The organism is Actinomadura sp. NPDC000929, assembly GCF_040492065.1.
Taxonomy (GTDB): domain Bacteria; phylum Actinomycetota; class Actinomycetes; order Streptosporangiales; family Streptosporangiaceae; genus Spirillospora; species Spirillospora verrucosospora.
Map to the genome: position 1 here is coordinate 56,278 of NZ_JBEUPA010000014.1, position 40,616 is coordinate 96,893.

Below are 40,616 nucleotides of genomic sequence, written 5' to 3' on the forward strand. Positions count from 1 at the left end.
CTGGTCCAACGACCACTACTACACCTACAGCACCAAGGCGACGAAGTGGCGGTCGGAGGGCCCCGAGGTCGGCGTCGACCCGGAGGGCGGCGGGGTGTTCCTGGACAAGTCGGTTGAGGAGCTGCGGAACCTGCCGACCGACCCGGCCAGGCTCGCCGCGATGTTCCTCGACGACGACGCGATGGGGCGGGCCGCGGGCCTGAACCCGAAATCCAAGAAGGCGATGGCCGAGGCGCTGCGCATGGGCCCCGCCCAGACCGCGACCCTCAAGATCATGCGGGTGTCGGCGCTGCTCGGCACCCCGCTCCCGCCGAAGGTGCGGGCGGGCCTGATGAAGGCGCTGGCCGCGCAGCCGGGCATCCACGCGATCGGCCACGTCACGGACCCGCTGGGCCGCCGGGGCGTCGCGCTGGCGGCCGGGGAGCGCGATGTCACGATCACCGCGGAGTACGGAACGCCGAAGGCCGAGCAGGGGACCTACCGCGCCCGCCAGACGATCGTCTTCGACGAGCGGACCGGCGCGCTGCTGTCCCGGCAGTACGTGCTGACCCGGCCGGGGGGCCCGTACGCGCGGATGAAGCCGGGCTTCGTCATCGAGTACCAGGCCGTCCGCTCGGCGGGCTGGACCGACGCCAAGCCGAAGCCGCCCGCGGAGTTGCCCTTCTGATCCGTCCTCGACCGGGTCGCGCGCAGGCCCCCCGCCCGCTACCGGGCGGGGGGCCTGCGCGCTTCGAGGCCGTCGAGGACGCAGGCGAGCCCGAACGCGAAGCGGCCCTCCAGGACGTCGCCGGTCTCCTTCATCCAGATCTCGCGGATGTGCGACGCGAGCCCGGGGCGCTCCTCGTCCAGCCGGTCCAGGTAGGGGCCGAGGTTCTCGACCCAGTCGGCGGCGGACGTGCCGGGCTGGGCGCGCTGCCAGCTCGCCTCGCTGCCGGCCGCGCCGATGACGTAGTCGACCACCGCCGACCAGGCGTACTCCAGGTCGAAGCCGGTGAACCCGGCGGAGCCGAACGCGGCGAGCACCTCGTCCAGGACGCGGGTCGCGTTCGGGCCGATCATCGGGCGGCCGCCGAACAGCGTCACCGTCCACGGGTGCCGGTGGATCATCGCGCGGAGGCTGCGCGCGTAGCCGGTCGCGGCGGCCCGCCAGCCGTCCCCGGCCGGGACCGCCACCTCGGCCATGACCCGGTCGAGGGCGAGCTCCAGCAGCTCGTCCTTGTTCGCGACGTGCCAGTAGACCGAGGTCGCGCCCGCGTTCAGGCGGGTGCCGAGGCGGCGCATGCTGAGGCCGTCCAGCCCCTCGGCGTCGAGCAGGTCGAGCGCGGCGTCGACGATCTGCGTCCGGCCGAGGGCGGGCCGGCCCCGCCGCGCGCGTTCCGGCCGCACCCAGACGGACGGCGCCCTGCTCTCCTCGGCCATGCGTACCCTCCTCGCTCCCGTACAGAGTACCGGGACTTGAACACTGTACGAGTGAAGTCGTACAGTGTGCGAGCCAAATCGAACGCTGTACGAGAAACCTGGAGTGGTCATGGACGAGCCCATCGCCCCGCATCCGCGGCGCTGGCAGATCCTCGGCGTGCTGTGCCTCAGCCTGTTCGTCGTCGTGGTCGACAACACGATCCTCAACGTGGCGATCCCGTCCCTGCTGCGGGACCTGGACGCCACCACGTCCGACGTCCAGTGGGTGATCGACGCCTACTCGCTGGCGTTCGCCGGCCTGCTGATCACGGCGGGCGCCCTCGGCGACCGGCACGGGCGCCGCCGCGCGATGCTGGCCGGCTTCGCGCTCTTCGGCGCCGGGTCGCTGCTCGCGGCCTTCGCGGGATCCCCCGGCGAGCTCGTCGCGATGCGGGCGCTGATGGGCGTGGGAGGCGCGCTCCTCATGCCGGGGACCCTGTCGATCATGGCGCAGGTGTTCGGCCCGGACGAGCGCGCGAAGGCGTTCGCGATCTGGGGCGCGACGTCCATGGTCGGGCTCGCCGCCGGGCCGACGCTCGGCGGGTTCCTGCTGGAGCACTTCTGGTGGGGCTCGGTCTTCCTGGTGAACGTGCCCGTCGCCGCGGCCGCCGTCGCCGGGCTGCTGCTCCTCGTCCCCGAGTCGCGCGGGCCGCGCCGCCGCCCCGACGTGCCCGGCGCCGCGCTGTCCACCGCGGGCATGTCGGCGCTGGTGTGGGCGGTCATCTCCGGCCCCGCGCACGGCTGGACCGGCGCCCGCACGCTCGGCGGGCTGGCCGCCGGCGCCGCCGCGCTCGCCCTGTTCGCCGCCTGGCAGCACCGCAACCCCGAGCCGATGCTCGACCTGCGCCTGCTGCGCGACCGCGACTTCTCCGGGGCCGCCGTCATGATCGCGCTGTTCGGCTTCGCGCTGGCCGGGACGCTGTTCGCCCTGACCCAGCTGCTCCAGTCGGTGCACGGCTACGGCCCGCTCGAGGCCGGGCTCGCGCTGCTTCCGGTCGCCGTCTCCGCGGGCGTCGGCAACGGCGTCGGCGCGTCGCTGGAGTCCCGGTTCGGCGCCCGTCCCGCCCTCGTCGCCGGCTTCTCCGTCACCGCGGCCGGTTTCCTGGCCCTCGGCCTGGCGGAGCCGGACGACGGCTACGCCGTGCTCGCGGTCGGGCTCGCCGTCCTCGGCTTCGGCGCCGGGCTCGGCACACCGCCCGCCTACAGCACCCTCATGGCCGCCGTCCCGCCCGAGGAGGCCGGGGTCGGCTCGGCGGTGAACGACGCCGGTCAGGAGCTCGGCAGCGCGCTCGGCGTCGCCGTCCTCGGCAGCGTCGTCTCCGCCGTCTACGCCCGCGACCTCCCCGGCGCCGCGCCCGCGGCGGCGCGCCATTCGCTGGGTGAGGCCCTGGCGACCGGCGACCCCGGCCTCGCCCGCGCCGCGCGCGACGCCTTCGCCCACGCGGTGTCGGCCGCCTCGTTCGCCGCGTGCGGCGCGATGCTGGCCGCCGCCCTGTTCGCCGCCTTCGTCGTGCGCGCCCGCCGCCCCGCGCCCGCGCCCGCCGGGAAGGTCGCCGAGCCCGCGTGAAGAGGTCCCCGTACCCCGTCGAGCCGACCGGTTGAGGCGCTAGGCGAGCAGGTCGGACGGGGCGGTGCCCGTCTCGGTGAGCGGCAGGCCGAGCGCGACGCGTTCGGTCAGCCAGCCGCTCGGACGGTAACGCGGGTCGCCGGTCGCCTCGTGCATCTGCTCCAGGACGTCGAGGACGCGCCCGGCGCCCACGTGGTCGCCCCACTCCAGCGGCCCGCGCGGGTAGCCGAGCCCGAGCCGGACGGCGGTGTCGACGTCGGCGGGAACGGCCAGCCGCTGCTCGGCGATGCCGCAGCCCACGTTGACGATCGACGCCAGCAGCCGCGGCGCGACGGCGACGGGCGCGTCCCGCACGACGGTCACCGGCCGTCCCGTGGCGAGGAGGGCGGCGAGCGCCGCGCGGCCCGCGTCCGGGTCGAGCGCGGGCTGCACGGTGAGGGTGATCCGGCCGAAGAACCCGAAGAACCCGTCGATCCCGAGGGTCCGCTCCCCGGGGAGGCCGTTGCCGACCTGGGCCGCGACGCTCATGTCCGTCGCGGCGTCGACCAGCAGGACGGCCTCCTCGGACGGCTCGTCACCGGCCTCGACCTCCACCCCGGCCTCGGACAGCAGCATCCCCAGCGTCTCGCGGTGCTGCGGTTCCTGGAACCAGACGGGCCGGAAGTCGACGGCCGGGGCGCCGGGCTCGGCGGGCTCCTGCTTCACCCCGTCCACGTACTTGTAGAAGCCCTCGCCGGTCTTGCGTCCTAGAAGCCCCGCCTCCAGGCGCGCCCTGCCGATCCTGGACGGACGGAACCGCGGCTCGGTGTAGAAGCCCGTCCAGATGGACTCCATCACCGGGTGCGACACGTCCATCCCGGTCAGGTCCAGAAGTTCGCACGGCCCCATCTTCAGGCCGAGGACGTCCCGCGCGATGCGGTCGATGTCCACGGGCTCGGCGACGCCCTCGGAGAGGATCTGCAGCGCCTCCGTCACCAGGCCGCGCCCAGCGTGGTTGACGAGGAACCCCGGCGCGTCGGGCGCGAGCACCGGAGTGTGACCGAGACGCCTTACGAGGTCGGCGAGCGCGTCCGGGATCCACTCGGCCGTGCGCGCCCCCGGGATCACCTCGACGAGCTTCATCAGCGGCACCGGATTGAAGAAGTGCAGCCCCGCCACCCGGGACGGGTCGTCCAGCGCGGCGGCGATCGCCGTCACCGGCAGCGAACTGGTGTTGGTCGCGAAGACGGTGTGCTCCGGGCAGACCTTCTCCAGCGACCTGAACAGTTCCCGCTTGGTCTCCATGTCCTCCCGGACGGCCTCCACGACGAGGTCGCAGTCCTGGAACGGGGTGAGCGGCTCGCCGACCGGCCGGAGCCGCCCCTTCGCCGCCTCCGCGTCGGCCGCCGTCATGCGCCCCTTCGCGGCGAGCCTGTCGAACATGGCCCCGACGTGCTCGGCCGCCTCCATCACGGCCTGCGTCCGGATGTCGGCCAGCTCCACCGTCAGCCCGCCCGCCGCGGCGAGCTGCGCGATCCCGCGCCCCATCGCCCCTGCGCCGATCACCCTGATCGTCGCCGCCCGGCCCGCCCACTGCTCCACGTCGCCTCCCGCGCTCGCCCAGCCCTCTGGCCCACGTCCCGGTTCGCCACCGCCATGGGTACCCAGCATTCAACTCCACCGCGCGGAAGCCCGGACGCCGCCTCCCGGCGACGGGCCGTACCCTGCGAAGTGCCCGCGCCCCCGTCCCGAGGAGACCACCATGCGCGACGCGGTGATCTGCGAGCCGCTGCGGACCCCCATCGGCCGGTTCGGCGGAGCGCTCAGCACCGTCACGGCCGCCGAGCTCGCCGCCGCCGTCGTCCGCGCCCTGGTCGAGCGGACCGGCCTGCCCGGGGACGCGGTCGACGAGGTGATCCTCGGGCACTGCTACCCCACCTCCGACGCCCCCGCCATCGGGCGCGTGGCCGCCCTGGACGCCGGGCTCCCGGTCACGGTCGGCGGGACCCAGCTCGACCGGCGGTGCGGGTCCGGGCTCCAGGCCGTCCTGAACGCCGCCATGCAGATCCAGACCGGGGTCAGCGATGTGATCATCGCGGGCGGCGCGGAGAGCATGAGCGGCGCGCCGTTCTACACGACCGCGGCGCGCTGGGGCGTGCGCGGGCCGTCCCTCGAACTGCACGACGCGCTCGCGCGGGGACGCGTCACCGCCGGCGGCGTCCGCCATCCCGTTCCCGGCGGGATGCTGGAGACCGCCGAGAACCTGCGCCGCGAGTACGGGATCGGGCGCCGCGAGCAGGACGAGCTGGCCGCCCGGTCCCACGAGCGTGCGGTCGCCGCCCAGCGGTCGGGGGTCTTCGCCGAGGAGATCGTCCCGGTGACCGTCCGGTCGCGGAAGGGCGACACGGTCGTCGACGCCGACGAGCACCCGCGTCCCGGCACCACGGTCGAGGGGCTGGCGAAGCTGCGTTCCGTCCTCGGCAAGGCGGACCCCGAGGCCACGGTCACGGCCGGCAACTCCAGCGGCCAGAACGACGCGGCCGCCGCCTGCGTGGTCACCACGCCCGAACGCGCCGCCGACCTGGGCCTGCGGCCCCTCGTCCGGCTCGTCTCCTGGGGCCGCGCCGGGGTGCCGCCCGAGACGATGGGCATCGGCCCCGTCCCCGCCGCCGCCAGGGCCCTGGACGCCGCCGGCCTCACCCTCGCCGACATCGACCTCGTCGAGCTGAACGAGGCGTTCGCCGCGCAGGTCCTCGCCGTCGCCCGCGAGTGGGGCCTGAAGGACGCCGACTGGGACCGCGTCAACGTGCACGGCTCCGGCATCTCCCTCGGGCACCCCGTCGGCGCGACCGGCGCCCGCATCCTCGCGACCCTCGCCCGCGAGATGGACCGCCGGGGCGCCCGCTACGGCCTGGAGACCATGTGCATCGGCGGAGGCCAGGGCCTCGCCGCGATCTTCGAGCGCGCCTGACCGGGACCCCCGATCACCCTCGTGGTTGGATGTCGCGAGTCATCACGAGATCGATGAAATTCGCCAGGTAGCGAGGGGAATCGCATGAACAGGTTGTTGCGCGCACTGACGGTGGTTCCCGCGACGGCGGTGCTCGTCACGGCCGGGACGGCGGCCCTGACGGCGGGCGTGGCGTCGGCCGCGACGGGCACGCCGAGCGGCGCGCCGCCGGCGGCGGACGGCTCCAGCGTCTGGTGCGTGTCGACCAGCGGCGCGAAGGCGTGCTTCGCCGAGTACGGGGACAAGGTGTGGGTGAAGGACACCGCGGCGAACGGAGCGTCCGCCGCCGGAACGCTCCAGGACAACGAACCGTCCTCGTCGTGGTACCGGGAGTGCTTCAACAACCGCGGTGAGGCGGGCGGTTGGGTGATGTGCGACTTCGACGTGCCGGAATACCAGAACGGCTACCTGTGGGCCGTCAACAACCCCTTCGTCGGCAGCCAGTCCTACACGAAGATCTACACCAGCGGGATCATCTGATCGAACACACGGGCCGCCGGTGGCGTCTGAGGTGGCATGAGTCCGAAGTGCGAACAGTGTGACGGTCCGCTGGTCCCGGTCGAGTACGGCATGCCCGTCGACGACACGCCGTACCGGCGTCACGAGCGCCGCGAGATCTACTACACCGGCGGCTGCATGGGCCCGCCCGCGCCCTGGTGGTGCTGGTCGTGCGAGCGCTTCGCCGACCCCGAGCCCCGGCCCTCGCGCTCGGCGACCGTGGAGGGCTACCAGCTGTCCCTCCTCAACGAGATGCGCGGTGTCAGCCCGTCCCTCCCGGAACTGCCGGCGCCCTACGACGACCCGCCGGAGGCCCTGGTGGAGGAGGCCGCCGAGTGGAAGAGCCCGGACCTCCTGAAGATCAAGGACATGGCGGTGATCCTGGGCGAGCCGGTCAGCGGCGGCCCCTCCCGGCACCGGTTCGCCCTCCCGCTCTGGCCCGACTTCTGGCTGGAGCACACGAGCACGAACGACACCGACTTCTGGCTGGAGCCCGAGAGCACGGACAGGCTTGTCGGCGGCTATGTCGTCGACAAGCGGTTCGTCCGCAGGTCGGGCGAGCCGATGCGGTCGGCCGACGACATGCGCCCCTGGGCGGTCCTGCGGACGGAGGCCGAGGCGTTCTTCGGCTGGGAGCCCACGCAGTACCCGAACATGTACTACCACGTCGTGCCGTTCGAGCTCGGCGGACGCCCGATGAAGGCCTACTTCGTCCACGACCTCCTCGTGCACGTCTCGGAGCCCTCGGAGAGCTAGCCGCGCTCCGCCGTCCAGGACGGGTCGCGGCCGGTCAGGGCGAGGAGGCGGTCGAGCGCGGACGCGTCATCGCCCACCTCGACGGCGGGGCCGAACAGGCCCGGGACGCCCTGGCCGCCGCTCTGCTCGACGGCCGGGGCGACGAAGCCCAGGCACGCCTCGATCTCGTCCGCCCCGGCGTCGTAGGACCGGCCGATGGCGCGGGAGACGTCCCAGCCGTGCACGACCAGCTCGTTCATCGCGACGAAGCCGGCCTGGTCGCCGGGCAGGTCGACGCCGCCGGCCTGGGTCATGCCCTGCCACGCCTCCGGGGAGCGCCAGGCCGCGGTCAGCGCGTCGAGCCGCTCGGGGATGCGGGTGCGCCAGCCCGGGGCGAGCCGGGCGGCGTCGGCGGACGGCGGCTGCGACGGGCCCTCCGGGAAGTCCTTCGCCGCCGCCCAGGTGAAGGCCAGGACCAGGCCGTCCACATGGTCGATGAGGGCGCCGAGCGGCATGCCGCCGTTGGGCGTGGGCCCGGTGAGCTGGGAGTCGCGCACGTCCGCGAGCAGGGCGGCCATCCGCCGGGCGGCGGGGCCGAGGTCGGGAGTCGAGGTCATAGGTGCATCCTTCCGTCTCGCATACCGCTGGACGGGACGCCGGTGGACGCGCCCCGCTCGGTGATATGGACTCGGAACCCGCCGGATACTCATCGCCACACGGGTAAGAATCAAGATCGAAGGACTCGGCGGTCCCGACGTCGGCGCGGGCTGTTCTGACCAGGGGATGTGACGCGTAAGCTACTACCGAGTAGTATTCGGGCCCCGGATGGAGAGCAGTCCGACGCGAGCCCTACGCTGGCTGCCATCGCCCGTACCCCAGGAGGACGGAACAGTGTTCTGGATCACATTGGTCATCGGGCTCGCCGGAGCGGCGGTCGCGCTGGCGCTCGCCGGGAGGCGAGTGCTGTTCCTGTACGCGATCGCCAGGAGCGGGCAGCCCGATCCCCAGCGGACCCTTCAGGTCAGGCGTGAGCCCGCCAAGGCCGTCGAGGGCCAGGCCGTCGAGGTGCTCGGCCAGCGCAAGCTGCTGAAATGGACCCTCGCCGGCGTCTCGCACGCCGCGGTCATGTGGGCGTTCATCCTGCTGATCACCGTCTACCTGGAGGCGGCCGTCGCGCTGCTGTTCGGGCTGGACGCCAAGATCCCCGGCCTGCAGACCTGGCCGCCGATCGGATTCGTCCAGGACACGATCGCCCTCGCCTGCACCGCGGGCCTGCTCGTCTTCACCGCGATCCGGATCAAGAACTCGCCCAAGCGCATCGGCCGCAAGTCCCGGTTCAAGGGCTCGCACCTGTCCGGCGCCTGGATGACGCTGTTCATGATCTTCAACGTGATCTGGACGATGTTCTTCTTCCGCGGCGTGGAGTGGGCCAGCGGCAACCTGCCCTATGGCAAGGGCGCCTACTTCTCCTACCTGGTCGGCCACCTGTTCGACGGGCTGAGCGACCACACGCTGGAGGTCCTGGAGTCGGTCGGCCTGCTGTTGCACATCGCCGTCGCGCTGATCTTCCTGGTCTTCGTCGTCCACTCCAAGCACCTGCACATCTTCCTGGCACCGCTGAACGTCATGTTCAAGCGCCGCCCCGACGGCCTCGGCGCCGCGCAGCCGATGATGTCGGGCGGCAAGCCGCTCGACTTCGAGGAGGCCGACCCCGACGAGGACGTCTTCGGTCGCGGCAAGATCGAGGACTTCACCTGGAAGGGCTTCCTCGACATGGCGACCTGCACCGAGTGCGGTCGCTGCCAGTCGCAGTGCCCCGCCTGGAACACCGGCAAGCCGCTGTCGCCCAAGATGCTCGTCCTGGAGCTGCGCGACCACGCCCTGGCCAAGGCGCCCTACTTCACCGCGTCGGAAGAGGCCCGCAACGGGTTCACCGACGAGCAGAAGCTCGCCATGGAGGTCGACAAGGCCCTCGTCGGCGACGACGGCGTCATCCACCCCGACGTCCTGTGGTCCTGCACCAACTGCGGCGCGTGCGTCGAGCAGTGCCCGGTCGACATCGAGCACATCGACCACATCCTGGACATGCGCCGCTTCCAGGTCATGATCGAGTCCTCGTTCCCCTCCGAGGCCGGCGTCATGCTGAAGAACCTGGAGAACAAGGGCAACCCGTGGGGGATGTCCGAGATGAAGCGCCTCGAATGGATCGAGGAGCTCGACTTCGAGGTCGACGTCGTCGACGACAAGGTCTCCGAGGACACCGAGTACCTGTTCTGGGTCGGCTGCGCCGGCGCCCTGGAGGACCGCGCCAAGAAGACCACCAAGGCCGTCGCCGAGCTCCTGCACATCGCGGGCGTCAAGTTCGCCGTTCTCGGCCCCATGGAGGCGTGCACCGGCGACCCGGCCCGCCGCCTCGGCATGGAGTTCGTCTTCCAGATGCTCGGCCAGCAGAACGTCGAGACGCTGAACGACGCGGGCGTCAAGAAGATCGTCGCGACCTGCCCGCACTGCTTCAACACCCTGGCCAACGAGTACCCGCAGATCGGCGGGAACTACGAGGTCGTCCACCACACCCAGCTGCTCGCGCACCTGGTCGAGGAGGGCAAGCTCACCCCGGTCACGCCGATCGAGGAGAACATCACCTACCACGACCCCTGCTTCCTCGGCCGCCACAACAAGGTCTACAAGCAGCCGCGCGACATCATGGCGACCGTCCCCGGCGTCCGGACGCAGGAGATGCACCGGCACAAGGACCGCGGCTTCTGCTGCGGCGCCGGCGGCGCCCGGATGTGGATGGAGGAGCGCATCGGCAAGCGCATCAACACCGAGCGCGTGGACGAGGCGCTGGAGACCAACCCCGACACCGTCTCCACCGCGTGCCCGTTCTGCCTGGTCATGCTGGGCGACGCCATCAACGAGAAGAAGAACGCGGGCGACGCCAAGGAGTCGCTGGAGGTCGTCGACGTCTCCCAGCTCCTGATCCGCTCCATCAAGGGCGAGGGCACCGCCCCCGAGAAGGAGGCGGTCGCCGCCGAGTAGGGGCGCCTGCTCCGACGGCCCCGTTCCCGCTCAGGCGGGGGCGGGGCCGTTCCGCGCTCCGGCGGGCCGTTCCGCGCTCCCGCCGCGGTTGAGGGGGCGGGCTCGCTGGTAAGACCTGGGGATGGCCGTGCTCGCGTCCCTCCTCGCGTTCCTGATGACGCTCGCGGGCGGCCTCACCGCGATGCGGGTCCGCGACCACCGGCACCTCGTCCTCGGCCTCGCCGGCGGGCTCATGCTCGGCGTCGTCGCGTTCGACCTGCTCCCCGAGTCGCTGGCGCTGACCCGCCACCGCCCCTTCGGCGTCCCCGCGCCCATGATCGGCTTCGCGGCCGGGTTCGTGCTCCTGCACGTCGTCGAGCAGGCGGTCGCGATCCACCGCGCCCACGAGGAGGAGTACGCCCCGCACGAGCACGCCCGCGGCTCGGGCTCCGGCGGGCTGCTCGCCGCGTCCGCCCTCGTCCTGCACAGCCTGGTGGACGGCCTCAGCATCGGCTTCGGCTTCCAGACCGGCACCGAGACCGGCGTCTTCGTCGCGCTCGCCGTCGTCACCCACGACTTCGCGGACGGGTTCAACACCTTCACCGCCGCCTCGCTGTACCGCGGCGACCGGCGCCCCGCCGTCCTGCTGCTGCTCGCCGACGCCGCCGCCCCCGTCGCCGGGGCCGCCGTCGGCATGCTGGCCACCGTCCCGGACGCCGTCCTCGGTCCCTACCTCGGCGTCTTCGCCGGCGTCCTGCTGTACCTGGCCGCCGCCGAGATCCTGCCCGAGGCGCACAGCGTCCACCCGCGGGTCATGACCCTGGCCGCCACCGGGCTCGGGCTCCTCGCGGTGCTGCTCAGCGTCGGGCTCGCGAGCTGAGAGAAGGCCGCCCGGAAACCCGGACGGCCTTCTCTCTGGGAACGTTCCCGGCGTCAGCCGGTCAGCGACGTGGCGTAGCTCTGGTTCGTCTTGAGCCACGCGTCGACGGCCTGGTCGGGCTTGCCCTTGTACTGGTTCTCCATCAGGTCCTCGAGGGAGCCGAGCTGCTTGTCGTCCATCCTGAACTTCTTCAGCCAGCCGGTGACCTCGGGCTGGTCCTTGCCGAAGTCCTTGCGGGCGATGGTGTTGATGCCGTCCGGCTTGCCCATCGCGCCCTTCGGGTCCTGCAGGTCGCGGATGGGGTACTTCGTGTACGCCCAGTGCGGGCGCCACAGCGTGACGACGATGTCCTTCTTGGCGTCGACGGCCTTCTTCAGCTCGGTCAGCATCGCCGCCGTGGAGGACGTCGTCACCTTGTACTCGTCCTTCAGACCGTACGCCGGGAGCATGTTCTCCTGCGACACCCGGTACAGGCCGGAGCTCTTCTCGATCCCGACGATCTTGCCGCCGTACTGGCCGCCCTTGCCCTTCAGGTCGTCGAGCGTCTTCAGCGGGGAGTAGTTCGGCACGGCGATGGTCAGCGGCGCCGAGTCGTACCAGACGCCGACCTTCTCCAGCTTGTCGCCGTACTGCTTCCAGTAGTCCTCGTGCGTGCCCGGGAGCCAGGCGTCCACGAACAGGTCGACGTCGCCCTTCGACATGCCCGCGTAGAGCGGTCCCGTGTCGAGGTTCTTGACCTCCACCTTGTAGCCCTTGTCGGTCAGGAGCCGTTTCCACAGGGCCGTGGCGGCCTCGCCCTCGGCCCAGCCCGAGACCACGCCGATGGTGATCTCCTTGTCGTTCCCACCCCCGGAGTCGGAACCGCCGCACGCCGCGGCGCCCAGCCCGAGCGTCAGCGTCAGCGCGGCGACCGTCAGGCCCTTGAACTTGGAGCGCATGCGCATCCTTTCGTCGGCTTGCATGGTGAAGCAGGGGAGCGGGGGAGGTCAGCCGGACGTGCTCGCGGCGGAGGCCACGGCGGCCGGAGCGGGCGCGGCGGCCCGGCGGCGCGAGAACAGCGCGCGCAGCATCCCCGGCCCGTCGCCCAGGGCGCCGGTCAGGCGGTCCAGGTAGATCGCGAGGACCACGACGGCGATGCCGCCCTCGAAGCCCTTGGCGACGTCCACCCGGTTGATGCCCTCCAGCACCTCGCCGCCGAGGCCGCCCGCCCCCACCATCCCGGCGATGACGACCATGGACAGCGACAGCATGATCAGCTGGTTGACCCCGGCCATGATCGACGGCATCGCGAGCGGGATCTGGATCCGGGTCAGGATCCGGCCCGGCGGCGTGCCGAACGCCTCGCCCGCCTCGACCATCTCCGGGTCCACACCGCGGATGCCGAGCTCGGTCAGCCGCACCCCCGGCGGCATCGCGAAGATCACCGTCGCCACCACGCCGGGCACCGAGCCGATGCTGAAGAAGAAGATCGCCGGAATCAGGTACACGAACGCCGGCATCGTCTGCATGAAGTCCAGGACCGGCCGGACGATCCGGCTGACCACGTCGCTGCGCGCCGCCGCGACGCCGATCGGGATCGCCACCACGGTCGACACCACCGCCGACACCAGCACCAGGGCCAGCGAGTCCATCGCCGGCTCCCACAGCTCCATGCTGTCGACCAGCGCGAACCCGAGGACCGTGAACAGGGCCAGCCTCCAGCCGCTCAGCACCAGCGCGATCACGGCCAGCACCAGCGTCAGCCCCAGCGGCGGCAGGACGTTCAGGACGCTCGTCAGCCCGTCCACCGACGCCTCGATCGCCGACCCGATCCCGTCGAACAGCCACGACAGGTTGTCGGTGCACCAGCTCACCAGGCCGTCGAACCACTCGCCGACCGGGATCCGGGGCAGCTTCATCGCCGCGTCACTCATCGCCGCCCTCCTTCGTCAGCACCGGCTCCGGTTCCTCGACCATCTCCTCCACATGGGAGTTGATCGCGCCGAGCGCCGCCAGCAGCGTCACCCGGGGGATCACGCCGAGCAGCGTGCCCTTCTCGTCCGCGACCGGCACCGGCAGGTCGCTCTCGGCGACGCGGACGAACAGGTCCGCGACCGGCGTGTCCGGCGCCACGGGCTCCGGATCCTCGGGGTCGATCAGGCCGTCCAGCGTCTGGACGCCGTCGCGCACCGCGTCCGCGATGACCGTGGCCCGCACCCGTCCGACGAGCCTGCGGTCCCGCCCGACCACGAACGCCGCCGAGGTCTGCTGCTCGCGCATCGTCCTCAGGGCCGTCCGGGGCCCGGTCGACGCCGGCACCGTGACCAGCGGCTTCTCCATCACCGAGGCCGCCGTCAGCACTTTGGTACGGTCCACATCGGCGACGAACTGGGCGACATAGTCGTTGGCGGGATCGGTGAGGATCTCCTCGGCCGTCCCGATCTGCACGATCCGGCCCTCCCGCATCACCGCGATGCGGTCGCCGATGCGCATGGCCTCGTTCAGGTCGTGGGTGATGAAGACGATCGTCTTGCCGAACCGGTTCTGCAGGTCCAGGAGCAGGTCCTGGACCTCCCGGCGGATCAGCGGGTCCAGGGCGCTGAACGCCTCGTCCATCAGGATGATGTCGGTCCCCGAAGCGAGCGCGCGGGCGAGCCCCACCCGCTGCTTCATTCCGCCCGACAACTCACCGGGAAGCTTGTTCTCCCAGCCTTCGAGACCCACCAGAGCCAGGAACTCCCTGGCGGTCTTCTCCCGTTCTTCCTTGGGAACGCCGCGGACCTCGAGCCCGTAGGCGGCATTGGCCAGAACCGTCCGATGGGGGAACAGCGCGAAGTGCTGGAAGACCATGCTGACCTTGTTCTGCCGAAGCGCGCGCAGCGCCTTCGGAGACAGCTTCGCGATGTCCTGACCGTCGATCTCGACACGGCCGGACGTGGCGCCGAGCAACCCGTTCAGCATCCGGATGAGGGTCGACTTCCCCGACCCCGACAGGCCCATGACCACGAAGATCTCGCCCTGCCGGACCTCGAACGTGGCGTCCACCACCGCCGGTGTGACCCCGAGCTCGCGGACCGCCGACAGATCGGCGCCCGCCCCGAGTTTCCGCTGAGCCTCCGCCGTCCTACGGCCGAAGAGTTTGGTGACGCTTTCCGCGCGGAGTACTGACACGATCTCCTTCCGGGTTTCCACGTCGCTGCGCGGAAACGGGTCGCCTCGTCCGTCCAGGCGCCCGGACCTCACCTGAAGAGGCTGTCAACCAGACGCCATGCCTGTGCGTCGCCCGAAACTACCCGTCCAGAGAACATGTTTCATCTTTTGGTGACTTCCGTCACGCCCGGGTAACGAACTGACTACACTTTCGTGCGGTGAAAGTTCTGGTACGACCGCGACGGCGTCGGCCCCCGCTGGTCCTGGTACCGCGACCCGTACTTCGCCGACCCGTAGGGGTACTCCGCCGGCGAGCTCGTCCGGAACAGGCACATCTGCCCGATCTTCATCCCCGGCCACAACTTGATCGGCAGCGTCGCCACGTTCGACAGCTCCAGCGTCACGTGCCCGTTGAACCCTGGATCGATCCACCCCGCGGTCGAGTGCGTGAGCAGCCCCAGCCGCCCCAGCGAGCTCTTCCCCTCCAGCCGCGCCGCGAGGTCCTCGGGAAGCCCGAACACCTCGTACGTCGAGGCCAGCACGAACTCCCCGGGATGCAGCACGAACGCCTCATCGGCCTCGACCTCCACCAGCCGCGTCAGATCCGGCTGCTCCACAGCGGGATCGATGTGCGGATAGCGGTGGTTCTCGAACACCCGGAAGTACCGGTCCAGCCGCACGTCCACACTGGACGGCTGGACCATGACCGGCTCGAACGGGTCGATCTTCACTCGCCCGGACTCGAGTTCGGCCCTGATGTCGCGATCGGAGAGCAGCACCCCAGAAAGCTATCCCACGCCACACCCCCACCGACGATCCGGTACAGTAACCAGGGCACGGGCACCCCCAAGGCAGCCCGACGCGGGTGTAGTTCAATGGTAGAACTTCAGCTTCCCAAGCTGACAGCGCGGGTTCGATTCCCGTCACCCGCTCCACACAGAAGGCCCAGGCAGGGACACGATCCCGCCCCTGGGCCTTGATCGTTTCTGGCACAGAACGCCGCCGTGCAATTAGGTCACCGGCCCCGGGGGTCGGCTGAACCGTCGCTATCTTGCGTCCTGCTCTGCCTGGACGAGCGCGTCGACTCCGCTTGCGATGGTCTGATCGGTCTTGGCGGACTCTCGCCAAGTCTGCCCAGCGCCCAGGAGCGGGAGAAGGCAGTTGCGGACCGCGAGGCGAAATCAACTCCCGGCGCAATCAGCGGACTTCCGCGGGAGTCGACTGCCGAGAGGGTGGGAAGCGCAGCGGCCTTAACGATGACACCAGCCTTAGATGCATGACCCCGGCCGAGACCTTGCGAGCCCTGCTCAACGTGAAGGGTTAGTCGCCCAACACCTGAGGTCAGCCTTGCGCGCCGGGCATGCGGCCTGTTCTGTCCCGCCGCGCCGCGTCGCCCGTCCGCCCACCCGAACGAGCCCTACTTAACGAGAGAGATCACAACTGCCGCGATGCTGGCAGTCACCATGTACAAGGTCCAACGAGCCAGCTTGTGTGCCGACTCAATCGTCCGGGCGTTCTCTCGTCTGTTCAGCTCGTCGACGTAGTAAGCAGTGCCGACCGAAGTATTTCCCGCCTTCTGATCATGTTCCCTGATCAGTTCTTCGTCAGAGCACGCGCGGAGCTTGGGCGATAGTGCGAACCATGGCGAAAAAGGCCGATGAACTACAGCGGTCCCCCCGAGGACGAGAAGAGGCCGCGCGCGGATCGAGCACGCGGCCCCTGGACGGTCGTTGGGCGGTTGATCAGGTGCAGGCGCAACCGGACGCGGCCTTGGCCTCAGCGGGAGTCTGAGTGGGGTCGAGGGCCTGCTCGTCGGGGGTGCAGCATGCCGAGGTGCCGCAGCAGGCGTCGCCGTCCGTCGAGTCGGCTGCGCTCTTGCCGAGGGTGTCAGCGTCGGCCTTGACCGTGTAGACCTCCCACGGCTCCCCACCGGGACCATGAACCCAGACCTTGTCCTGCAACGCGTAGCAGCACGAGGTGTCGTTCTCCTCCAGGGTCACGAGTCCGGCGTCCGTCAGGCGCTTGGTCGCGTCGTTGACGAGCCCGGAGTCCTCGACCTCGACGCCGAGGTGATCCATACGGGTCGGCTCGCCGCCCTCGCCTTCGATCAGGACGAGCTTGAGCGGCGGCTCGGTGATGGCGAAGTTGGCGTAGCCGGGCCGGAGCTTGGCCGGCTCGGTGCCGAACAGCTTGGAGTAGAAGGCGATCGAGCCTTCCAGGTCGGACACGCGCAAAGCGAGCTGGACGCGGGACATGCGGTTCCTCCTCGTGTCGTGGGCGGTGTCGGCCGGTCGCCGGTCGGCAGGTGCCCCGGTGAACGCTGTTTAGATATCTGTCTAAGCAGTCGGTGGCCCGAGTTTGCATCCGTGCGTAGATGGATGTCAAATTAGAGGCATGTCTAAGCAGCAGTTGCCGATCTTGAACCCCGTCGACACCGAGGGGGCGTGCTGCGCGCCCCTGGTCTGCGAGCCCTTGAGTGAGGCTGAGGCGGCCGATCTGACGCCGCTGTTCAAGGCGATCGCCGACCCGGTCCGGCTGCGTCTGCTGTCGTTGATCGCCTGCCATGAGGGCGGGGAGGCGTGCGTGTGCGACCTGACCGCCGCGTTCGACCTCACGGCGCCGACGATCAGCCATCACCTGAAGGTGCTCAAGCAGGCCGGGTTGATCGATTCTGAGCGGCGCGGGACGTGGGTCTACTACTGGCTCAACCCCGGCGTCCTGGAGCGCCTGTCGGCGATCCTCGGGCCGCGCGTCACCGCGGCCGTTTCGTGACCGGCACCGGACCGGACGTCCAGGCCGCACCCACCGGAATGCAGCCCGCCGCCCCCCAGCCTGCGGACGCCGTAGCGGCCCGCCTGTCGGTGCTGGACCGGTTCCTGCCGGTGTGGATCGGCGGGGCCATGGCGCTCGGCCTGCTCGCCGGCCGCGCCGTCCCGGGCCTGAACGATGCGTTGGAGTCGGTGAAGGTCGACGGGATCTCCCTGCCGATCGCGCTCGGCCTGCTGGTGATGATGTACCCGGTGCTGGCCAAGGTCCGCTATGACCGGCTCGGCACCGTGACCGCAGACCGGCGCCTGTTGATCCCGTCGCTGGTGGCGAACTGGGTGATCGGTCCGGCGGTCATGTTCGCCCTGGCGTGGATCTTCCTGCCCGACCTGCCGCAGTACCGCACCGGACTGATCATCGTCGGGCTGGCCCGCTGCATCGCCATGGTGATCATCTGGAACGACCTGGCGTGCGGGGACCGGGAGGCCGCCGCCGTCCTGGTCGCGCTCAACTCGGTCTTCCAGGTGATCGCGTTCGCCGGACTCGGCTGGTTCTACCTGCGGATCCTGCCCGGATGGCTCGGCCTGGACCAGGCGGAACTGGACGTCTCGGCGTGGGACATCGCCCGCAGCGTGCTCATCTTCCTCGGCGTCCCGCTGGTCGCCGGGTACCTGTCGCGCCGTCTCGGCGAGCGCACGCGGGGCCGGGCCTGGTACGAGGAGCGGTTCCTGCCGCGCATCGGCCCGGCCGCGCTGTACGGGCTGCTGTTCACCATCGTCGTCCTGTTCGCCCTCCAGGGCGACGCGATCACCTCCCGGCCCTGGGACGTCGCCCGGATCGCCCTGCCGCTGCTGGTCTACTTCGCGGTCATGTGGGCCGGAGCCTTCGCGCTCGGCCGCGCCGCCGGGCTCGGCTACCCCCGCACCGCGACATTGGCGTTCACGGCCGCGGGCAACAACTTCGAGTTGGCCATCGCGGTGGCGATCGCAACGTTCGGTGTCACCTCCGGTCAGGCCCTGGCCGGAGTCGTCGGTCCTCTCATCGAGGTCCCCGTTCTGGTGGGCCTGGTGTACGTCTCGCTGGCGCTGCGCCGCCGCCTCACCCCGCAGGAGACCCCATGACCCAGGCCGCCGAGGTGCCCGAGGTGCTGTTCGTGTGCGTCCACAACGCCGGACGCTCCCAGATGGCCGCCGCCTTGCTCGACCATCACGCCGCCGGACGGGTCCGCGTCCGCTCGGCCGGGTCCGCACCTGCCGACGAGATCAACCCCGCCGTCCGCGCGGTGATGGCCGAACTCGGCCTGGACCTGTCCAAGGAGTTCCCCAAGCCCCTCACCGGCGAAGCCGTCCAGACCGCCGATGTGGTCATCACCATGGGATGCGGCGACGTCTGCCCCGTGTTCCCCGGCAAGCGCTACCTGGACTGGCAGCTTGACGACCCCGCAGGCCAGCCGATCGACAACGTCCGGCCCATCCGCGACGAGATCGACGCCCGCGTCCGCGCCCTGCTCGCCGAACTCTTGCCCGCCGACGCCTGACCGCGCCCGGCATCGGTCACCGGTCTTCCCCACGGCGACTCCATCGTCTATCGTCGATGAACGATGAATGAAGAGAAAGGGCCGCTCGACCGGCCGACCGCCACCGAGTACGCGTCATGGTTCAAGGCACTCGCCGACCCCACGCGCGTACAGATCGTGTCCCTGCTCGCCCGACAGGGACGGCCGATGAACGTCGGAGAAATCGTCGACGCCGTCCACGTCGGGCAGTCGACGGTGTCCGCGCACCTCAAGGTGCTGGCCGACGTCCGGTTCGTGCTGGTCGACCAGCACGGCACCTCCCGCTTCTACCGGATCAACACCGCGTGCGTGGAGTGCTTCCCCACCGCCGCCGACCTGGTCATGGGACGCCCCGCACCGGCCGCGCCGAGTTGCCCACCCGAAGGAGACGAGTGATGCCCGAGGCCCACACCACCGGCACGCCCACTACCGACGAGATCGTTGCCCGCTACTCGGGCCTCGCCCGAGCCGCCCTTGCCGGCGCCACCCCGCACGACGGAGGCGACAGCGACGAGGGCGGCGAATCCTGCTTCGGCGCCGCCGCCTACCAGGCCGAGGACCAGGTCCCCGAGGCCGCCCTACGCGCGAGCCTGGGATGCGGCAACCCCCTCGCCGTCGCCGAGTTGCACCCCGGTGAGACCGTGCTCGACCTCGGTTCAGGCGGCGGCCTGGACGTGCTGTTGTCGGCCCGTCGCGTGGGCCCGACCGGCACCGCCTACGGCCTGGACGCCAGCGACGACATGCTCACCCTCGCCCGCGCCAACGCCGCCCAGGCCGGAGCCGACAACGCCCACTTCTTGCGCGGCCACATCGACGACATCCCGCTACCAGCCGGAAGCGTGGACGTGGTCATCTCCAACTGCGTCATCAACCTCGCCACCGACAAGGCCCGCGTCCTCGCCGAAGCCTTCCGCGTCCTGCGTCCCGGCGGCCGATTCGGCGTCAGCGACATCATCGCCGAGCCCGGCCTCGACCCCGACGAGCGCGCCGCCGCAGAGCAGCGCATCGGATGTGCCGCCTCCACCCTCACCGCCGAGGAGTACCGCCGCGAGCTGCGCGCCGCTGGGTTCACCACCATCACCATCACCCCCACTGCCGACACTGGGGACGGGCTACACGCCGCCATCGTCCAGGCCGCCAAGCCCGCCGGCTAGCCCCTCGCCGTTCGGATCAGGACGACGTGGCGCAGGTCTCGGATGATTAGGGCGTGAAGGGCCACTCAGCCAAAGCCCGAGGTCAGCCCCGCGCTCCGGGGTGTCAGGGCTCAGGAGGTGTGTGACAGATCCGCCTCGAGACGTGGGTGAGCTCCAACTAGATGATCTTTATCCTGTTGGGTTGAGGATAATGCTGCGGCTTGAGCGCGATGCGTGCGGCGGCGGAGGTCGGCAGGGACTGCGGTGAGGGCTGAACTGCGAGGTCGACTATCGTGCGTCTGATGACGGTGGTTTATGTCGTGGACGGCACGGAGATCCAGAATCTGGAGGACTTCTGGCGGGTCATGGGCGAATCGGTGAACGGCCCTGGCGGGTACTTCGGCCGGAACCTCGACGCTTTCAGGGATTGCCTGCGTGGCGGATTTGGAACGCCCGATGACGATGACTTCGTGGTCGAGTGGCGTGATCACGAGCTGTGCCGGCGATGCCTGGGGTTTGCCGAGACGGTGCGGCAGTTGGAGTTGAGACTGGCGCGCTGTCATCCGACGAACCGGCCATCGGTCCGAGCGGAGCTCGAAGCCGCTCGTGCAGAACACGGCCCCACGGTCTTCGATTGGCTCATTGAGATTTTCGAGCAGGAACAACCCGGCAAGCTCCGACTGTGTTGACGGTCATCGTGTTGCGGTGGCCTTGATTGCCGGAGGCGACGGTGCAGAACCGCCGGAGCTGCGGAGCTGCCTGGGCCCCTCTGGCTTGCGGGCTTTGAGCCGGGCGATGGGGGATCCTTGCCCCGGCGGCCAGCAACTTCACACAGGTCCTGAGAACGATCTGTCACGCTAATCATGAGACCTGACACCTCGCGCTCCGGGGCGGATGAGAAGTTTCTTAAGTCTTCAAGGGGCCCGTCCCGCGGTCGTCGGCGGCCGCCCACCTCGGCGCGTCGGGCATGCGGCCTGTTTCGTCCGGTCCCGTCTCGCAGCCCGGCCGCCGCCGCCCAACTCTTACAGTTGGTGCCCTGAGCTTCAGTAGTGGATCGGAGGCTTACCAGGTGATCGGCGGAGATGACCCCCGACCGGGATGGATTAGTCGGCTCGTCACGGAGTTGAGCACGCTTCTGCAGGAACAGATTACGCTTGCGGAGCCTTTGGATAAGTGTTTGCTGGACGACGAGGGGTTCTCGTTCTCCTGCCCTATCCGTAGTGCGCCCCCACAAGGCAACGGCTTCCAGTTGTGCTGGGAAGGAGTGCTGGGGATGGAGCCCATCAACGGGAAGCCTCACACGAGCGTTTCGCTCTTTCTCTACAGCAGGAACCGGCGACTCGGGATGATGGACCATACGCATGGCAGCGTTTTGGAGATCGAGTACAAGGGTTCGCTGGAGCATGGCGGGCGATGGGGAACTCCCACATGGCTCCCGGACGAGTTCGGGGAGTACCTCGCGTACGACTCGTACAGCGATCGGTGAACGAGGACCAAGCGCGGCCCGGGCCAGGGGATGGATGAGGACGGTCTGGACAGTGCCGATCTTGCTTGTAAGCAGGTAGTCCGCGGCTCAGCCCTGCAATCGCCACAGCTTGGCTGAGGTGGACTGCGTGGCCGGGGACGATCGTTGCCGCCCGGGTTCCGGTGCTCGGGCCGTGGTCGGCTCTGCGCTCCGGGTCCGCTTGCCCTCGGATGATCGGGTGCTGTCGCCGTGCCGGTCACGACGACACCGGCCTCAGATGCGTGACTCCGGCCGAGACCTTGTTAGCCCTGCGCAACCTGAAGGGCCACTCAGCCGAAGCCGGAGAGCAGTAAGGAACGCCGGGAAGCCGTTCCAATGATCATCACTAAGGTGACGAGCTCGATTAGACGTACAAGTCAGGACACGCGGGTGACGGCCGTGGGGGCAGAGGGGTGGTCGTGCCCGAGGCGAGGGGCCCGCGCCGTCCAGCCCCTTGAATCGGAGTACGCGCTGGGCAGCGGTTTCGGGGTCGCAGGCGCTTCGTCTGGGCTCAACGGCGCACGCGAGAGATGCCGGCGCTGGAGATGCTCACGGCACCGCAGCCGGTTGGGAGCGGTCGGTGCTGGTCCTCAGGCCGGTCGTAACTATGACTCGCCACCTCGGATCCAGGTTTCGGGGTGTCCGCGCAAGTTCTGCCGCTACTCCGTTTAGTCGCGGCCAAGTTTCGGATCGTCACGGGTACTGGTGTGGTCACTGGGCACAGGGATCGCCAAGTCCACAGCGCGGGATTGCGACCGCGGCGGGGTCGGGTGGGGTCTCCGCTGGTGGACGCGAGGCCAAGGGGCGCCATGACAACCGATCAGCTCCTTTTCGGGCTGGGGCTGACCGTCGCACTCGCGGTCGGTTCCCAGCTCTTGGCGAGCTGGTTGCGCATCCCTGCTTTGATCGTCCTGCTCCCGACCGGTTTCGTCGCGGGTGCGCTGACCGATGACATCGATCCCCATCGGCTGTTAGGAGCGACCTTCGAGCCCCTGGTGTCACTGTCGGTCGCGCTGATCCTTTACGACTCCGGTCTGGGACTGGACATGCGGAAGCTCAGGGGAGATACCCGTCGCATTGTGGTCAGGCTGATCGTGCTCGGTGTGCCCCTCACGATGGCCTGCGCCGCGCTGCTCGCGGTGCCGCTGCTCGGTATGTCAGCGGGCGCGGCGGTGATGCTGGGGGCAATTCTGGTCGTCTCCGGTCCGACGGTGGTGGGCCCGCTGCTCGGCTTCGTCCGGCCCGCGGAGCGGGTGGGACGAATCCTTCTGTGGGAGGGTTCACTGGTCGATCCGATCGGCGGCATCCTGGGCGCGGTGGTGTTCGGCGGCGTGGTTCAACGGGCCCGCCTAGGCTCCGGCGAGCATGTGCTGCAGTTCGTTCTCAGCATCGGAGTCGGCCTGGGCGGCGGCGTAATCGGGGCAGGATTGCTGTGGCTGCTGATGCGACGGCTCCGGTTCGGCGAGGTACTCGCCAGCACCGCGCAACTCGCCGTCGTGGTCGTCGTGGCGGCCGCCTGCGACATCGCCCGCGACGACGCCGGTCTGCTCGCGGCTGTCATCATGGGACTGGCGGTGGCCAACCTGAAGAGTTTCGACCTCCCCGAACACAGGCCCGTTTCCGAGACGCTCGTCCAGCTGATCATCGGCCTGCTCTTCATCTCCATCTCGGCCACGATCACACCACGGTCGGTCGCCGATGTGGCGCTCCCCGCCCTGGGGCTGGTCGCCGCCTTGGTCTTGATCGTCAGACCCCTCCTGGCCTACCTGTCCACGCGTGGAACGGACCTGACGACCGGCGAGTGGTGCTTCATCGGCTGGATGGATCCGCGCGGCATAGTCGCAGCCGCCACCGCCTCGACATTCTCCGTCCAACTCGCCGCGCAGGGGATCGGCGGCGCCGCCAAGATCCTGCCCGTCGCCTTCCTGGTGATCGTCGCAACGGTGACCTTGTACGGCCTGACCGCGACCCCGGTGGCCCGCCGGCTGCACGTCGTCCGCGCCGCGAGTTGAAGCGGGAGATCCCGATCTTGGGCACACCCTGCGGGACGGCTGCCCTGACGGCCTCGAACCGCCCCCTGGACCCGTGCGGGCCCGAGCGCTCATCCGCCCGAACGGTCTGTCGCACCTTGTTCGCCGTTCGCGCAAATAAGCACCCCGGAGCGTCGCGCACACGTGCTGCATGTGCCGTCGAGGACGTCTACAACCCAGGCCCGGCACGGGTGCCGTGCCATTAGGGGTGGTCAGTGAGGGTGCCGACCGGGTGCGCCATGCTTCCCAAGCTGACAGCGCGGGTTCGATTTCCGAGCTCCCCAACGTGGACACCGCGATGACGGTGATGGTGGTCCTGCCGCCGAGGCGGAGGATGACCTGCGTTCAGGGGGTGGCTGGTTTGCGGGCGGTGAGTAGGCGGGTCGGGACCCACGGACTGCCCCACCACACGCGCCAGCCGAGGCCGCGCACGCGGATGTCCTGGGCGTTCAGCCGGGCCAGCACCGCGGCGTACTCGCGGGGGGTCCGCGCCAGGTCGGCGATCAGCAGGCGGCCGCCCGGCCGTAGCACCCGGTACGCCTCGGTGATCGCTTGGGCGCGGGCGTCCGCGCTGAAGATGGTGTGCACCGTCAGGCTGGACACGACCAGGTCGAAGCTTCCCTCCGCGTACGGGAGTTTGCGCAGGTCACCCCCTTGCACATGGACGCGGTCGGCGACCCCCTCGGCCTGGGCGTTGCGCAGGGTCGCCGCCGGGGTGTTGCCGGACTGGTGCAGTCCGCGCCACAGGTCCACGCCGACCGCCCGGCCTTGCGGGAGGCGCCGGGCTGCGGCCAACAGGACGGCGCCGCGTCCGCAGCCGAGGTCGAGCAGCCGTTCGTCGCCACGCAGGTCCAGCTCGTCCAGCACGTCCCGCCAGACCAGGAACTTGCCGCGCAGGGTGGCGTGCAGGCTCAGGGCCAGGCACCCCGCCAGCAGCGTGCCGGAGACCAGCGCGGGCAGCGCGGCGGCCAGATCGGCGGTGACCGCCATCACCAGCCCGGTCACCCAGAACCCCAACACCACCAAGCCCACGAAGCCGAATCCGTAGGGCGCATCCATCCCGTACCGCGCGCCAGGCATACCCGCCACTTTGCCACGAACCGGCCGCTCGGGGGGTGGCTACAAAACACTGGCCCACCGCCGTTATTTCTCAGCACTCACGGTGCGCCCAACCACCGTTGCGGCAACCAATCGTGCGCGAAGCCGGGCTCCCTAGCCCCCGCAGGCTGAGGTCATGCCTGCGTGAAGCTCTCTGTCACGCCCCCGGGGCCTGGCCGTCTCGTGGGACTTAAACGGTTAGATAAATGGCGGCGTATGGTCTGGCGGGGAGGGGTATTCGTGGCGGACGTGCAGGCGACGGTGTGGGGAGATGGTGCGGTCTCAGCGGTCTTCGTTCACGGGATCTTCAGTTGGGGCGCCGACGAGGTGTACGGCTTCGGCAATCAGCGGCCGCTGGAGGATGAGTTCCGGCTGGTCATGATGGATCGGCGCGGTCACGGGGCGAGCCCGGACATCGAGGGCAGCGACTATGAGGTGGACGCGGACGACATCACCGCCCTGCTCGGGGACGGGGCCCATCTGGTGGCCCATTCCTATGGCGGTGCGGGTGCGATGCTGGCCGCCGCGCGCCGCCCTGACCTGGTGCGGTCGCTGACGTTGATCCAACCCGGCACCCTGCGTCCCGCGGCCGGGCATCCGGTGGTGGACGAGGCACTGGAACGCGCTCGCGCCAGCACTGCGGGGCTGCCACCGGAGATGACCCCGGAGGAGTACCTGCGGGCGGCCACCGAGGGCATCGGGATGCTCGTGCCGGAGGCCACGCCGGAACGCCTGCGGGCGGTGCGCGCCGCGATGCGCGAGCGGCCTTGCTGGGACGCCGACATCCCGCTGGACCGGCTCGCCGCCGCGCCGTGGCCCAAGCTGGTGATCTCGGGTACGTGGGAGGACGCCCCCGAGCTCTACCGCCGGTATGCGGGCGAGCCGCTGATCGCCGCCGCGGAGTTCATCTCCGACCGGATCGGCGCCCGGTACCTGAAGGTGCCCGGCTATTACCCGCAGGTACAACAGCCCAGCACGGTCAACGACGCACTGCGCGACCTTTGGCGGTGCGGGCCGGGGTAAGAGGACGGTTGTTGCCTGCGGAGCCTCACAACGCCACCCTCTTCACCTGCGGAAACTCCTCCGTCGTCGCCGTGGACGAAAGTGTGAGAGGTTTCCATGCCCGGAGCGCGATGAGTTCTGGTGGGACCGGCGGTCTGAGTGTGTGAACGGTCGGCCACTGAGCACGAGCGACCCGAGCGGTGGACGCTGAGAACGTCCCGGCGCGGAAGAAGCACATGGAGGCACCGGATGCGCAAGTTGATTCTGTCTTTCTACGTCTCACTCGACGGCAAGAGCGCTGACGGGGACAACGGGATCAGGGACGTCATGACGAGCATCGACGATCCCGAGCAGGAGAAGTACTTCGTCAGCCGGCTGTGGGAGGCCGGGGCCTTCCTCATGGGCCGCACCACCTACGAGATCATGGCCGGATACTGGCCCGGCTCCGACCATCCCTCCGCCCAGGCCATGAACGAGATTCCCAAGGTCGTGTTCTCCCGCACCCTGGAGTCGGCCGACGACTGGCCCGAGACCCGGATCGCCGGCGGTGACACGGCGGAAGAGATCGCCAAGCTCAAGGCCGAGCCCGGCAAGGATCTCGTCGCCGCCGGCGGCACCGCGTTCCTGCACTCCCTGATCAAACTCGGCGTGGTCGACGAGTACCGGCTGTGGGTGCTGCCCGCCGCCACCGGCAAGGGCGCTCCGCTGTTCCCCGAGCTGGAGCGGCCCGCGAACCTGCGCCTGCTGAAGAGCACGGCCTTCCCGTCCGGCACCCTCGAACTGGTGTACGCGGCAGCCGACAAGTAGGGCCCAGCAGGCGACGCTCAGTCACCTCATAGGGGTTGCATCCTGTACCTGGATACAGGCTTACCGTCGAGGTGTGGCCCCCGCCGGGGCAGCAATCACCGTGATGAGGGAGCTGGGATGCTCGATTCTGAAGTGCCGATCGTGTGCACACTGTCGCCGAACAAGATGGTGGATCGGCTGGCAGAGTTCGAGTCGCTGTTCGCCGAGTCACTGACCGGTGTGGAACGTGAGCCGCTGCGGTTGTGCCTGATGTTCGACGCCGACCAGGCGCGCGAGGCGCAACTCCGCGAAGTGTTCGAGGCCGAACAGCAGTGCTGTGCGTTCCTGGGGTTCGCGTTCGAGCGCACTGGAGCTGGTCTGAGGGTGGAGGTGACCGCGCCGCCGGAGGCGGGGCCGACGCTGGACGGGATGCAGGCCTTGGCCGAGCGCACCGCCCCGCCCGAAGTCGTGGCAGTGGGCTGGACCGGATGAGCGGTCAGTACGAGGGACTGCGATCCGGCCAGGTCGCCGAGGCGGCCGGGGTGAACCTGCAGACCCTGCGCTACTACGAGCGGCGCGGCCTGCTGGCCGAGCCCGAGCGGACCTTGGGCGGGCATCGGCTCTATCCCGCCGAGGCGGTCACGGTCCTGCGGGTGATCAAGACTGCGCAACGGCTCGGATTCAGCCTGGACGAGGTCGCCGAATTGTTGGAGGCGGCCCAGCACCGGCACGGGCGACGCGACGGCGGCTTGAGGGAGAGGGCGCGGCTCAAGGTGATCGAGGTCGAGGAGCGTATGGCCGACCTTGAGGTCATCCGTTCGGCTCTGCACGAAGCGATCAATGCTGGGTGCGACGACCTGATGACGTGCGCCGACCAGCCATGCTGCCCGTTGCCGTTCGCGGAACTCGTCCGGCCCGGCCCCGAAGGGGATCGCCCGTGAAGTCCGAGTTCAGGACAGCCGCCTGAGTGGTGGCGCAGTTCAGGAGCTGGACGCCGTCCGGGGGTCGATCGTGGTCGACTCGAACGGGTGCGGCCAGGGGGCGCCGAGGGCCGTCCACCATTTCAAATAAGGCACGCCCAGCACCGACGGTTGAGCGCCCTCGTCGCTCCAGGTCTCCGACACCTCGTCGAGGGCGGACGGCTCCGCGCCGAACAGCGCGGCCGCAGCCCGTCGGCTCTCCGCCGTGTCGTTGTCCGGGAGGCCATCGCCCTCCTCATCGATCGAGGCGACGTGCACGGCCGCGCCGTCGGGGCCGAGAACCTCGTTGATCACGCCGTGTTCGTCGAAATCGGAGGCCGCGATCGCCCGGACACCCCACTCCGGCAGCAGGTCTCCCACCACCGACGACAATGTCACGCCGAAGTCGGAGAAAACGAAAACCCTCGACCCTTGAGTGGCGACGTCGACGGCCGACTGGTGGGCGGCCGCGAGCGCTAGCGCGAATTCCTCGGAGTCCCGCCCGTCCTTCAGGTCGATAACGGCCCAGCCGCTGAATGATGACACCGTTTGACAATATCAATTCCCGGCTGCGGTAGTGCGGAGTGTGCACTTCCTACGCCGCCGGCGCGGGTTCGATTGCTCGGGGCCGCGCGCCTGAGGTGGAGGCAGCCGGGCCGCCGAAGGAGCGGGCACGGGTAGTTCCTTGACGAATAATTCCTCAGCGAACTACATTGAGACCCCTGTCCACAGACGTCCACCGGTGGACGTGCGGGCGGTCGACGAAGGCGATCTCTGATGGGAGAAGTCTCATGCCCGACCCCCTGACTCCGCGCGAGGTCTTTCTGAGGCTGGTGCACGGCGTCTGCGAAGAACGCTGGGAGGACGTGATCGAGCTCTACGCCGAGCAGACTCATGTAGAGCACCCTTTCCATCCGCTCGCGGCGCCCCCGCTGCGATCGCCTGAAGAGTTGCGTGCGCACTTTGGGATCGGCGTGCCACCTGGCACCTACAAAGGGCATGCGCTTCGCCGTCGTCCGGCCGGAATCAATGTTCACGAGACCGCAGATCCCGAGGTCATCGTGGCCGAGTTCCGGTACGAGGGCACTGTGGTGGAGACCGGTCAGCCGTTCATCATTCCGGCGGTCTTCGTCATGCGGGTCCGCGACGGAAGGATCATCGAATCCCGTGATTACCTGGACCACCTGCGTTCTGCCCGAGCACGTGGTCAGTTGGGTGATGTCCTCGCCGCCGTCAGGGAGCACCACGGAACGCCGGAGTGAGGGACGTGATCCCCGAACTCGCGGCTTGATCATTCGCAGGGCGAGCGGCGCCGGACACACGCCTCGCCGCCGGGCCGCCGGACTCATACGGGCAGAGAGCCTGGAGTGGCCGTCGCGCCCAGGACCTTCGCGGAGGGGCTGGGGCGTCACACTGTTCCCCAAGGTGAGACCGCTGTCGTTTCCGTCCAAGACGGCCGCCGCGGTCACGAACTAGCGTGGCCCCAGCGACTCATCCGAACATGAGGAGACAACACAATGCGTGACCTGGTCTACACCGGTTTCATGTCGCTCGACGGCGTCGTGGACTCGCCTGGCGGCGGGCCGGGGGAGGAGCACCGCAGCGGCGGATGGGTGTTCAAGGACCTCGAGTTCGTCCCGGAAGCCTGGTCGTTGAAGGGCGAGGAGCTCGCCGACACGACGGCGCTGATGTTCGGCCGCCGCAGCTACGAGGCGTTCGCGCAGGTCTGGCCCGGCTCGGAGGACCACGCCGACTACAAGGAACTGCCCAAGTACGTGGTGTCGACCACGCTGTCCGATGACGCCCTCGTCGACGGGTGGGGCCCGACGACGATCCTGCGCTCGACCGAGGACGTCGCCGCGCTCAAGGAGGGCGAAGGGGGCGCGATCTTCATCCACGGGAGCGCGGAGCTGGCCCGGCGGCTGTCGGACGCGGGCCTGGTCGACCAGTACAACCTGCTCGTCTTCCCCGTGCTGCTCGGTGCCGGGAAGAGCCTGTTCGGCCGGGCCGACCGCGACAAGCAGATGCTGGTGCTGCGGGAGTCGGAGAGCTACTCGAACGGGATCCTGAAGCTCGTCTACGACGTCAAGCGCTGATCCAGGTCGAGGGCGATCGCGCCGCCGGCGCCCTTGCGCAGCTGCCCGGCGGTGCGTCCGACGTAGGAGCGCAGCGCCCGGGCCAGGTGCGACTCGTCGAAGTAGCCGAGCTTGGTGACGACGTCGGCGACCGGTTCGCCGAGCGCCAGCAGCTCCGCCGCCCTGCGGGCCCGTTCGATCTGCCGGACGCCGCCCCGCGTCAGCCCGGTCACGGCGCGGAACCGGCGTTCGACCGTTCGCCCCGAGACGGCCGGGCGGTGGCCCCGCAGCACCTCGGCGACGAGCGGGTCACGGACCACGACCCCGGCCCGGACGAGACGTCCGACGAGGTTCTCGGCGTCGTCGGGTCCGGGCGTCTCCCAGCGCCCGCCGTCCAGCCGGAACGTCCGGCGCGTGGTGTCGGGGAGCTCGATGCCGCCGTTGACCAGCGTCGACGTGGGGACGGCCCGCAACGAGGTGCCCACGGCGAACTCGATGCCAGTGAAGGCCGCGCCTTCTGGCACGGGCGCCGTGCCGGTCCGGGTCCCGGGACCGGTGATCGCCGTGTACGCCCGGCCGTCCTGCTCCCAGAACACCAGGCCCCAGCGCACCCCCGCGACTGACGTCATCGTCTGGACCTGCTCGTTCACGCAGGTCCAGACGGTGTCGATCCACGGCGAGTCGGACCGGCGCGTCTCAAAGCGCAGCTTCACGGGCGCAGCATACGTCGCGTCGGCAGTTCGATCTCCGCCACCCGCTCCCCACGACAACGGCCGGCGTCAGCGACGAATCGCTGACGCTGGCCGCTCTCGTTCCTCGCCCACCGGGCCCCGCTACGTGCCCGAATTCTTCCCCTCACGCCGTGCCCGTTCTGGGGCTGCTCGCTTGGGCCCCCTGCGACAGGCTCTCCAAGCGCGTCCGAGGTCATCTGCACGCTTTCGCGAAGCAATGGACCACGCCGCAGGGGTGCGGAGATCGAGCAAGCGCGGACGGTCTCCTGCGACCTGTAGCACGAACGCGCAGGTTTATTCGCAAACCAGGAGGGCGTATGTCCGAAAGTGAGGAAGTGCAGCAGGCGCGACTGGCGCGCCTCGACGAGAGTGACCGGATTTACCGGGAGGTCCTGGCATCGCCAGAGGGCTCCGAGGCGGCGGCCATCGAGGCTTCCGAGGCCATCCTTCCGGAGAACTGAGTCGCGGTCTTCTCGGCCGTAAAGTCGGCGGCCCTCCCCCAAGGGGGGCCGCTCGTCGACACTGACCAGAGCCCCGTCCCGCCTGAGCAGGCGCACTGCTCTTGCGGGCGGGGTTCTTTCGTTCGCTGCCCGTCATGCCCGCTACGTACCTGAACGCGTGGGCTCCCGCGGCCGGGAAGTCGTGGACGGGATCGCGCGTCGGCCTTCAGGTCCGGGGCGAAAACGTGAGAGCCCGGCGGGACCGGGCTCTCGTGTTGCGGTCATCCGGGTGGCGCGACGACGGAGTCGTCGTGGCGCCACCAGAACAGGTAGGGCAGGATCACTCCTGCCTTGTCGGTGCCTTCGCCTTCTGTGCGGCCTCGGCCTCGGCCGCCTCCGCGTCCAGCCGTGCAGTGATGGCGGACGTGGAGGTGACGATTCCGAAGGCCGCCCACTGGATGGCATCCGGGATCACCGTCGCGACGCCGAACAGACTGAGGAGGACGGGCGCCAGGGCCACGGCCACCATCGGCTGGAGAGCCGGGGCCGTCGCGGCCCAGACCCCCATGCCGCCACGGGTCAGGTAGATGCCTGCCCGCGTCTGCATGACGGCGGCGAGAGCCGTTGCGAACAGCCCCGCGCCCAGCATCGCGACGAGTTCGGTGGGACCCCATGTCCAGGTCCCGACCGGAGTCCCGAGGTACTCGGCCAACGGGAAGCACACCGGGATGACGACCAGCATGCAGATGACGTTGGCCTGTGCGACACCCTGGTCGCGCTTGTCGCCGAGCAGTTTGGCCTGGCTCGGCAGGTTGAAGGGATGCGTCGCCGCGGCGAGTGCGGCACCGATCCCCAGATAGCTGACGCTCTGTACGCCGATCAGGGCGCCGGTCGAGATCAGTACGGCGAGGAAGATCGGGACACGAAGGGCCCGGCCCGTCCACGTGGTCTTGGGAAGCCCCGCGAGGAGGCTCCCCAGGGCGGTGATGCTGGCGTAGGGGCCCGCACCGATGTGGGCGAACGCGATGGGCCCGCCGATCTTCATCAGCGAGCTGGTCAGCGCGTGCTGGAGCATGCCCCTCCGCTGACGCGGAGTCAGCCTGCGCGGGTCCAGCCCCTGGACGCCGTCTCGCGCGAGCGCGATGGCGACGAGGATGCCGCCGCCGAAGACGGTCATCCCCATCGTCCCCTGGAGAGGGGCCGACAGCACCCGGGTGAACACGAAGCCCACCCCGACGATTACGACCGAGCCCACCATCAGGAAAGCACCCTTCCGGGGGCCCGCAAGGGTGGGCAATTTGGTCCTTCTCATTTGATTCTCCTGGTCCTGGCCTAGCCGGGACAGTCCATGGCCGAGCGAGGCCATGGACTTCCTGGTCGAGAGTCCATGGCCGCTTGGGCCACTTTCTCCCTACAGTCCCCGGCAGACCAAGATCAGCAATGTTCGCCGGGAGGACTTCTGAACGCGCGCCCTCGCTGCCCCGTCCCCTCGTGACAGGGACGGACGCCGGGCAAGGGGGAGGATCACCGTGCGGTCATACTCGATCCATGGGAAAGAGTTATGAGCGGATAGACGGCAGGCTGCGCACCTTCATCGAGTCGCAGCACATCTTCTTCACCGCGACGGCGCCGCTGGCCGGCGACGGCACCGTCAACCTTTCGCCCAAGGGGCTCGACGGCTCGTTCGCCGTGCTCGACGAACTCACCGTGGCCTACCTCGATTTCGCCGGCAGCAACGCCGAGACCATCGCCCATCTGCGCGAGAACGGCCGCATCACCCTGATGTGGTGCGCCTTCGACGGCCCGCCCAACATCGTGCGCGTGCACGGCCGCGGGGAGCCGGTCTTCCGTGACGACGCGCGCTGGGCCGAGCTGATGGGCCACTTCCCCGACATCGACCCGACCCTGCACGGCCTGCGAGCGATCATCGTCGTGACCGCCGAGAAGATCCGTGATACCTGCGGATACGGCGTCCCGTTCATGACCTACGAACAGGACCGCCCGCTGCACGCATCGCGTTTCGCGCGCGAGACCGACGAGTCGCTCGACGCTTACTTCCAGAAGAAGGCGCACATCGCGGCCAGCATCGACGGGCTGCCAGGGCTGCCCCTGCCGCTGCCACCGCTTCCCTCGGTCGAGTAGGACGGAGCCGGACGGTCTCCCGGCGATCGCGATGTACACCGAACACCCCGGCGCACGCCCGCGCTGAGCGTGGTGGCCGGGCTCAACGACGAAATGTCCCGGCAGGAGGCGCGAAGCCTCTCCGCCGGGACACCCGGTACGCCCGGTCCGCGGTGATCACGGACCGGAATGGACCATGGGACTACTGGTCCTCAGAGGTCCTCCCGCTGGTCAGGAGACCAGCGAGAGAGCGACGATGACCGCGCCGATGGACAGGAGGATGACCCACCCGTCCTTCTTCACGATCCGACCTGCCGCACCTCCCGCAAGGGCGGCGAGCACGAGCGGGACGAAGGGGATCCCCGTGACCCAGAAGATCGCGGTGGCCGCGACGGCCGGGGCGATGGCCCGCGTGTTCCTCTTGCCCTTCTCGTTCTTCTTCACGCCGTCGCCTGCCAGGAAGCCCAGCAGGACAAGGACGATGAGTGCAACGTTCATGGCGGACTCTTTCGGTTGCAGTTACGCCTCGAAGGCGTCTTCCTTGACGCACGCCCCTAGGACGTGCGTTGGGGAAGACCGTCAGGTTTTCGGCGGTGACGGCAACTGTGACGACCAAACCGGAGGTGAAGTCGCCGGTGGCCGCGCGCCGTCGGGCCAGGGGCTGCGGGGCGCCCTCGCTCCGGCCGGCCGGGCACCACCTGGTCGATTTCGAGAACTGTGAAAGAACTAGCGGCGCTGGACCACGCGCCTTGCAGGCGCGTCGGCCACTGCGGCGACGGGTCGTGGTGAGCCGGAGATCAGGCGGCGCGGGTTCCCGAGGCGACGAAGAGCGGGATGGCGACGAACAGGCGGTCGTCGCGTGCCCTGGCGACCTGGGCGTCGAACCAGGTGCCTTCCCCTCCGATGCCGGCGAGCGCCGGCAGGCACGAGGCGTCCGTCCACACGATCGTGTGGACGGCGACGGTGACGTCGGTGAACCCGTGGTCGAGCAGGAGGTTCCGGTAGCGGCGGGCGACCCGCGGGTTCGGCATGGCGTCGGCGCGGGCGTGGACGAGTGAGCGGGTGAGCTCGGGGTCGTCGGAGTCGATGACGAACGTGTCCCAGTCCTGGCCGACGAGCACCGCGCGGCCGCCGGGGGCCAGCACCCGGCGGGCCTCGGCGACGGCCTGCTCGGGCTCGGCGAGGACGTGCAGGACCTTGTCGGTGCGGTAGCCGGTGACGGAGCCGTCGTCCAGAGGCAGCGCGGTGGCGTCGGCGACGTGGAACTCGCTCCCGGGCCACCGTTCGGCGGCGACCTCGACCATGGCGGGGTCCAGGTCGACGCCGATGGCCCGCGCCCCGCGGGCGGCCAGTTCCCCGACGGCGCGGCCACTGCCGCAGCCGACGTCGACCACGGTGGCGCCCAGCCCATCGTAGGTGAGTTCTCGCAGGTCACGAGCCTGGGGAAGATCGTCGAAGGCGTCAAGGACGGTGAGCAGCTTGGACATGGCCGCCAGTGTGCGACTTAATGTCGACATGAAGTCAATCGGCGAGGTGGCGGCGCAGTTCGGGCTGCCGACGCACGTGCTGCGGTACTGGGAGGCCGAAGGTCTGCTGGCGCCGGCCCGCGCAGGGGACCGTCGCCGTTACACCGACGCCGACGTGCACCGGGTGGCGGCGATCCTGATCTCGAAGGAGGCGGGATTCGAACTCGCGGACATCCGGGCGATGCTGGCCGCCCGGTCCACGTCGGAGCGCCACGAGGTGACGGTCCGGCACCGCGAGAGGCTGCTGGTCCGGATCGCCCGGGCGCAGGCCGCACTCGACATGATCGAGGGTGAGTGCCCGCATGACGACATCATGACGTGCCCGCGTTTCCAGGGACTCCTGGCTGATCGACTGCGGTCGTCGAACGCGCCGGCTTAGTGGGTCACCGGCGTCCGAGCGGATGACCCGCGGCGCCGTTCGCACGGCGGAAAGCAGGAAGCTCCTGGCGGCCCGGGTGTGCGCACACCCCGGCCGCCAGGAGCTTCCGGTGATCACCTGGTGCGGGCCGTGTTCGGCCTGTGAATCAGCCCGCGTGATCGGCGTTCCTCACCATGGCGCCGGCTCGGTCGCCCGGGCCGGCCCCGGGGCAGTGGTCGCCCACTGCCGGCGAACGGAGCGGCGGCTCATGGTGAGGTCCTGCGTGGCAGGATCAGCCGCCGTACTTGTACTTGTAGGCGCCGTTCTTGTAGCCGCGGATGATGACGTACGGCTTGTAGGTGTAGCCGTTGCCCGTGTAACGGAACGCGCCCTGGGCGTAGGACGTCGCGTAGGCCCAGTTGCTGGGGTGGGTGACCTTCTTCAGGACCCAGCCCTTCCACACCCACTTGTACTTGTTGTAGGTGTAGGCCTTGAAGTTGGCGCGGTAACGGGTGACCGTGTAGCCGTTGTAGCACCAGGTGAGGCGGTTGGTCACCGCGATGATCCACTTGCCGTTGGAGGCCTTCCGGCCACGGGTGCGCTGGTAGTAGCGGCAGTACTCGGCGGCCTGGACCGAGGCCTTCTCCTTGGCGGTCAGCGGCTGACCGGAGGTCTGGGCCTCGGAGATGAGGTCCTTCTTGGAGAGTGCCCCCTGGCTGGTGGTGGTCACCTCCTTACCGAGCCTGTCGGCGGGCTTGGTCTCCGCCTGCGCGGCCGGACCCGCGGCGAGGACTCCGGCGGCCAGGGCGCCGGAGAGGACGGTCACGATGGCGACACGCCGCATGTATTCCTCCATGCTTGGGAATGGGGGGAGCGTGCAAGGTACCGCAGTCTGGGACTGCCGGGTGCCGTTGCACCTTTCTCGCCATATGTGATGTCTGCGACGGCCGTTTGGTTCCGGGGTGAACCAGAACAATCCCGGCAGTTTTTTTCGCGCCGATCTCCAGCAGCGGCAGGGGGCGACGCGGCGCCGTTCCGTCGGGAGTCAGGCCGTGGCCTTGCGGGTCACGACCACGACGTAACGGCACTCTCCGGTGCCGTCGTTGACGAACGCGCGTGCCTGGGGCTCGCCGAGTTCGAACGTGTCGCCCGCGGTGAGGACGTGCGTGGCCGCCTCCTCGACGAGGCTCAGCCTGCCGGCCAGCACCCAGACGAGCTGGGCGATGAAGGCGTAGGACGCCGCCGGCATGGGCACCCGGGCGCCCGCGGGCAGCACGATCTCGGTGACGTCGGCCGGGAAACCCGGCCCCGAGATCTGCCGTCGCAGGTAACCCGACCCGGGGTCGGTCCAGTCGGGGATGTCGGCCGCGCGCCGCACGTGGCCGGGCGTGGAGCCGTCCGCCGGTGACAGCATCTCGGTCATGCTCAGTTCCAGGGCGGCGGACAGCCTGCCGAGGAGGGCGGCGGTCGGGCTGCTCTGACCGCGCTCGACCTTGCTGATCATCGCTCGGGACACCCCCGAGGCGTCGGCGAGCCGGGCCAGCGACCAGCCGCGCCGTGCGCGCTCCGCCTTGATGCGCTGTCCGAGGACGTTCGGACCGTCCATCAAAGTGGACACGGCGTCGCCTCCGGGCCGGCTCCGGCGTCGAGGCGAAGCTCCATGTAGACGCTGTTGGGGTCGTGCACGTAGTCGGCGAACGGCTCGCACTGGGTGAATCCGTGCCGCGCGTAGAGCCGCCGGGCCGGGGCGAAGAAATCCTGGCTTCCCGTCTCCAGCAGGACCCGCCGGTGACCGCGCTCGGCGGCGACGGCCAGAAGGTGCCGGAGGATGGCCGATCCGATGCCCGCCCCCCGCGCGGCCACCGCGGTGCGCATGGACTTGAGCTCGGCGTCGCCGCCGCCGAGGTCTTTGAGCGCGCCGCATCCGCGCAGCTCCGGCCCCTCCCAAGCCGACCAGAACGCGACCGCGGGGTCGCGCAGTTCCTCCAGGTCCAGCGCGTGGATCGATTCGGGCGGCGACGTCGCGTGCATGTCGGCCAGGTGCTCCTCCAGCAGCCGGCGGACCTCCGGCCGGCTCAGGTCGTCGAGCTCGAAGCGCACCATCGTCCAGCCTCCGCATCACCCGATCCGCCCGCGTCCATCATAGTGGACGTCTGTCCACTCTCCACGAGTTAAGGCAGAGGCCGCGACGTCGCCCGTGGCTGGTGTGGACGGTTTCAGAGGTGCTTAGGGGGATAGGGAGCGAACGTGTAGTCGTGCCTGGGGGAGGGCGTTATGAGCATGCCGCACAGGGCGGTCCATCGACTGGAGAACGCGGAGGCGCTGGACAAGGTCGCCGAACCGGTCAGTTCCGTGGTCCAGCGGGCGGTCCAGCCGCGCCTCGTCCGCAACCTGCTCAGCGGGACCAATACGGGGCACCCGCTGCACCCGGTGCTGACGGACGTGGTGATCGGCGCGTGGAGCATGGCCGGGCTGCTGGACGTCGCCGGGGGACCCGACGCCGAACCGGCCGCCGACCTGCTGACGGCGGCAGGCGTGGTCGCGGCCGTGCCCACCGCCCTGAGCGGGCTCAACGACTGGGCCGACACCCTGGGGGCGGAGCGGCGGGTGGGGCTCGTCCACGCCGGCGCCAACACGGTGGCGCTCGCGCTGTACGCGGCGTCCCTCGGCGCGCGCTCCCGCAAGGCCAAGGCACTGCGGTTCGCCGGCATGGCGGCGATGGGGATCAGCGCCTACCTCGGCGGTCACCTGACCTTCACCCGGGGCGTCAACGTCAACCGCACCGCGTGGCAGCAGGGCCCGGAAGAGTGGACTCCGGTGCTGGCCGCATCCGAGCTGGCCGAGGGCGAGCACCGCACGGCCGACGCGGACGGCGTCCGGGTCCTGCTCTACCGGACGGCCACGAAGCTGCACGCCATCGCCGCCACCTGCAGCCACCTGGGCGGCCCGCTGGGCGAGGGGACGATCGAGAACGGCTGCGTCACCTGCCCGTGGCACGGCAGCACGTTCCGCCTCGCCGACGGCGGCATCGAACGCGGCCCGGCCAGCGCGCCGCAGCCGTCCTACGAGGCGCGCGTCCAGAACGGACGCATCGAGGTCCGCGTCCCGCCGCCGGGCGGCCAGTCCGACATGGCCGGCGAGGGCGCCCACCACCGAAAGACCCGCCACCTCCCCACGCGAACCCCCGCCTCATAACCCGCCCCAGCGCGGTGGGCGGAGAAGCGACGCGGCGGGTCGTCCGCACGAGGAGAGACGACCCGCCACGCCGCAATCACTCCTGGGGGCCTCGGCCAGGGAGAGACTGTTGCCGTCAGGGTCCACGACCACCACGTCTGGCCCGTCCTTGGGGGCGGAAGTCATCGGGCGAGGGGCTCGCCTCCGGGCGGCGGCTACTCGGCCGGTGTGCGGGGGGTGAGGAATCCGGTGAGGGCTTGGTGGTTGCGCTGGAGGCTCTCGATGCGGGCGTTCAGGGCCGCGATCTCGCGGTCGAGCACGTCGCGGATGCCCTCGCACCAGTCGAAGTCGGGCTGGTCGCTGCGGGTGCAGGGGAGCACCTGCCGGATCACCTCGGAGGACAGGCCCGCGTCCAGCAGCACGCGGATCTTCCGCACGGTCAGCACGGCGTCCTCGCCGTAGCGGCGGTAGCCGTTCGAGCCGCGCTCGGCCTGGAGCAGGCCCTGCTCCTCGTAGTACCGCAGAAGCCGCGGGCTGACCCCCGTCCGCCGGGACAACTCCCCGATCAGCATGTCACCGTCCTGGATTGACCTTCTCACCAGTGTGAGTGCCTAACGTCGCCCTGCAGGCGATCATTCCGCACGGCTGGAGAGGCCCATGTCCACGCTCGTCGTCCAACGCAATGGCCGCGAGGCGACCGCCGGCGAGCTCGCGCCGCTCGCCTTCGCCGGCTTCGCCCACTTCACCGCCCTGCAGGTGCGTGGCGGCAAGGTCCGGGGGCTCGACCTCCATCTGGAGCGGCTGCGGTCCGCCTCGATGGAGCTGTTCGGCGAAGCGATGCCGGACGAGCGAGTTCGCTCCCATCTGCGTGCGGCGGTGGAGGCGGGGCCCGCGGACGTCTCGCTGACGGCCACGATGTACTCGTCCCCGGGAGAGTTCACCGGGGGCGGAGAGCCGGTGGGGCCCGACGTCCTGGTCCGGACGGGGCCGCCCGCGTCGGGTCCGGACGGGCCGCTGGCGCTGGCGACGGTCGAGTACGACCGGTACCTGCCCGCCGTGAAACACGTCGGGGAGGTGGCGAAGACCCACCTCATGCGCCGGGCCGTCCAGGACGGCTTCGACGACGCCGCCTTCGTCGACCGCCGGGGGCGCCTCAGCGAGGCGACGATCTGGAACCTGGCCTTCTGGGACGGGGACAGCGTGGTGTGGCCGGAGGCCGAGATGCTGGTCGGGACCACCATGGGCATCGTCCGCCGGCAACTGGACCGCCTCGGCGTCCCCCAGCGCGTCCGGCAGGTCACCCCCGCCGACGTACCGGCTCTGGCCGGGGCCGTGGTCATGAACTCCTGGACCCCGGGAGTCGCGGTCCACCAGATCGGCGTGACCCGCGTCCCCGCGGCCCCACGCTTCCTGGACCTGCTCCACCGCGCCTACCAGGCTGAACCTCTCACCGATTTCTAGGAGCGGTTTCAGCCCAGGCGTCCGGTGAGGTCCGGATCCGCGGCCTTGGACCGGTGGTGACGGTGTCGCGCCCAGGACCATTTCGCTGCGTGTCCGAAATGAGACCTTTGTCGCGCATCAAGCTCCATTTGCCGGGGACAAATCGGCCCGAACGAACCAACGGCAGATACCCGAGGAGGACCCCCAATGCCTTGGCTGATGATCCTGGTGCTCCTGCTGGCACTGATCCTGTTCGGCGTCGGCTTCACGCTCAAGATTCTCTGGGTGGTGGCCGCGATCGTCCTGATCCTGTGGCTGCTCGGCTTCGTGCTCCGCAGCGCCGGTCCGTCCGGCAAGCGCGGTCGCTGGTACCGCTGGTAACACCGTGAACGGCGCCGCCCCGTCCAGGCTCTGGACGGGGCGGCGCCGTTTCCGCGGCCGGTGATTCGCGCGATGTGGAGGAGGGGACGGGCGGCGGACACTGTGGCCCCCTGACATCGTGGAGGTCACCGTGCGTTTCTCCCTGCGGGTTCCCTGGCGGCGGGTCGCCGCCGCGGCGACGGGAGCGGGGCTGCTCGCCGCCCTGCTGTGCGCCTCGCCGCCCGCCCTGGCCGAGTCCTCCGGGCCCGTGGTCACCGTCCCGCCGCCGGGCGCCCACGGCTTCCCGTTCCTGGCGGCGGCCGAGGATCTCGGGTCGTTCGGGTACACCGAGAGCGAGTACTTCATCACCGGCACCGCCACCTCGTACGCCAAGTCCGGCCTGTGGACGTCGAACGGCCGGTGGGACGTGCGGGCGTCCGGGCAGGCCCCGTACCGGACGAGGCTCCTGGTCCGGCGCCCCTCCGACCCGGCGAAGTTCAACGGGACCGTCGTGGTCGAGTGGCTCAACGTCAGCGGCCAGATGGACCTGTCCCCGGACTACTGGTTCGCGCGCGACGAACTGCTGCGCAAGGGATACGCGTGGGTCGGCGTCTCGGCCCAGGCGGTCGGCGTCAACGGCGGGCTCGGAGAGATCCACGGGCTCAAGGGGTGGGACCCGGCCCGTTACGGCAGCCTTGTGCACCCCGGGGACGCCTTCTCCTACGACATCTTCTCCCAGGCGGGGCGGGCGCTGCGAAGCCCCGACGGCCCCGACCCGCTCGGCGGGCTGGCGGTGCGGACGCTGCTGGCGGACGGGGAGTCGCAGTCCGCCGGGCTCATGACCACCTACGCCAACGCCGTCCAGCCGGTGTCGCGGGTCTACGACGGCTTCATGATCCACAGCAACGGCGCGGTCGGGGCCCCGATCAGCGGCGAGCTGTCCGACACCCTGTGGATGCCGAACCCGTCCCGCATCCGGACGGACCTGACCGTTCCGACGTTCGTGGTCCTGACCGAGACCGACGTCCCGCTGGCGGCGGCCGCGCGGCAGCCGGACACCGACCGGGTCGTGCACTGGGAGCTGGCCGGCACCTCGCACGGCGACCAGTGGGCCTACGACCTGGGTCAGCCGACGCTGCAGAAGTCGGCGGGGTCGGCCGCGCCGGACGCCGGCTGCGCCGCCGGATCGGCCCCGTTCAACGACGGGCCCGGGCACTACTCGATGAACGCGGCGCTGCGCGGTCTGGCCGCGTGGGCGCGCGGCGGGGCGCGGCCGGCCGCCGG

Annotated in this window: 45 protein-coding genes, 1 tRNA gene and 1 pseudogene (1 of these 47 running past the window's edge); 29 read left to right on the forward strand and 18 right to left on the reverse strand. The window is 70.0% G+C overall.

Going from position 1 to position 40,616, the window contains the following annotated elements:
• On the forward strand, positions 1-667 hold the 3' portion of the coding sequence (locus tag ABWI04_RS08110; protein WP_353831934.1) for a CU044_5270 family protein. The gene continues 566 nt to the left of window position 1, outside the view; only the last 667 of its 1,233 coding nucleotides appear in the window; its start codon lies beyond the left edge, outside the window; the stop codon is at positions 665-667.
• Positions 668-705: 38 nt separating this feature from the next.
• Here the strand turns inward: ABWI04_RS08110 and ABWI04_RS08115 are convergent, their stop codons facing one another.
• Positions 706-1,419, reverse strand: a complete 714-nt coding sequence (locus tag ABWI04_RS08115) for a TetR/AcrR family transcriptional regulator C-terminal domain-containing protein (protein ID WP_345171320.1) — start codon at positions 1,417-1,419, stop codon at positions 706-708.
• A 109-nt stretch (positions 1,420-1,528) separates the two neighbouring features.
• Between ABWI04_RS08115 and ABWI04_RS08120 the strand changes: the two genes are divergently transcribed.
• A complete protein-coding gene (locus ABWI04_RS08120) occupies positions 1,529-3,025 on the forward strand; it encodes an MFS transporter (RefSeq protein ID WP_353831935.1) in 1,497 nt (498 codons plus the stop codon).
• 39 nt (positions 3,026-3,064) lie between these two features.
• Here the strand turns inward: ABWI04_RS08120 and ABWI04_RS08125 are convergent, their stop codons facing one another.
• Complete coding sequence (locus ABWI04_RS08125; protein ID WP_345171315.1) at positions 3,065-4,606, reverse strand: 3-hydroxyacyl-CoA dehydrogenase; 1,542 nt, start codon at positions 4,604-4,606, stop codon at positions 3,065-3,067.
• A 160-nt stretch (positions 4,607-4,766) separates the two neighbouring features.
• Between ABWI04_RS08125 and ABWI04_RS08130 the strand changes: the two genes are divergently transcribed.
• From ABWI04_RS08130 to ABWI04_RS08140, 3 genes are all read left to right on the forward strand, one after another.
• Entirely contained in the window at positions 4,767-5,975 is a 1,209-nt protein-coding gene (locus tag ABWI04_RS08130) for an acetyl-CoA C-acetyltransferase (protein WP_353831936.1), read from the forward strand.
• 84 nt (positions 5,976-6,059) lie between these two features.
• Positions 6,060-6,494 (forward strand): hypothetical protein, encoded by a 435-nt coding sequence (locus ABWI04_RS08135; protein WP_345171311.1) that lies wholly within the window; start codon positions 6,060-6,062, stop codon positions 6,492-6,494.
• A 36-nt stretch (positions 6,495-6,530) separates the two neighbouring features.
• Positions 6,531-7,268 carry a hypothetical protein gene (locus ABWI04_RS08140; protein WP_353831937.1) on the forward strand — a complete coding sequence of 246 codons (738 nt, stop codon included), beginning with the start codon at positions 6,531-6,533 and terminating at the stop codon, positions 7,266-7,268.
• Here ABWI04_RS08140 and ABWI04_RS08145 read toward each other — a convergent pair.
• Positions 7,265-7,864 carry a TIGR03086 family metal-binding protein gene (locus ABWI04_RS08145; protein ID WP_345171305.1) on the reverse strand — a complete coding sequence of 200 codons (600 nt, stop codon included), beginning with the start codon at positions 7,862-7,864 and terminating at the stop codon, positions 7,265-7,267. The two genes, ABWI04_RS08140 and ABWI04_RS08145, sit on opposite strands and share 4 nt — an antisense overlap.
• 274 nt (positions 7,865-8,138) lie before the next feature.
• Between ABWI04_RS08145 and ABWI04_RS08150 the strand changes: the two genes are divergently transcribed.
• Both ABWI04_RS08150 and ABWI04_RS08155 read left to right on the forward strand, forming a co-directional pair.
• Positions 8,139-10,286 (forward strand): (Fe-S)-binding protein, encoded by a 2,148-nt coding sequence (locus ABWI04_RS08150; protein WP_353831938.1) that lies wholly within the window; start codon positions 8,139-8,141, stop codon positions 10,284-10,286.
• Between the two features lie 121 nt (positions 10,287-10,407).
• Complete coding sequence (locus tag ABWI04_RS08155) at positions 10,408-11,145, forward strand: ZIP family metal transporter (RefSeq protein WP_345171301.1); 738 nt, start codon at positions 10,408-10,410, stop codon at positions 11,143-11,145.
• 53 nt (positions 11,146-11,198) lie between these two features.
• On the opposite strand, the gene ABWI04_RS08160 is transcribed toward ABWI04_RS08155, so the two are convergent.
• From ABWI04_RS08160 to dcd, 4 genes and pseudogenes are all read right to left on the reverse strand, one after another.
• Complete coding sequence (locus tag ABWI04_RS08160; protein WP_345171299.1) at positions 11,199-12,083, reverse strand: glycine betaine ABC transporter substrate-binding protein; 885 nt, start codon at positions 12,081-12,083, stop codon at positions 11,199-11,201.
• A gap of 48 nt (positions 12,084-12,131) precedes the next feature.
• A pseudogene (locus ABWI04_RS08165) lies at positions 12,132-12,887 on the reverse strand (ABC transporter permease); the annotation flags it as partial.
• Between the two features lie 163 nt (positions 12,888-13,050).
• Positions 13,051-14,295, reverse strand: a complete 1,245-nt coding sequence (locus ABWI04_RS08170; protein ID WP_345171295.1) for a quaternary amine ABC transporter ATP-binding protein — start codon at positions 14,293-14,295, stop codon at positions 13,051-13,053.
• A 182-nt stretch (positions 14,296-14,477) separates the two neighbouring features.
• The gene (dcd, locus tag ABWI04_RS08175; protein ID WP_353831939.1) at positions 14,478-15,053 is read right to left on the reverse strand and encodes a dCTP deaminase; all 576 of its coding nucleotides are present in this window, start codon (positions 15,051-15,053) and stop codon (positions 14,478-14,480) included.
• A gap of 82 nt (positions 15,054-15,135) precedes the next feature.
• Between dcd and ABWI04_RS08180 the strand changes: the two genes are divergently transcribed.
• Positions 15,136-15,209, forward strand: a tRNA-Gly gene (locus tag ABWI04_RS08180).
• Between the two features lie 807 nt (positions 15,210-16,016).
• Here the strand turns inward: ABWI04_RS08180 and ABWI04_RS08185 are convergent.
• Entirely contained in the window at positions 16,017-16,529 is a 513-nt protein-coding gene (locus tag ABWI04_RS08185) for an ArsI/CadI family heavy metal resistance metalloenzyme (protein ID WP_353831940.1), read from the reverse strand.
• Between the two features lie 139 nt (positions 16,530-16,668).
• Here ABWI04_RS08185 and ABWI04_RS08190 point away from each other — a divergent pair, with 139 nt between their 5' ends.
• The 8 genes from ABWI04_RS08190 to ABWI04_RS08225 all read left to right on the forward strand — a co-directional run bounded on the left by ABWI04_RS08190 (position 16,669) and on the right by ABWI04_RS08225 (position 23,244).
• Positions 16,669-17,046 (forward strand): ArsR/SmtB family transcription factor, encoded by a 378-nt coding sequence (locus ABWI04_RS08190; RefSeq protein WP_345171288.1) that lies wholly within the window; start codon positions 16,669-16,671, stop codon positions 17,044-17,046.
• A gap of 38 nt (positions 17,047-17,084) precedes the next feature.
• Positions 17,085-18,161, forward strand: a complete 1,077-nt coding sequence (gene arsB, locus ABWI04_RS08195; protein WP_353831962.1) for an ACR3 family arsenite efflux transporter — start codon at positions 17,085-17,087, stop codon at positions 18,159-18,161.
• Positions 18,158-18,577 (forward strand): arsenate reductase ArsC, encoded by a 420-nt coding sequence (locus tag ABWI04_RS08200; RefSeq protein ID WP_353831941.1) that lies wholly within the window; start codon positions 18,158-18,160, stop codon positions 18,575-18,577. Before arsB ends, ABWI04_RS08200 begins: the two co-directional genes overlap by 4 nt.
• A 63-nt stretch (positions 18,578-18,640) precedes the next feature.
• The gene (locus ABWI04_RS08205; protein ID WP_353831942.1) at positions 18,641-18,991 is read left to right on the forward strand and encodes an ArsR/SmtB family transcription factor; all 351 of its coding nucleotides are present in this window, start codon (positions 18,641-18,643) and stop codon (positions 18,989-18,991) included.
• On the forward strand, positions 18,991-19,749 hold the full coding sequence (locus ABWI04_RS08210; protein ID WP_353831943.1) for a methyltransferase domain-containing protein: 759 nt from the start codon (positions 18,991-18,993) through the stop codon (positions 19,747-19,749). The genes ABWI04_RS08205 and ABWI04_RS08210 overlap by 1 nt, the downstream gene beginning before the upstream one ends.
• 281 nt (positions 19,750-20,030) lie before the next feature.
• Positions 20,031-20,417, forward strand: coding sequence for a barstar family protein (locus ABWI04_RS08215; protein WP_353831944.1), 387 nt, complete (start codon positions 20,031-20,033; stop codon positions 20,415-20,417).
• Between the two features lie 584 nt (positions 20,418-21,001).
• Entirely contained in the window at positions 21,002-21,214 is a 213-nt protein-coding gene (locus ABWI04_RS08220; protein WP_353831945.1) for a hypothetical protein, read from the forward strand.
• 827 nt (positions 21,215-22,041) lie between these two features.
• The gene (locus ABWI04_RS08225; RefSeq protein WP_353831946.1) at positions 22,042-23,244 is read left to right on the forward strand and encodes a cation:proton antiporter; all 1,203 of its coding nucleotides are present in this window, start codon (positions 22,042-22,044) and stop codon (positions 23,242-23,244) included.
• Positions 23,245-23,607: 363 nt separating this feature from the next.
• Here ABWI04_RS08225 and ABWI04_RS08230 read toward each other — a convergent pair whose 3' ends face one another.
• A complete protein-coding gene (locus ABWI04_RS08230) occupies positions 23,608-24,342 on the reverse strand; it encodes a class I SAM-dependent methyltransferase (protein WP_345171272.1) in 735 nt (244 codons plus the stop codon).
• Between the two features lie 258 nt (positions 24,343-24,600).
• Between ABWI04_RS08230 and ABWI04_RS08235 the strand changes: the two genes are divergently transcribed.
• The 4 genes from ABWI04_RS08235 to ABWI04_RS08250 all read left to right on the forward strand — a co-directional run bounded on the left by ABWI04_RS08235 (position 24,601) and on the right by ABWI04_RS08250 (position 27,089).
• The gene (locus ABWI04_RS08235; RefSeq protein ID WP_353831947.1) at positions 24,601-25,383 is read left to right on the forward strand and encodes an alpha/beta fold hydrolase; all 783 of its coding nucleotides are present in this window, start codon (positions 24,601-24,603) and stop codon (positions 25,381-25,383) included.
• Between the two features lie 228 nt (positions 25,384-25,611).
• Positions 25,612-26,169 carry a dihydrofolate reductase family protein gene (locus tag ABWI04_RS08240; RefSeq protein ID WP_353831948.1) on the forward strand — a complete coding sequence of 186 codons (558 nt, stop codon included), beginning with the start codon at positions 25,612-25,614 and terminating at the stop codon, positions 26,167-26,169.
• A 117-nt stretch (positions 26,170-26,286) separates the two neighbouring features.
• Entirely contained in the window at positions 26,287-26,640 is a 354-nt protein-coding gene (locus tag ABWI04_RS08245; protein WP_353831949.1) for a hypothetical protein, read from the forward strand.
• Entirely contained in the window at positions 26,637-27,089 is a 453-nt protein-coding gene (locus tag ABWI04_RS08250) for a MerR family transcriptional regulator (RefSeq protein WP_353831950.1), read from the forward strand. The genes ABWI04_RS08245 and ABWI04_RS08250 overlap by 4 nt, the downstream gene beginning before the upstream one ends.
• 39 nt (positions 27,090-27,128) lie before the next feature.
• Here ABWI04_RS08250 and ABWI04_RS08255 read toward each other — a convergent pair whose 3' ends face one another.
• The gene (locus tag ABWI04_RS08255; RefSeq protein ID WP_353831951.1) at positions 27,129-27,653 is read right to left on the reverse strand and encodes a hypothetical protein; all 525 of its coding nucleotides are present in this window, start codon (positions 27,651-27,653) and stop codon (positions 27,129-27,131) included.
• A gap of 245 nt (positions 27,654-27,898) precedes the next feature.
• Here ABWI04_RS08255 and ABWI04_RS08260 point away from each other — a divergent pair, with 245 nt between their 5' ends.
• Both ABWI04_RS08260 and ABWI04_RS08265 read left to right on the forward strand, forming a co-directional pair.
• On the forward strand, positions 27,899-28,369 hold the full coding sequence (locus ABWI04_RS08260; RefSeq protein WP_353831952.1) for a nuclear transport factor 2 family protein: 471 nt from the start codon (positions 27,899-27,901) through the stop codon (positions 28,367-28,369).
• A 255-nt stretch (positions 28,370-28,624) separates the two neighbouring features.
• Positions 28,625-29,203, forward strand: coding sequence for a dihydrofolate reductase family protein (locus ABWI04_RS08265; protein ID WP_345171258.1), 579 nt, complete (start codon positions 28,625-28,627; stop codon positions 29,201-29,203).
• Here ABWI04_RS08265 and ABWI04_RS08270 read toward each other — a convergent pair.
• Positions 29,185-29,895, reverse strand: a complete 711-nt coding sequence (locus tag ABWI04_RS08270) for a helix-turn-helix domain-containing protein (protein WP_353831953.1) — start codon at positions 29,893-29,895, stop codon at positions 29,185-29,187. The genes ABWI04_RS08265 and ABWI04_RS08270 overlap by 19 nt on opposite strands.
• 335 nt (positions 29,896-30,230) lie before the next feature.
• On the opposite strand from ABWI04_RS08270, the gene ABWI04_RS08275 reads away from it, so the two are divergent.
• On the forward strand, positions 30,231-30,374 hold the full coding sequence (locus tag ABWI04_RS08275) for a hypothetical protein (protein WP_353831954.1): 144 nt from the start codon (positions 30,231-30,233) through the stop codon (positions 30,372-30,374).
• Between the two features lie 319 nt (positions 30,375-30,693).
• Here ABWI04_RS08275 and ABWI04_RS08280 read toward each other — a convergent pair whose 3' ends face one another.
• On the reverse strand, positions 30,694-31,611 hold the full coding sequence (locus tag ABWI04_RS08280) for a hypothetical protein (RefSeq protein ID WP_345171252.1): 918 nt from the start codon (positions 31,609-31,611) through the stop codon (positions 30,694-30,696).
• Positions 31,612-31,901: 290 nt separating this feature from the next.
• Here ABWI04_RS08280 and ABWI04_RS08285 point away from each other — a divergent pair, with 290 nt between their 5' ends.
• Positions 31,902-32,495 (forward strand): pyridoxamine 5'-phosphate oxidase family protein, encoded by a 594-nt coding sequence (locus ABWI04_RS08285; protein WP_353831955.1) that lies wholly within the window; start codon positions 31,902-31,904, stop codon positions 32,493-32,495.
• 210 nt (positions 32,496-32,705) lie between these two features.
• Here ABWI04_RS08285 and ABWI04_RS08290 read toward each other — a convergent pair whose 3' ends face one another.
• A complete protein-coding gene (locus tag ABWI04_RS08290) occupies positions 32,706-32,972 on the reverse strand; it encodes a hypothetical protein (RefSeq protein ID WP_353831957.1) in 267 nt (88 codons plus the stop codon).
• 299 nt (positions 32,973-33,271) lie between these two features.
• Positions 33,272-33,961 carry a methyltransferase domain-containing protein gene (locus ABWI04_RS08295; RefSeq protein WP_353831958.1) on the reverse strand — a complete coding sequence of 230 codons (690 nt, stop codon included), beginning with the start codon at positions 33,959-33,961 and terminating at the stop codon, positions 33,272-33,274.
• Between ABWI04_RS08295 and ABWI04_RS08300 the strand changes: the two genes are divergently transcribed.
• Positions 33,960-34,379, forward strand: coding sequence for a helix-turn-helix domain-containing protein (locus tag ABWI04_RS08300; protein ID WP_345171244.1), 420 nt, complete (start codon positions 33,960-33,962; stop codon positions 34,377-34,379). The two genes, ABWI04_RS08295 and ABWI04_RS08300, sit on opposite strands and share 2 nt — an antisense overlap.
• A gap of 271 nt (positions 34,380-34,650) precedes the next feature.
• On the opposite strand, the gene ABWI04_RS08305 is transcribed toward ABWI04_RS08300, so the two are convergent.
• The 3 genes from ABWI04_RS08305 to ABWI04_RS08315 form a co-directional block, all read right to left on the reverse strand.
• On the reverse strand, positions 34,651-35,202 hold the full coding sequence (locus ABWI04_RS08305; RefSeq protein ID WP_345171242.1) for a hypothetical protein: 552 nt from the start codon (positions 35,200-35,202) through the stop codon (positions 34,651-34,653).
• Positions 35,203-35,403: 201 nt separating this feature from the next.
• Positions 35,404-35,976 (reverse strand): helix-turn-helix domain-containing protein, encoded by a 573-nt coding sequence (locus tag ABWI04_RS08310; protein ID WP_345171240.1) that lies wholly within the window; start codon positions 35,974-35,976, stop codon positions 35,404-35,406.
• Complete coding sequence (locus tag ABWI04_RS08315; protein WP_353831959.1) at positions 35,964-36,461, reverse strand: GNAT family N-acetyltransferase; 498 nt, start codon at positions 36,459-36,461, stop codon at positions 35,964-35,966. Before ABWI04_RS08315 ends, ABWI04_RS08310 begins: the two co-directional genes overlap by 13 nt.
• Positions 36,462-36,632: 171 nt before the next feature.
• Here ABWI04_RS08315 and ABWI04_RS08320 point away from each other — a divergent pair, with 171 nt between their 5' ends.
• On the forward strand, positions 36,633-37,553 hold the full coding sequence (locus ABWI04_RS08320; RefSeq protein ID WP_345171236.1) for a Rieske (2Fe-2S) protein: 921 nt from the start codon (positions 36,633-36,635) through the stop codon (positions 37,551-37,553).
• Positions 37,554-37,747: 194 nt separating this feature from the next.
• Here the strand turns inward: ABWI04_RS08320 and ABWI04_RS08325 are convergent, their stop codons facing one another.
• Positions 37,748-38,104, reverse strand: coding sequence for a MerR family transcriptional regulator (locus tag ABWI04_RS08325; RefSeq protein WP_345171234.1), 357 nt, complete (start codon positions 38,102-38,104; stop codon positions 37,748-37,750).
• Between the two features lie 85 nt (positions 38,105-38,189).
• Between ABWI04_RS08325 and ABWI04_RS08330 the strand changes: the two genes are divergently transcribed.
• The 3 genes from ABWI04_RS08330 to ABWI04_RS08340 form a co-directional block, all read left to right on the forward strand.
• Complete coding sequence (locus tag ABWI04_RS08330; protein WP_353831960.1) at positions 38,190-38,993, forward strand: aminotransferase class IV family protein; 804 nt, start codon at positions 38,190-38,192, stop codon at positions 38,991-38,993.
• Positions 38,994-39,179: 186 nt separating this feature from the next.
• Positions 39,180-39,353, forward strand: coding sequence for a hydrophobic protein (locus ABWI04_RS08335; protein WP_089315210.1), 174 nt, complete (start codon positions 39,180-39,182; stop codon positions 39,351-39,353).
• 130 nt (positions 39,354-39,483) lie between these two features.
• Positions 39,484-40,616: alpha/beta hydrolase domain-containing protein (locus ABWI04_RS08340; RefSeq protein WP_353831961.1), on the forward strand; the 1,133-nt coding region annotated here is incomplete at its 3' end.

Coding starts and splice junctions, on each gene's coding strand:
- ABWI04_RS08115 (WP_345171320.1), bottom strand. CDS start 1,419: ATGGCCGAGGAGAGCAGGGCGCCGTCCGTCTGGGTGCGGCCGGAACGC.
- ABWI04_RS08120 (WP_353831935.1), top strand. CDS start 1,529: ATGGACGAGCCCATCGCCCCGCATCCGCGGCGCTGGCAGATCCTCGGC.
- ABWI04_RS08130 (WP_353831936.1), top strand. CDS start 4,767: ATGCGCGACGCGGTGATCTGCGAGCCGCTGCGGACCCCCATCGGCCGG.
- ABWI04_RS08135 (WP_345171311.1), top strand. CDS start 6,060: ATGAACAGGTTGTTGCGCGCACTGACGGTGGTTCCCGCGACGGCGGTG.
- ABWI04_RS08140 (WP_353831937.1), top strand. CDS start 6,531: ATGAGTCCGAAGTGCGAACAGTGTGACGGTCCGCTGGTCCCGGTCGAG.
- ABWI04_RS08145 (WP_345171305.1), bottom strand. CDS start 7,864: ATGACCTCGACTCCCGACCTCGGCCCCGCCGCCCGGCGGATGGCCGCC.
- ABWI04_RS08155 (WP_345171301.1), top strand. CDS start 10,408: ATGGCCGTGCTCGCGTCCCTCCTCGCGTTCCTGATGACGCTCGCGGGC.
- ABWI04_RS08160 (WP_345171299.1), bottom strand. CDS start 12,083: ATGCGCTCCAAGTTCAAGGGCCTGACGGTCGCCGCGCTGACGCTGACG.
- ABWI04_RS08185 (WP_353831940.1), bottom strand. CDS start 16,529: ATGTCCCGCGTCCAGCTCGCTTTGCGCGTGTCCGACCTGGAAGGCTCG.
- ABWI04_RS08190 (WP_345171288.1), top strand. CDS start 16,669: ATGTCTAAGCAGCAGTTGCCGATCTTGAACCCCGTCGACACCGAGGGG.
- arsB (WP_353831962.1), top strand. CDS start 17,085: ATGCAGCCCGCCGCCCCCCAGCCTGCGGACGCCGTAGCGGCCCGCCTG.
- ABWI04_RS08200 (WP_353831941.1), top strand. CDS start 18,158: ATGACCCAGGCCGCCGAGGTGCCCGAGGTGCTGTTCGTGTGCGTCCAC.
- ABWI04_RS08205 (WP_353831942.1), top strand. CDS start 18,641: ATGAATGAAGAGAAAGGGCCGCTCGACCGGCCGACCGCCACCGAGTAC.
- ABWI04_RS08210 (WP_353831943.1), top strand. CDS start 18,991: ATGCCCGAGGCCCACACCACCGGCACGCCCACTACCGACGAGATCGTT.
- ABWI04_RS08215 (WP_353831944.1), top strand. CDS start 20,031: ATGACGGTGGTTTATGTCGTGGACGGCACGGAGATCCAGAATCTGGAG.
- ABWI04_RS08220 (WP_353831945.1), top strand. CDS start 21,002: ATGGAGCCCATCAACGGGAAGCCTCACACGAGCGTTTCGCTCTTTCTC.
- ABWI04_RS08225 (WP_353831946.1), top strand. CDS start 22,042: ATGACAACCGATCAGCTCCTTTTCGGGCTGGGGCTGACCGTCGCACTC.
- ABWI04_RS08230 (WP_345171272.1), bottom strand. CDS start 24,342: ATGCCTGGCGCGCGGTACGGGATGGATGCGCCCTACGGATTCGGCTTC.
- ABWI04_RS08240 (WP_353831948.1), top strand. CDS start 25,612: ATGCGCAAGTTGATTCTGTCTTTCTACGTCTCACTCGACGGCAAGAGC.
- ABWI04_RS08245 (WP_353831949.1), top strand. CDS start 26,287: ATGCTCGATTCTGAAGTGCCGATCGTGTGCACACTGTCGCCGAACAAG.
- ABWI04_RS08250 (WP_353831950.1), top strand. CDS start 26,637: ATGAGCGGTCAGTACGAGGGACTGCGATCCGGCCAGGTCGCCGAGGCG.
- ABWI04_RS08260 (WP_353831952.1), top strand. CDS start 27,899: ATGCCCGACCCCCTGACTCCGCGCGAGGTCTTTCTGAGGCTGGTGCAC.
- ABWI04_RS08265 (WP_345171258.1), top strand. CDS start 28,625: ATGCGTGACCTGGTCTACACCGGTTTCATGTCGCTCGACGGCGTCGTG.
- ABWI04_RS08275 (WP_353831954.1), top strand. CDS start 30,231: ATGTCCGAAAGTGAGGAAGTGCAGCAGGCGCGACTGGCGCGCCTCGAC.
- ABWI04_RS08280 (WP_345171252.1), bottom strand. CDS start 31,611: ATGGTGGGCTCGGTCGTAATCGTCGGGGTGGGCTTCGTGTTCACCCGG.
- ABWI04_RS08285 (WP_353831955.1), top strand. CDS start 31,902: ATGGGAAAGAGTTATGAGCGGATAGACGGCAGGCTGCGCACCTTCATC.
- ABWI04_RS08290 (WP_353831957.1), bottom strand. CDS start 32,972: ATGAACGTTGCACTCATCGTCCTTGTCCTGCTGGGCTTCCTGGCAGGC.
- ABWI04_RS08300 (WP_345171244.1), top strand. CDS start 33,960: ATGGCCGCCAGTGTGCGACTTAATGTCGACATGAAGTCAATCGGCGAG.
- ABWI04_RS08295 (WP_353831958.1), bottom strand. CDS start 33,961: ATGTCCAAGCTGCTCACCGTCCTTGACGCCTTCGACGATCTTCCCCAG.
- ABWI04_RS08305 (WP_345171242.1), bottom strand. CDS start 35,202: ATGCGGCGTGTCGCCATCGTGACCGTCCTCTCCGGCGCCCTGGCCGCC.
- ABWI04_RS08315 (WP_353831959.1), bottom strand. CDS start 36,461: ATGGTGCGCTTCGAGCTCGACGACCTGAGCCGGCCGGAGGTCCGCCGG.
- ABWI04_RS08320 (WP_345171236.1), top strand. CDS start 36,633: ATGAGCATGCCGCACAGGGCGGTCCATCGACTGGAGAACGCGGAGGCG.
- ABWI04_RS08325 (WP_345171234.1), bottom strand. CDS start 38,104: ATGCTGATCGGGGAGTTGTCCCGGCGGACGGGGGTCAGCCCGCGGCTT.
- ABWI04_RS08330 (WP_353831960.1), top strand. CDS start 38,190: ATGTCCACGCTCGTCGTCCAACGCAATGGCCGCGAGGCGACCGCCGGC.
- ABWI04_RS08335 (WP_089315210.1), top strand. CDS start 39,180: ATGCCTTGGCTGATGATCCTGGTGCTCCTGCTGGCACTGATCCTGTTC.